At 70.7% G+C, this 56,555-nt stretch carries 53 protein-coding genes and 4 tRNA genes (2 of these 57 only partly in view); 34 read left to right on the top strand and 23 right to left on the bottom strand.

What is annotated here, in order from left to right:
• From F8566_RS33625 to F8566_RS33615, 3 genes are all read right to left on the bottom strand, one after another.
• Positions 1-106: the start of an ABC transporter permease gene (locus tag F8566_RS33625; RefSeq protein ID WP_151565897.1), read on the bottom strand. The gene continues 824 nt to the left of window position 1, outside the view; 106 of the gene's 930 nt are visible here — the first part of the coding sequence; the start codon lies at positions 104-106; the stop codon falls past the left edge of the window.
• A gap of 55 nt (positions 107-161) precedes the next feature.
• A complete protein-coding gene (locus F8566_RS33620) occupies positions 162-1,721 on the bottom strand; it encodes an ABC transporter substrate-binding protein (protein WP_151565896.1) in 1,560 nt (519 codons plus the stop codon).
• Between the two features lie 179 nt (positions 1,722-1,900).
• Positions 1,901-2,782: a LysR family transcriptional regulator gene (locus F8566_RS33615; RefSeq protein ID WP_151565895.1), complete on the bottom strand. Its 882-nt coding sequence runs from the start codon at positions 2,780-2,782 to the stop codon at positions 1,901-1,903.
• A 133-nt stretch (positions 2,783-2,915) separates the two neighbouring features.
• On the opposite strand from F8566_RS33615, the gene kdgD reads away from it, so the two are divergent.
• The 4 genes from kdgD to F8566_RS33595 are packed head-to-tail and all read left to right on the top strand — an operon-like array spanning position 2,916 to position 7,689.
• Positions 2,916-3,833: a 5-dehydro-4-deoxyglucarate dehydratase gene (gene kdgD / locus F8566_RS33610; RefSeq protein ID WP_151565894.1), complete on the top strand. Its 918-nt coding sequence runs from the start codon at positions 2,916-2,918 to the stop codon at positions 3,831-3,833.
• Positions 3,830-5,380 carry an aldehyde dehydrogenase (NADP(+)) gene (locus tag F8566_RS33605; RefSeq protein WP_151565893.1) on the top strand — a complete coding sequence of 517 codons (1,551 nt, stop codon included), beginning with the start codon at positions 3,830-3,832 and terminating at the stop codon, positions 5,378-5,380. Before kdgD ends, F8566_RS33605 begins: the two co-directional genes overlap by 4 nt.
• Before the next feature lies 1 nt (position 5,381).
• On the top strand, positions 5,382-6,734 hold the full coding sequence (locus F8566_RS33600; RefSeq protein ID WP_151565892.1) for an enolase C-terminal domain-like protein: 1,353 nt from the start codon (positions 5,382-5,384) through the stop codon (positions 6,732-6,734).
• Between the two features lie 28 nt (positions 6,735-6,762).
• Positions 6,763-7,689 (top strand): 2-hydroxyacid dehydrogenase, encoded by a 927-nt coding sequence (locus F8566_RS33595; RefSeq protein WP_225993759.1) that lies wholly within the window; start codon positions 6,763-6,765, stop codon positions 7,687-7,689.
• 28 nt (positions 7,690-7,717) lie between these two features.
• Here F8566_RS33595 and F8566_RS33590 read toward each other — a convergent pair whose 3' ends face one another.
• Positions 7,718-8,197, bottom strand: coding sequence for a hypothetical protein (locus F8566_RS33590; RefSeq protein WP_151565890.1), 480 nt, complete (start codon positions 8,195-8,197; stop codon positions 7,718-7,720).
• Positions 8,198-8,355: 158 nt separating this feature from the next.
• Entirely contained in the window at positions 8,356-8,919 is a 564-nt protein-coding gene (locus F8566_RS33585) for a helix-turn-helix domain-containing protein (RefSeq protein ID WP_151565889.1), read from the bottom strand.
• Between the two features lie 63 nt (positions 8,920-8,982).
• On the opposite strand from F8566_RS33585, the gene F8566_RS33580 reads away from it, so the two are divergent.
• Genes F8566_RS33580 through F8566_RS33570 form a run of 4 tightly spaced genes read left to right on the top strand, consistent with a single transcriptional unit; the run spans position 8,983 to position 11,237 of the window.
• The gene (locus F8566_RS33580) at positions 8,983-9,684 is read left to right on the top strand and encodes an aspartate/glutamate racemase family protein (protein ID WP_151565888.1); all 702 of its coding nucleotides are present in this window, start codon (positions 8,983-8,985) and stop codon (positions 9,682-9,684) included.
• Complete coding sequence (locus F8566_RS52435) at positions 9,681-9,803, top strand: hypothetical protein (RefSeq protein WP_264159494.1); 123 nt, start codon at positions 9,681-9,683, stop codon at positions 9,801-9,803. Before F8566_RS33580 ends, F8566_RS52435 begins: the two co-directional genes overlap by 4 nt.
• A 2-nt stretch (positions 9,804-9,805) precedes the next feature.
• Positions 9,806-10,774 carry a GlxA family transcriptional regulator gene (locus F8566_RS33575; RefSeq protein WP_151566025.1) on the top strand — a complete coding sequence of 323 codons (969 nt, stop codon included), beginning with the start codon at positions 9,806-9,808 and terminating at the stop codon, positions 10,772-10,774.
• Between the two features lie 13 nt (positions 10,775-10,787).
• Entirely contained in the window at positions 10,788-11,237 is a 450-nt protein-coding gene (locus F8566_RS33570; protein ID WP_151565887.1) for a hypothetical protein, read from the top strand.
• A 69-nt stretch (positions 11,238-11,306) separates the two neighbouring features.
• Here F8566_RS33570 and F8566_RS33565 read toward each other — a convergent pair whose 3' ends face one another.
• The gene (locus F8566_RS33565) at positions 11,307-14,234 is read right to left on the bottom strand and encodes a M36 family metallopeptidase (RefSeq protein ID WP_225993735.1); all 2,928 of its coding nucleotides are present in this window, start codon (positions 14,232-14,234) and stop codon (positions 11,307-11,309) included.
• Positions 14,235-14,507: 273 nt separating this feature from the next.
• Here F8566_RS33565 and F8566_RS33560 point away from each other — a divergent pair, with 273 nt between their 5' ends.
• The 3 genes from F8566_RS33560 (at position 14,508) to F8566_RS33550 (ending at position 16,841) form a co-directional block, all read left to right on the top strand.
• On the top strand, positions 14,508-14,954 hold the full coding sequence (locus F8566_RS33560; RefSeq protein WP_151565886.1) for an Hsp20/alpha crystallin family protein: 447 nt from the start codon (positions 14,508-14,510) through the stop codon (positions 14,952-14,954).
• Positions 14,955-15,047: 93 nt separating this feature from the next.
• Positions 15,048-15,371 (top strand): MerR family transcriptional regulator, encoded by a 324-nt coding sequence (locus F8566_RS33555; RefSeq protein WP_151565885.1) that lies wholly within the window; start codon positions 15,048-15,050, stop codon positions 15,369-15,371.
• A gap of 192 nt (positions 15,372-15,563) precedes the next feature.
• The gene (locus F8566_RS33550; RefSeq protein WP_151565884.1) at positions 15,564-16,841 is read left to right on the top strand and encodes a hypothetical protein; all 1,278 of its coding nucleotides are present in this window, start codon (positions 15,564-15,566) and stop codon (positions 16,839-16,841) included.
• Here the strand turns inward: F8566_RS33550 and polA are convergent.
• Positions 16,838-19,528: a DNA polymerase I gene (gene polA / locus F8566_RS33545; protein ID WP_151565883.1), complete on the bottom strand. Its 2,691-nt coding sequence runs from the start codon at positions 19,526-19,528 to the stop codon at positions 16,838-16,840. The genes F8566_RS33550 and polA overlap by 4 nt on opposite strands.
• 209 nt (positions 19,529-19,737) lie before the next feature.
• Between polA and F8566_RS33540 the strand changes: the two genes are divergently transcribed.
• From F8566_RS33540 to F8566_RS33510, 7 genes are read left to right on the top strand one after another with little or no spacing between them, the layout of a single operon-like run.
• Entirely contained in the window at positions 19,738-21,768 is a 2,031-nt protein-coding gene (locus F8566_RS33540) for an AfsR/SARP family transcriptional regulator (protein WP_192809991.1), read from the top strand.
• A gap of 49 nt (positions 21,769-21,817) precedes the next feature.
• Entirely contained in the window at positions 21,818-22,090 is a 273-nt protein-coding gene (locus tag F8566_RS33535; protein WP_151565881.1) for a hypothetical protein, read from the top strand.
• 21 nt (positions 22,091-22,111) lie between these two features.
• The gene (locus F8566_RS33530) at positions 22,112-22,396 is read left to right on the top strand and encodes a hypothetical protein (protein ID WP_151565880.1); all 285 of its coding nucleotides are present in this window, start codon (positions 22,112-22,114) and stop codon (positions 22,394-22,396) included.
• Between the two features lie 3 nt (positions 22,397-22,399).
• Positions 22,400-23,425 carry an MvdC/MvdD family ATP grasp protein gene (locus F8566_RS33525; protein WP_151565879.1) on the top strand — a complete coding sequence of 342 codons (1,026 nt, stop codon included), beginning with the start codon at positions 22,400-22,402 and terminating at the stop codon, positions 23,423-23,425.
• Between the two features lie 4 nt (positions 23,426-23,429).
• On the top strand, positions 23,430-23,987 hold the full coding sequence (locus F8566_RS33520) for a MauE/DoxX family redox-associated membrane protein (protein ID WP_151565878.1): 558 nt from the start codon (positions 23,430-23,432) through the stop codon (positions 23,985-23,987).
• A 31-nt stretch (positions 23,988-24,018) separates the two neighbouring features.
• On the top strand, positions 24,019-24,576 hold the full coding sequence (locus F8566_RS33515) for a TlpA family protein disulfide reductase (protein WP_151565877.1): 558 nt from the start codon (positions 24,019-24,021) through the stop codon (positions 24,574-24,576).
• Positions 24,573-26,435: an ABC transporter ATP-binding protein gene (locus tag F8566_RS33510; protein WP_151565876.1), complete on the top strand. Its 1,863-nt coding sequence runs from the start codon at positions 24,573-24,575 to the stop codon at positions 26,433-26,435. Before F8566_RS33515 ends, F8566_RS33510 begins: the two co-directional genes overlap by 4 nt.
• Here the strand turns inward: F8566_RS33510 and F8566_RS33505 are convergent.
• The 7 genes from F8566_RS33505 to F8566_RS33475 all read right to left on the bottom strand — a co-directional run bounded on the left by F8566_RS33505 (position 26,414) and on the right by F8566_RS33475 (position 32,331).
• A complete protein-coding gene (locus F8566_RS33505; RefSeq protein ID WP_151565875.1) occupies positions 26,414-26,683 on the bottom strand; it encodes an acyl carrier protein in 270 nt (89 codons plus the stop codon). The genes F8566_RS33510 and F8566_RS33505 overlap by 22 nt on opposite strands.
• Before the next feature lie 129 nt (positions 26,684-26,812).
• Positions 26,813-27,655 carry a metallophosphoesterase family protein gene (locus F8566_RS33500; RefSeq protein ID WP_151565874.1) on the bottom strand — a complete coding sequence of 281 codons (843 nt, stop codon included), beginning with the start codon at positions 27,653-27,655 and terminating at the stop codon, positions 26,813-26,815.
• A gap of 40 nt (positions 27,656-27,695) precedes the next feature.
• A complete protein-coding gene (locus F8566_RS33495) occupies positions 27,696-28,559 on the bottom strand; it encodes an amidohydrolase family protein (RefSeq protein ID WP_151565873.1) in 864 nt (287 codons plus the stop codon).
• Positions 28,556-30,118 (bottom strand): benzoate-CoA ligase family protein, encoded by a 1,563-nt coding sequence (locus F8566_RS33490; RefSeq protein ID WP_151565872.1) that lies wholly within the window; start codon positions 30,116-30,118, stop codon positions 28,556-28,558. The genes F8566_RS33495 and F8566_RS33490 overlap by 4 nt, the downstream gene beginning before the upstream one ends.
• A 90-nt stretch (positions 30,119-30,208) precedes the next feature.
• Entirely contained in the window at positions 30,209-30,781 is a 573-nt protein-coding gene (locus tag F8566_RS33485; RefSeq protein WP_192809990.1) for a WHG domain-containing protein, read from the bottom strand.
• Between the two features lie 22 nt (positions 30,782-30,803).
• Positions 30,804-31,247 (bottom strand): hypothetical protein, encoded by a 444-nt coding sequence (locus F8566_RS33480; RefSeq protein WP_151565870.1) that lies wholly within the window; start codon positions 31,245-31,247, stop codon positions 30,804-30,806.
• A 10-nt stretch (positions 31,248-31,257) separates the two neighbouring features.
• A complete protein-coding gene (locus F8566_RS33475; RefSeq protein ID WP_151565869.1) occupies positions 31,258-32,331 on the bottom strand; it encodes a DUF6745 domain-containing protein in 1,074 nt (357 codons plus the stop codon).
• A gap of 175 nt (positions 32,332-32,506) precedes the next feature.
• Between F8566_RS33475 and F8566_RS33470 the strand changes: the two genes are divergently transcribed.
• A tRNA-Gly gene (locus F8566_RS33470) sits at positions 32,507-32,581 on the top strand.
• Positions 32,582-32,631: 50 nt separating this feature from the next.
• Here the strand turns inward: F8566_RS33470 and F8566_RS33465 are convergent.
• Genes F8566_RS33465 through F8566_RS33455 form a run of 3 tightly spaced genes read right to left on the bottom strand, consistent with a single transcriptional unit; the run spans position 32,632 to position 35,710 of the window.
• Positions 32,632-33,546 carry a MerR family transcriptional regulator gene (locus F8566_RS33465; RefSeq protein WP_151565868.1) on the bottom strand — a complete coding sequence of 305 codons (915 nt, stop codon included), beginning with the start codon at positions 33,544-33,546 and terminating at the stop codon, positions 32,632-32,634.
• A complete protein-coding gene (locus F8566_RS33460) occupies positions 33,543-34,415 on the bottom strand; it encodes a Gfo/Idh/MocA family protein (RefSeq protein ID WP_225993734.1) in 873 nt (290 codons plus the stop codon). Before F8566_RS33460 ends, F8566_RS33465 begins: the two co-directional genes overlap by 4 nt.
• Positions 34,412-35,710, bottom strand: coding sequence for an MFS transporter (locus F8566_RS33455; RefSeq protein WP_151565867.1), 1,299 nt, complete (start codon positions 35,708-35,710; stop codon positions 34,412-34,414). Before F8566_RS33455 ends, F8566_RS33460 begins: the two co-directional genes overlap by 4 nt.
• Positions 35,711-35,781: 71 nt before the next feature.
• Here F8566_RS33455 and F8566_RS33450 point away from each other — a divergent pair, with 71 nt between their 5' ends.
• Complete coding sequence (locus tag F8566_RS33450; protein WP_151565866.1) at positions 35,782-36,738, top strand: GlxA family transcriptional regulator; 957 nt, start codon at positions 35,782-35,784, stop codon at positions 36,736-36,738.
• Here F8566_RS33450 and F8566_RS33445 read toward each other — a convergent pair.
• On the bottom strand, positions 36,735-37,697 hold the full coding sequence (locus F8566_RS33445) for a DNA polymerase domain-containing protein (protein WP_151565865.1): 963 nt from the start codon (positions 37,695-37,697) through the stop codon (positions 36,735-36,737). The two genes, F8566_RS33450 and F8566_RS33445, sit on opposite strands and share 4 nt — an antisense overlap.
• Before the next feature lie 138 nt (positions 37,698-37,835).
• Here F8566_RS33445 and F8566_RS33440 point away from each other — a divergent pair, with 138 nt between their 5' ends.
• From F8566_RS33440 to F8566_RS33405, 8 genes are all read left to right on the top strand, one after another.
• Positions 37,836-38,603: a maleylpyruvate isomerase family mycothiol-dependent enzyme gene (locus F8566_RS33440; protein WP_151565864.1), complete on the top strand. Its 768-nt coding sequence runs from the start codon at positions 37,836-37,838 to the stop codon at positions 38,601-38,603.
• Positions 38,604-38,639: 36 nt separating this feature from the next.
• Positions 38,640-39,164 (top strand): DinB family protein, encoded by a 525-nt coding sequence (locus F8566_RS33435; protein WP_151565863.1) that lies wholly within the window; start codon positions 38,640-38,642, stop codon positions 39,162-39,164.
• 36 nt (positions 39,165-39,200) lie between these two features.
• Complete coding sequence (locus F8566_RS33430; RefSeq protein ID WP_151565862.1) at positions 39,201-40,406, top strand: M20 metallopeptidase family protein; 1,206 nt, start codon at positions 39,201-39,203, stop codon at positions 40,404-40,406.
• A 62-nt stretch (positions 40,407-40,468) separates the two neighbouring features.
• Positions 40,469-41,284 carry a universal stress protein gene (locus tag F8566_RS33425; RefSeq protein ID WP_225993733.1) on the top strand — a complete coding sequence of 272 codons (816 nt, stop codon included), beginning with the start codon at positions 40,469-40,471 and terminating at the stop codon, positions 41,282-41,284.
• A gap of 150 nt (positions 41,285-41,434) precedes the next feature.
• Positions 41,435-42,406, top strand: coding sequence for a CHAP domain-containing protein (locus tag F8566_RS33420; RefSeq protein ID WP_151565861.1), 972 nt, complete (start codon positions 41,435-41,437; stop codon positions 42,404-42,406).
• A 43-nt stretch (positions 42,407-42,449) separates the two neighbouring features.
• A tRNA-Gly gene (locus tag F8566_RS33415) sits at positions 42,450-42,522 on the top strand.
• 31 nt (positions 42,523-42,553) lie between these two features.
• Positions 42,554-42,624, top strand: a tRNA-Cys gene (locus F8566_RS33410).
• Between the two features lie 20 nt (positions 42,625-42,644).
• Positions 42,645-42,719, top strand: a tRNA-Val gene (locus F8566_RS33405).
• A 197-nt stretch (positions 42,720-42,916) separates the two neighbouring features.
• On the opposite strand, the gene F8566_RS33400 is transcribed toward F8566_RS33405, so the two are convergent.
• Positions 42,917-44,590, bottom strand: coding sequence for an alpha-amylase family protein (locus F8566_RS33400; protein ID WP_151565860.1), 1,674 nt, complete (start codon positions 44,588-44,590; stop codon positions 42,917-42,919).
• Complete coding sequence (locus tag F8566_RS33395) at positions 44,587-45,555, bottom strand: TIGR03885 family FMN-dependent LLM class oxidoreductase (protein ID WP_151565859.1); 969 nt, start codon at positions 45,553-45,555, stop codon at positions 44,587-44,589. The genes F8566_RS33400 and F8566_RS33395 overlap by 4 nt, the downstream gene beginning before the upstream one ends.
• 257 nt (positions 45,556-45,812) lie before the next feature.
• Here F8566_RS33395 and F8566_RS33390 point away from each other — a divergent pair, with 257 nt between their 5' ends.
• On the top strand, positions 45,813-46,331 hold the full coding sequence (locus F8566_RS33390) for a hypothetical protein (protein ID WP_151565858.1): 519 nt from the start codon (positions 45,813-45,815) through the stop codon (positions 46,329-46,331).
• Positions 46,332-46,471: 140 nt separating this feature from the next.
• Here the strand turns inward: F8566_RS33390 and F8566_RS33385 are convergent, their stop codons facing one another.
• Positions 46,472-49,321: a helix-turn-helix transcriptional regulator gene (locus F8566_RS33385; protein WP_264159492.1), complete on the bottom strand. Its 2,850-nt coding sequence runs from the start codon at positions 49,319-49,321 to the stop codon at positions 46,472-46,474.
• A 106-nt stretch (positions 49,322-49,427) separates the two neighbouring features.
• Here F8566_RS33385 and F8566_RS33380 point away from each other — a divergent pair, with 106 nt between their 5' ends.
• Positions 49,428-50,369, top strand: a complete 942-nt coding sequence (locus tag F8566_RS33380) for an SDR family NAD(P)-dependent oxidoreductase (RefSeq protein ID WP_192809989.1) — start codon at positions 49,428-49,430, stop codon at positions 50,367-50,369.
• Positions 50,370-50,958: 589 nt separating this feature from the next.
• Complete coding sequence (locus tag F8566_RS33370) at positions 50,959-51,426, top strand: hypothetical protein (protein ID WP_151565855.1); 468 nt, start codon at positions 50,959-50,961, stop codon at positions 51,424-51,426.
• 537 nt (positions 51,427-51,963) lie between these two features.
• Here the strand turns inward: F8566_RS33370 and F8566_RS33365 are convergent.
• Positions 51,964-52,611, bottom strand: coding sequence for a TetR/AcrR family transcriptional regulator (locus F8566_RS33365; RefSeq protein WP_151565854.1), 648 nt, complete (start codon positions 52,609-52,611; stop codon positions 51,964-51,966).
• A gap of 37 nt (positions 52,612-52,648) precedes the next feature.
• On the opposite strand from F8566_RS33365, the gene F8566_RS33360 reads away from it, so the two are divergent.
• The 3 genes from F8566_RS33360 to F8566_RS33350 all read left to right on the top strand — a co-directional run bounded on the left by F8566_RS33360 (position 52,649) and on the right by F8566_RS33350 (position 55,427).
• The gene (locus F8566_RS33360) at positions 52,649-54,133 is read left to right on the top strand and encodes an amidohydrolase family protein (RefSeq protein ID WP_192809988.1); all 1,485 of its coding nucleotides are present in this window, start codon (positions 52,649-52,651) and stop codon (positions 54,131-54,133) included.
• 91 nt (positions 54,134-54,224) lie between these two features.
• Positions 54,225-54,695, top strand: a complete 471-nt coding sequence (locus F8566_RS33355) for a DUF1772 domain-containing protein (RefSeq protein ID WP_151565852.1) — start codon at positions 54,225-54,227, stop codon at positions 54,693-54,695.
• Between the two features lie 258 nt (positions 54,696-54,953).
• The gene (locus F8566_RS33350) at positions 54,954-55,427 is read left to right on the top strand and encodes an NUDIX hydrolase (RefSeq protein ID WP_151565851.1); all 474 of its coding nucleotides are present in this window, start codon (positions 54,954-54,956) and stop codon (positions 55,425-55,427) included.
• A 494-nt stretch (positions 55,428-55,921) separates the two neighbouring features.
• On the opposite strand, the gene F8566_RS33345 is transcribed toward F8566_RS33350, so the two are convergent.
• Positions 55,922-56,555, bottom strand: the final stretch of a protein-coding gene (locus tag F8566_RS33345) for a tannase/feruloyl esterase family alpha/beta hydrolase (RefSeq protein WP_151565850.1). It continues 1,232 nt past the right edge of the window; the window shows 634 of its 1,866 coding nt (coding positions 1,233-1,866); its start codon lies beyond the right edge, outside the window — the gene reads right to left on this strand; it ends in the stop codon at positions 55,922-55,924.

Here is a 56,555-nt window from a genome sequence, read left to right as displayed (position 1 = left end):
GCTTGGCGGGGTCGCCGGTGAGCCGGGCGAGGCAGAACACGCCCAGGATCACGACGACCAGTGGCACGGCGCTGGAGACGATGCGCCTGCGGACGAAGGTCAGCATCGCCGCTCCTTCGGCGTCCCTGATCCCTCATGGGGCTGCTTCATCAGGCGCTCCCTCATTCGGCCGGGTGGATTTCAGCGAGCCGCAGCTCGTCGGTGGACGCGGAGTTCGGCTTGTATCGCACGTTGCTCGCGATGCCGATCAGGCCTCGCATGTGCGCGATGTGCGCGTACTGCACGACGTTCTCGTTCTGATAGGCCAGCACCTTCCCGAAGGCCTGAGACCGTTCGGGCCCGGTCTTCTCGCCGGCCTGGGCGATCATCTCGTCCAGCGCGGCCGTGCCGTACTGGCTCTGCGGGCCGTCGCTCTTGAGGTACTGGCTGGTGGTGAAGGCGGCGTCGCCGGCCTGGTTGCCGTGCATGATCAGCAGCAGCGTGGGGCCCGCGTCGCGGACGAACGGGCGCAGCTGGTACTCCAGGTGCGCGGCGGTGTCCAGCATCTTGATCTTGACATTCAGCCCCGCCTGGCTGAGCGCCTCCTGCATCACCTCGGCGGTCTCGGCCACCTTGGGGAACTGCGCGGTCCGGGCGATCAGGGTGATCGGGGTACGCACCGGCACCCCGGCGGCCGCGGCCTCGGCGACCAGCGCCTTGGCCTTGGCCGGGTCGTACGGCCAGGCCTTGATCGCCGGATCGTGGCCGACGACGCCGGCCGCGACCAGCTGCCCGGCGGGCTCGCCGAGCTTGAGGAACAACGACTCGACAATGCCGTTCTTGTCGATCGCGTAGTTGACCGCGCGGCGGACCCTGATGTCGTTGAGCGGAGTGACGTTGACGTCCATGCGCAGCGCGGTGGTCTCGTTGTTGGGGAAGGCGACGCCGAGGTCCCCGGCCCCGTCCTCGGGGCCGAGCCCGACGGCGATCCCGGCCTCGCCGCTGGCGACCATGGCGGCGCGGATGCTGTTCTCGGTGCGCCAGACGTACCGGACGGCCGGGTAGTCGGGCTTGGTGCCCCAGTAGCCGTCGAACCGGTCGAGCCGGAGGCTGATCCCGCTGTCCCAGTCGGCGACCTTGTACGGGCCGGTGCCGACGGGCTCGCGGACCTTGGACGTGGTGTTGGTCCCGGTGGGGACGATCTCCAGGAAGGAGAGCCGCAGCGGCAGGATCGGGTCTGGATCCTTGGTCTTGACGGTGAGCGTCCTGGCGTCGGGCGCCGACACCTCCAGCTTGCTGTCGGCGAAGACATAGCCGTCGACGTTGCAGCCGAGCTTGGAGCCGACCGCGCGCGTGATGGAGAACGCGGCGTCCTCGGCGTCGAACGGCGTGCCGTCATGGAAGCGCACGCCGTCGCGGATCGTGAACGTCCAGGTGTGGTCGTCGGTGGCTTTCCACCCGGTCGCGAGCAGCGGCTTCAGCGCACCCGAGGTCGGATCGCGCTCGACCAGCGGCTCGGTGATGTTGGAGCGCACCACGATGCCGGTCGAGGTCAGCGAGGATTCGCACGGTTCGAGGGTGGGCGGCTCCTGCTGCAGCGCGATCTGCAGCGCGCCGTCGGCGCCGCCGGTGAGCGAGTCGCTGTTGGCGACGGTACAGCCGCTGCCGGCGACCAGGCCGGCAAGGAGGACCAGGGCCAGGGCCGCCTTGCGCGGCGTGGAACGGGGTGGGAATGCGGGCATTGCCTCTCCAGACAGGGCGTGTCGAGAGCGCGAGACGTGCGGGGCGGCCGCGAACGAGCGGGCAGTCCACGGACGGTCGTCTACGAGTAGGAAAGTCATCTCTATGGGTAGACGGACCTTAGAGTGGCCGATCTTTCGTCGTCAAGGGTCGCTTACGGAGACGGATGCCCGGGACGCGATCAGCGGCCGACCAGGCCAAGGAGGGCGTGCAGGGCGGGCGCGTCGTTGCCCGTGCGCCAGACGCTGTGCACCTCGACCAGGTCGGGCGCGAGACCGTCCACGTCGAGGAACTCCAGGTTCGGCAGGCGCAACACCGACGCCGAGCGAGGCACCAGCGCCGCCCCGACACCCGCGTCCACCAGTGCCAGAAGGCTGTGCACCTGCCCCATCTGCTGGACGTAACGCGGCATCACGCCCGCGTCGCGGAAGACCGTGATGACCAGCTCGTACAGGTACCGGGCCTCGATCGGCGCGTATGTGACCAGCTCGTGCGCGGCGATGTCGGCCAGCCGCGGCCTGCGGCCGAGCTCGGCGAGAGGATGCCCGCGCGGCACCGCCAGCACCAGCGGCTCGGCGTACACCAGGCGCGCGCTCAGCACGTCCGAACGGGGCACCCCACGCGCCAGCCCCACATCGATCTCACCCGCGAGCAGCGCATCCACCTGGGCGCGGGTGACCATCTCGGTGAGCATCAGATCGACGTCCGGCAGGTGCTCGCGGGCGGCAGCGATCCACTGCCCCAGCACGGCCAGCGCCGACACGGCCGTGAACGCGATCCGCACCGTGCCGCTCGTGCCCTGGGCGCTGCGCCGCGCCACCAGCACCGCCGCGTCCGCCTGGCTGAGCAGCCGCCGCGCCTCGGCGAGGAAGGCACGGCCCGCCGGCGTCGGCGCCGCCCCGTGCGCGCTGCGCTCCAGCAACGTGACACCCACGGCCCGTTCGAGCTTCTGGATCTGGCGGCTGAGCGGCGGCTGGGTCATCCGCAGCCGCTCCGCGGCGCGCCCGAAGTGCCCCTCCTCGGCGACCGCGACGAAGCCGCGCAGCTGGTCCAGCGTGTACATGCACGAAAGGTATCAGCGCATGCCAAAGACAACTTGGACAGGCATGATGCCCGCTCCTTAGCCTGACGGCGTACGCGTTCGGCACGGCACCCGCGTACCACCGAGCCTTCCCCCGACCCTGGAGTCAGAGCAGATGACGCGATTCACCCACGACGAGCTGAGATCGGTGCTCGGCGCCGGGCTGCTGTCGTTCCCGGTGACCCACATGACGGCCGGCCTCGACTTCGACGAGGGGGCCTACCGCGACCACATCGGCTGGCTCGCGGACCGCCCCGCCGCCGGGCTGTTCGCCGCGGGCGGCACCGGGGAGTTCTTCTCCCTCACGCCCGCCGAGGTGGGACAGGTCGTCCGCGCGGCCGTCACCGCCGCGCCCACCGGGATGCCGATCATCGCGCCCGCCGGGTACGGCACGGCCCTGGCCTGCGAGCTGGCCAGGGACGCCGAGGCCGCCGGGGCGGACGCGCTGCTCCTGCTGCCGCCCTACCTCACCGAGGCGAGCCAGGACGGGCTGGCCGCGCACGTCCGCGCGGTCTGCGCGGCGACCTCGCTGGGCGTGATCGTCTACCACCGCGCCAACGCCGCGTACACCGTGGACACCGTGGCCCGGCTCGCCGAGGACTGCCCGAACCTGATCGGCTTCAAGGACGGCGTCGGCGACATCGAGCTGATGTCCCGCCTGTACGCCACCCTCGGCGACTCGCTGCTGTACGTCGGCGGGCTGCCCACCGCCGAGACCTATGCGCTGCCCTACCTGGAGCTCGGCGTCACGACTTACTCCTCGGCGATGTTCAACTTCATCCCGGACTTCGCGCTCGACTTCTTCCAGGCGGTCCAGGAGCGGGACCGTGCCGGGGTGTACGGCCGGCTCTCCGAGTTCGTGCTCCCCTACCTCGACATCCGGAACCGGTGCGCCGGGTACGCGGTGTCGATCGTCAAGGCCGGCATGACCGCGATCGGGCGCCCCGCAGGCCCGGTCCGGCCGCCTCTCACCGACCTCACCGAGGGCGAGCTGGCCGACCTCACCGAGCTGATCAAGAAGGTGAGCCGGTGACCGCGGGCGAGCTGCACGCCGTCGATCCGCGGACCGGAGAACGGCTCGAACCGGGCTACCCCGTCGCGGGCCCGGACGAGATCGCCCGCGCCTGCGCGCTGGCCTGGGAGGCGTTCGCCGAGTACCGCGCCACCGGGCCGAAGGCGCGCGCCGCGTTCCTCGACACCGTCGCGGACCGGATCGAGGCGCTCGGCGACGCCCTCGTCGCCCGCGTCATGGCCGAGACCGGGCTCCCCCGGGCCCGCGTCGAGGGCGAGCGTGCCCGGACGACCGGGCAACTGCGGCTGTTCGCCTCCGTCGTCCGGGACGGCGGCTGGCTCGGCGCCCGGATCGACCCCGCGCTGCCCGATCGCACCCCGCTGCCGCGCCCGGACCTGCGCCAGCGGCGCATCCCGCTCGGCCCCGTCGCCGTGTTCGCCGCGAGCAACTTCCCGCTGGCCTTCTCGGTCGCGGGCGGCGACACCGCCTCCGCGCTCGCCGCCGGAGCCCCGGTCGTGGTGAAGGCCCATCCGGCCCACCCGGGAACGAGCGAGATGGTCGGCCGCGCCGTCCGCGAGGCCGTCCAGGAGCACGGGCTGCCCGAGGGGACGTTCAGCGTCCTGCTCGGCCACGGCCACGACCTCGGGACACGGCTGGTCACCGACCCGCGCATCAAGGCCGTCGGGTTCACCGGGTCGCGTGGCGGTGGGCTGTCGCTCGTCGCGGCCGCCGCAGCACGGCCCGTGCCGATCCCGGTGTACGCGGAGATGTCGAGCGTGAACCCGGTGTTCCTGCTGCCCGGTGCCCTCCGCGGCTCGGGGGCCGAGCTGGGACGGGCCTTCGCCGCCTCCCTCACCACCGGCGCCGGTCAGCTCTGCACCAGCCCCGGCCTCGTCTTCGCGCTCGACGGCGACGGCCTCGACGCCTTCGTGGACGCGGCGTCCGCCGCCGTCGCCGCCACGCCGGCCGCTCCGATGCTGACCGCCGGCATCCGGGCGGCCTACGACGCCGGGACCGTACGGATGGCGAGCGCACAAGGCGTCACCACGCTCGCCCAAGGAACCGATGACCCCTCGATCGCCGTCGCCTGCCAGCCTCGGCTCTTCCTCACCGACGACGCGACGTTCCTCGCCGAGCCGTTCCTCCAGGAGGAGGTCTTCGGCGCCGCGTCGCTGATCGTGCGGGTCCGCGACCGGGAGCGGCTCGGCACGATCGTCCAGTCGCTCGAAGGCCAGCTGACCGCGACCCTCCACCTCGCACCGGACGACCCGGGCGACCACGCGCTGGCCGCGGGCCTGCTTCCCGAGCTCGAACTGCTCGCCGGTCGGGTGCTGGTCAACGGCTGGCCCACCGGCGTCGAGGTCGGCCACGCGGTCGTGCACGGCGGGCCGCACCCCGCCACCTCCGCACCCGCCACCACCTCGGTCGGCACGCGGGCGATCGAACGTTTCCTGCGCCCGGTCGCCTACCAGGACATCCCCGGCGACCTCCTGCCGGAGGAGTTGCGCGACGGCGACCCGCTCGGCGTCCGGCTGCGGATCGACGGCGTCCCCGGCGGAGGGAGCTGACATGGCCGGATCCCCTTGTGTCGCCGACCTGCGCGTCGTGCCCGTCGCCGGCCGCGACAGCATGCTCCTCAATCTGAGCGGCGCGCACGCCCCGTTCTTCACGCGCAACATCGTCCTGCTCACCGACTCCGACGGCCGGGTCGGCGTCGGCGAGGTGCCGGGCGGCGAGGCCATCACCCGCACCCTGGAGGAGTCGCGGGACCTGGTCGTCGGCCGCCCGGTCGCCGCGTACAACGGGACGCTGGAGTCGGTGCGGCGGCGCTTCGCCCACCGCGACGCCGCCGGGCGCGGTGCGCAGACCTTCGACCTGCGTACCACCGTGCACGCCGTGACCGCCTTCGAGTCGGCGCTGCTCGACCTGCTCGGGCAGTACGTGGAGGTGCCTGTCGCGGATCTGCTCGGCGGGGGACGGCGGCGCGACCGCGTCCCGGTGCTCGGCTACCTGTTCTTCATCGGCGACCGGAACCGCACCGACCTGGACTACCGGGGCGGTAAGGCCGATGAAGCCCCTGAGGACGGCGACGACTGGTTCCGGCTGCGGAACGAAGAGGCACTGACGCCCGACGCGATCGTCGCGCTCGCCGAGGCGGCCCAGGCCCGGTACGGCTTCGCCGACTTCAAGCTGAAGGGCGGCGTCCTGCGCGGACCGGACGAGGCCGCCGCCGTCACCGCGCTCGCCGAACGTTTCCCTGGCGCCCGCGTCACCCTCGATCCGAACGGGGCGTGGTCGCTGGCCGAGGCGATCGGGCTGGCCCGCGACGGCGGCCTGCGCGACGTGCTCGCCTATGCCGAGGACCCGTGTGGCGCCGAGGACGGGTTTTCGGCGCGGGAGGTGATGGCCGAGTTCAGGCGCGCGACCGGTCTGCGCACCGCCACCAACATGATCGCGACGGACTGGCGCGAGCTGGGCCACGCGATCACCGCGGGCGCGGTGGACATCCCGCTCGCCGACCCGCACTTCTGGACCATGGACGGCTCGGTGCGGGTCGCGCAGCTCTGCGACGCGTGGGGCCTGACCTGGGGCTCGCACTCCAACAACCACTTCGACGTCTCACTGGCGATGTTCACCCACGTCGCCGCAGCGGCGCCCGGGGACATCACTGCGGTCGACACGCACTGGATCTGGCAGGACGGGCAGCGGCTGACCACCGCCCCGTTCGAGATCGCCGACGGCCACCTCACCGTGCCTGACCGGCCGGGGCTCGGGGTAGAAGTGGACCACGAGCGGCTCGACGAGGCACACCGCCTGTACCTGGCCGAAGGCCTGGGTGGGCGGGACGACGCGGCGGCCATGAGATACCTCGTGCCGGGCTGGACGTTCGATCCCCGCAGACCGGCCCTCGACCGCGACTGAACAGAGGAAAGAGAAGACCTTGGATCGTGTGCTGCAGGTCGGACCGCTGCTGCCGTCCCTCCACCGGAATCTGCGCGAGCACTACGACGCCGTACTGCTCGACGACCAGCCGGACGGCTTCCTCGACGAGCACGGCGCCGAGTTCACGGCCGTGGTCACCACCGCCCGGATCGGGGTGGACCGGGCGCTGATGGACCGGCTGCCCCGGCTCCGGGTGATCGCGAACTTCGGTGTCGGGTACGACACCACGGACGTGGCCGCCGCAGCCGAACGCGGGATCGCGGTGAGCAACACCCCGGACGTGCTCACCGACTGCGTCGCCGACACCGCGGTCGGCGGGCTGATCGACGTGATGCGCCGGTTCTCCGCGGCCGACCGGTTCGTGCGGCGCGGCGACTGGACCCGCGGCACGTACCCCCTGGCGACCAAGGTCACGGGCAAGCGGATCGGGATCCTCGGCCTCGGGCGCATCGGCCAGGCCATCGCGCGCCGCCTGGCCGGTTTCGACGCGGAGATCTCCTACCACTCGCGCCGCCCGGTCGAGGGCGTCCCGTACGCCTACGCCGAGTCCCCGGAGAAGCTCGCGGCCTGGAGCGACGCGCTGATCGTCGCGACCTCGGGCGGGGCGGAGACGCGCGGGCTGGTGTCGGCCGCCGTGCTGGAGGCGCTCGGCCCGGCCGGGTACCTGGTGAACGTCGCGCGCGGCAGCGTCGTGAACGAACCCGCGCTGGTCGCCGCGCTCACCTGCGGGCGGCTCGCGGGCGCGGCGCTCGACGTGTTCGCCGACGAGCCGAACGTGCCGCCCGCCCTGCTCGACCTGGACTCGGTGCTGCTCCTGCCGCACATCGCGAGCGCGACGCACGAAACGCGCGAGGCGATGGGCGATCTGGCCTTCCGCAATCTGCGCAGCTTCCTGGTCGAGGGCAGCCTGATCACCCCGATCCCCCAGGGTTAGGCCGGACACGTCCTAGGGCGCGTCCGGCCTAGTCACCGTTCGGCTTGATGCAGTCGGAGACCACCGAGATGATGACCTCCTTCGGGACATAAATGGACACACGGAGCAGCAGGTTGAGGTCCTTGTACTCCATCGTGATCCTGGGATTGCCGGTCTCGAAGCCCTCGGAACTCTTGGTGTAGGCCTTGAGATCCTCGTCCCAGAACTTCTCGACGCGACGGGCCAGGTCGGTGATCTGCTGCGTGTTCAGTCCCCGCACGACGTACCGGTGCTCGACCTTGATCTTCGAGCCGTCCCTCGTCAGGGCGTTGTAGCAGGCTTCGCCCTCCTGGGTCTGCGGCTGCGGCCCCTTCGGCAACGCGCGGTAGTCGGGGTGCAGGAGCTCGACGGTCTGGTTCATGACCCGTTGCGTCTCGGCGGCCGCCTCCGTCTTGTCCATGCTGGAGCCGCAGGCCGCCAGGACGCAGGCCAGCAGGGACAGCTGAATGGCGGCCGGCCATCTGCGCATGGTGATTCCTTTCAGGGCCGTGACCAGGGCAGGAGGTAAAGATCCTTACAGCTGTGAACAGCTAGAAACCGCAGTAAAGCTGCCAAACTTCCCCGGATCACTGCCAACCTCCCAGGTCGGGGACCTGATCGGCCGCAGACTGGACCGGGAGGGGGCCGTCATTGAGCGGGAGAGCGTTTGGGGAGCGTCATGATGAGCAGCGCGCGGGCGGCGCCGTGGCTGCGGTAGTCGTGCGGGGCGTCGGCCGGAAAGCTCGCGAAGTCACCGGGACCGAGCCGCACGGGTTCGTCATGAAGGCCGGTCTCGACCTCCCCTTCGATCACGTACATGCACTCCCGCGTACCGGCCCGATGCGCCTTCGCGCGGTGGTCGGCACCGGGATGCAGGAGAAGCTCGTAGACCTCGACCGTCGTCTCCGGATGCCGCGACCTCCGCAGCAGGCGGGCCTCCAGGGGCGTGCCGGGGATCATTGGCCGGTCCGCCGCCCGGACCACCGCCGTCTCCGGCATCTCCGGCTCCTCCACGAGGTCGGCAAGGGTCACGTCGAGGGCGTAGGCCAGTGCGAAGAGGGTCTCGATGGTGGGGTTCCCGTGGCCGCGTTCCAGCGCGCTGACCGTTCCCTTCGCGACGCCGGAGCGCTCGGCGAGCGCGCCCAGGGTGAGCGCCCGCTCCTCTCGCAGCCGGCGCAGATTGCCCGCCACCACCGCAACGCAGTCCGGCATGCCACACTCCCCTTATGTTCAGTATATTGACCCTCGTAACAGTTTACTGAACAGTGGAGCGCCATGAAGACGATCGGACTCCTCCACGGCATGAGCGACGTCGCCACCGCCGACTACTACCGGCGCATCAACGACCGGGTCAACGAGCTGCGCGGCGGGCACGAGCGCGCCGAACTGCTGCTCTCCAGCGTCAATTTCGGTGACATCGAACGCTTCGTCCGGGCTGACGCGTGGGACGAGGCCGGTGCGTACCTCGCGGACAAGGCCCGCGGCCTGGAACGGGCCGGAGCCGACTTCCTCGTCTGCGGCAGCAACACCATGCATCGGGTGGCCCCGGCCATCGAGGCGGCCACGCCCCTGCCGTTCCTCCACATCGCGGACGTGCTCGCCGGTGCCGCGCGCCGCCAGGGCCTCCGCACCCTGGGGCTGCTGGGGACCCTGCCGGTCATGGAGGCGTCGTTCTACCGGGAGCGGCTGGCCGGACACGGCCTCTCCGTGATCGTCCCGGACGAGGCGGACCGCGTCCTGGTCGATCAGGTGATCTTCGATGAGCTCACCCGGCACCTCTTCACCGGCAGATCACGTGACGCGTTCGTGCGGATCATGCACGAGCTGGCCGGCCGTGGCGCGGACGCCATCGTGCTGGGCTGCACCGAGATCACCCAGCTCGTCGGCCCCGAGGACTTCCCCGCTCTCCCGCTCCTGGACACCACCGCCCTCCACGTCGAAGCGATCGTCGACGCCAGCCTGAGGATCTCCCGTTGAAACACCGCACGACCGGAACGATCCCCGCCACCCGCCGCGGGCTCATCGACCTGGACCTGGACCTGGATCTGACGCCCGGGCGACGCGACCGGCTGGACGCCGCGGGCAGGCCTTCGTGACCATGGGCTTCCGTTCGATCGTGGCGTACGCGCCGGAGAGCCTGAGCACGCTGGGCCTCGGCCTGGCAGTCAAGATCTTCTCCGATCGTTATCAGCTCGGCGTCTCGTGCTTCGACTTCGCCGTGGCGACCGACACACCGGGGCCGGTGGTGACGGACCTCGGCCTGATCCAGCATGTGGAGCACGGACTCGACCGGCTGGCACAGGCCGATCTGATCCTGCTCATCCCCGGCGAGGACTACCCGGTCCCGACGCCCGCCGCGACGGCGGCGCTGCGGGCCGCACATGAGCGCGGCGCGATCATCGCCGCCTACTGCAGCGGGTCCTACCTGCTGGCCGGCACCGGCCTTCTCGACGGCCTGCGCGCCACCACGCACTGGCGCATGGCCTCCGCCCTCGCCGCCCGCTTTCCCAGGGTCAGGACCGTCCCCGACGCCCTCTACGTGGACGAGGGGCAGATCGTGACGTGCGCGGGCGCGGCCGCCGCCCTGGACATGTTCCTGCACCTGGTCCGGCGCGAGCACGGGTCCTCGGTGGCCAACATGATCGCCCGCGACACGGTGGCCTCACCTCAGCGCTTCGGTGGTCAGGCCCAGTACGTCAGCTCTCCCGTCCCCGAGGACGAGCGCATCCCCGCGGTGCTCGCCTGGGCGTGGGAGAACCTGCGGCAGCCCCTGTCCGTGAACGAGCTCGCGGCACGGGCGCACATGAGCCCCCGCACCTTCGCCCGGCGCTTCAAGACCGCCACGGGCACCACGCCCCACGCCTGGCTCCTCAACCAGCGCCTCAACCGGGTCGAGGAGCTCCTCGAGACGACGGACCTGAGCATCCAGGAGATCGCCAACGAGACGGGTTACCGCAACACCACCGTCCTGCGCGAACAGTTCATCAAGCGCCGGGGCATGCCGCCTCGGGTCTATCGCAGCTCCTTCCACCGCACCTGCACGGCCGGCACCGAGGCGATCCGATGAGCGAGGCCGTCCGATGAACGAAGCCGAGCGCCGCGCGAACATCCAGGCAAGAGTGCGCAAGGGCAGCATGTTGCGCACCGCCGCCCTTCTGTTGTGCCCGGGCTGGGACCTGCTCCGAGACAGGTTCCAGGCCGTGGAGATGCTCCGTGCGGCCGGGATCCCCGATCCCACATATGTCGTCCAGGACGCCAACCCCGCGAGCTCGGCCTACGCCGCCGAGGAACTGCCGCAGCTGGTTCACCGCGACGGCCGTTGGACGTTGGGGGTGTCGCAACGGGGCACCTTCGCCGGCCGCGCGCACCCCAGCGAAGCCCAGGCCGCGCAACTGTTCGTCCAATGGGTGCTCTTCTCCTCCGTGGTCTCGATGGGCGGCGAGGGAATCGAGCCGCACATCGTCTCCCGCTACCGGGACGCCGTCCGGCGCGCCCTGGCGGAGACCAGCGGGCTGGCCGGCATTCCTTAGCGATGGCACATCCGCCCCACATCTTGACCAGGTCAAGATGTGGGGCGGGTGTCCGGTCGACAACGTCGGTTATCGGGTGAACGCCTGGAACTCGGCTGCTCTCACGAGGGCCGCACGCGCGCTGCCCGCCGTGCAGTCGGTGGTCGAGCGCGGGTCGTTGTCCTGCTCACCCGCGAAGGCCGGGTTACCGGTGCACTGGCTCGACAACACGCGCAGCCGCAGGTGCGTCGCGGTGGTGTCGCGCATGTCGAACGAGCGGATGATGAGTTCCGGTGCGCGCGGACGCGGGCGCCGGGCCGGGAACGCGTTGGCCGGGCTGGTGTAGACGCGGGAGAACGAGGCGTCCTGCGAGCAGTCCGCCTTCGCCGCGTCACAGGCCAGGACCTCGAACTGCTGGAGGGCGGAGAAGCGGTTCTGCGACCCGCCCGGCGTGTGCTCGGGGTCGCCCGGCTGGGTCGGCCGCAACATCGCGCTCACCTGCACCCGCCCGATCCGGACGGCCTTGTCCCCGGCCAGGTCGACGGTCACCTGCCGGCCCGCCACGGGCGCGGTCAGCGACTGCCAGTTGGTGGCCTCGGTCTCGTCGACGAGCCCGGCGTGGCCGACCCCGTCGCCGGCGGCGGTCGCGCCGTTGGCCGCCGCGGCCTGGTTGCGTGTCATCGACGCCCAGAGGTTCTCGGTCGAAGGCTTGATCGTGGCACTGAGACGCTTGTGCCCGAACCCGGCGCCCACCGCGACGAAGCTGTAGCTACCCGGGATGATCTTGAACGTGTCGCCCAGCGGCGTCGCGGGGTCGGTGTCGGCCACCGGCATCGCGCGGCCTTCGTAGTCGCCCACGTACAGCCGGACCGCCGCGCCCTTGGCGTCTCCGGACGGGCGCAGCTTCACGGTCGCGTTCTTGGCCCGCGGCGAGGCGAAGCTCGCCACCGGGTCGGCGTCGGCCGGTCCGTTGCTGGACGCGCCCTCACCGAGTCCGTGCTGCGCGAACGCGTTCCAGATCAGGGTCTGGTTGGCGCCGCCGAAGCGGATGGTGTCCGCGGCCAGCAGCGCGTCGCGGTGGTCGACGTAGCTGACCGCGCCGCTCGCCATGAGCAGGAGCGCGTCGAACGACAGCTGCGCCCAGCGCCGCGAGCCCGGGCACTTGCCGACCGGGACACGCCCGTCGGCGCAGGCACGGTTGCGGGCCTTGCTGCCCTTGCCGTAGCGGTCGACGAACGCCTGGCGCACGTCGAACTGCGTGGCGGACCAGATCTCGCCGTCGGCGTGCACCTGCTGCCCGACCAGGTCGTAGGCGATGTCGCTGTAGTTGAGGGGGCTGCGGCTCATGTCGTAGTTGCGGATCCCCGCCTTCGGGTCTCCGGTCACGTACGCGCCGGTGACGTAGCGGGTGTCGCCCGGCGGCCGGAACCCGTACTCGTTCAGGTACTCCATCGCGAACAGGTCGGAGGTGCTCTCGTTCATCGCACCGGCCTGCGGCCCGCTCCAGCCGGCGTCCGGCCCGGCGATCATCCGCCCGGAGATGGCGTGCGTGTACTCGTGGCCGATGACGCTCATGTCGTAGTCGCCGTCGACGCAGGGCGAGTAGAACGCCCCGGCCACCGGCTGCCACATGTACATGTTGGTGATCGCGGGCATGCCGTCCGGCGGGGTGATCTGGTTGGCGTTGTCGCGGACGCTGGCGATCCGGGCCCCGGCCTGGGCGTTGCCCTGTTCGGGGTCGCCAGCCCTGCCGCCCCGGTCGCCGTTGTCGGACTGCATGTTCCACGCGGTCTCGGTGAATCCGAGGCGGTACGACCAGTCGTGCATCCGGTTGTGCATCGCGAAGAGGTTCGACATCGCCGCTTCGAGGTCGGCTTCCTGCGGGCTGTCGAGCGTGGCCGGGTTGCACTTCTCACGCAGCCACTGGTTGGTCCAGGGATACCTGTAGCGCCGGTCGGCCTTGGGCGCGTTGGTGCGGGTTCCGACGGTGAACGGGTCGCCGCTGGCACGGTTCTCGTACGTGCGGGCCGCGTTGCCCAAGCTCGTGTTCGTCGGCGCGCCGGTCGCGTGGTCGACGTCCCATGCCTTGCCGGTGGCCGGGTCGCCACCGACCACGAAGTCACAGCCCTTGGCAGGGATGAAACACCACGTGTCGCGCGTGTCCTGGGAGGAGTAGCCTGGCGCCGCCGGGAACACGTCCCAGCGTGGATCCTCGGCGTGGTCGACGAGGTTCTCCCGGATCAGGACCTCCCCGGTCCGGGCGTCCACGTAGGAGTTGACCGCGACGGGCTCGCCGTGCGCGTCACCTTGGTGGCCGTGCGAGCCGCCGGAGTCGATGAGCGTGACCTGGTACGCGCTGCGCACGCCTGCGGGAGTCGGCACCGCCACCAGCCGGGTGCGCTTCGTCTCCGCTTCGGAGACCGCCATGTCGGCGTCGCGGGCCGCGGACTCGACGGCCTTGTCCTGGCTGAGCGTCGCCGGCGCGGGCGCCGCCGAGTCGCGGGCGAGGGTCGAGGAGACCGACACGACCTTGCCGCCGACGACGCCGACCGCGACCTGCCCGTCGTATCCGGCCTGGAGGTTGCCGAAACGCTGGCGCAGCAGCACCGCCGCGCCCTTGCCGATCGGGTTGACCGCCACCCGTTCCAGCGCCGCCACGCTCTGCTCGGACAGGCCGAACAGGTCGCGGTGCTCGGTGAGATAGGCGCGGGCGGCACGTTCGGCATCGTTCGGCAGCCCGGCGTCCAGGGGCGCGCCCGCCCGGGTGACCGTGGCCGGGGTGCCGAGCTTGTTCCAGCGCACGACAGCGCCTTCGGTCGCTCCCTGCTGTGCCGCGGTCGGGGCGATCCGCCCGGCGCGGATGTCCTTGTCGGGCTTCAGGGTGTGTTCGGCCTGGATGTCAGGGGGCTTGGGTTGGGCGGCGCGGGTCTCCCCCTGCGCCGTGCCGACTGCGGCGGCCGATAGGAGTAGTCCCGTGGTCGCCAGCGCGACCCCGCGAATCCACCTCGTCGTGGGCACTAGGAACCTCCAGCGGGAACGGGCCGGTGGGCCCGGTCTCGGACTCGGTCGCGTGATCTCGCGACGACGTTGAGGCAAGCAGCTGGGGAGGTGTGTGGCTATAGCGACAGATGACCAGTAACGGCCGGAAACAGAATGATTGAGGTAGATCCGGGCCCCCGTCTTGGGGACTTGACACCCGGGGACGCAAACCTACAATTCTGCTTAGAGGTTCCTTTCAGTCCGAGAAGGAACCGGTCGGAGTCCTCAGAGTTTCTTCGGAGGTGTTGCACGATGTTGCTGACGTCGATCGATCCCTTCGTCCAGGAGTTCGAGCGGCAGTTCGACCGGATGGCCCGGCAGGCGTTCAGCCAGGCCTCGGGACAGGGCAACGGCGCCGTCATGCCGATGGACGGCCTGCGCCGCGACGACGACGTGGTGCTGCGCTTCGACCTGCCCGGCATCGACCCCGGCTCGATCGAGGTCACCGTGGACCGCGGCGTCCTGAGCGTGTCGGCCCAGCGCGAGGAGGAGTACGGGGACAACGAGCGCCTCTTCGTCCGCGAACGCGTCATGGGCACGTTCACCCGCCGGATCTACCTGTCGGAGCACCTCGACGCCGAGGCGATCGAGGCCGCCTACGACAACGGGGTCCTGGCGGTGCGGATCCCCGTTCTGGAGAAGGCCCGCGCCCGCAAGGTCGAGATCAAGCACAGCGAGAAGAAGGCGATCAAGGCCTGACGGCCGCCCCGGCACCGCCACCCTTCCCGGCGACCAGGCCGGTGGGCGGGCGACCGGACCCGCCCACCGGCCCGTTCGCAGAAAGGAGGTGGAATGAGAGAACCCGCACCGCTCGACGACGAGCACGCGCCGATGTTCACCGTCGGGCAGGTCGCCGACATGCTCGAGGTACGGCAGGCGTTCCTCCGCAGGATCGACGACCACCGGGTCGTGTCACCCCGGCGCTCGGCCGGTGGACAGCGCCGCTACAGCCGGCACGAGATCCGGCAGGTCCAGCAGGTCGTGACGATGATGGGCGAGGGCATGACCCTGACCGCGATCCGCCGGATCATCGAGCTGGAGCACGAGCTGGCCCGCCTCACCCGCGAACGCGACGAGCTACAGCGCCGTCTGGACGACCACGCCGAAGGCGCCTGACCACACTGAAGGCGCCTCGAAAGGCTGCAACGCCGCAGCCCTGCCGTGGGCCGGAGCTAGAGACGGCGGTTGACGAGCGGGGTGAGCTGCCGGATGTCGTGCCGGGCCCTATGACCTGCCACTGTCGGGGGCGCGAACGAGTAGGTTGCGGTTGTGGCAAAAGAACGATCACACGGTGGCGATGATCTGGCGATGTCGGCCGCGATGGCCGGGGCCATCGGCGGCCTCGCGGGCGCGGCTCTGACAGGGCATCGCGGACGGCGGGCGGCGTTGACCGGCGCGGCCGCCGGGGCGATCGGGCTGGGCGTGGCGGAGGCCGTCGCCCGGTCCCGGCAGCGGCCCGGCGAGATCCCCGCCCTCTGGCAGCGGATCGCGATGAGCGGTGCCATGAGCGCGCCGCTCGGCTGGACGGCCGGGCGGCTCGGAGCCGGGCCGCTCCCGGTCGGCACGGCGGCGGGCATGATCGCGGGTGCGCTGGGCGTCCGGCCGCAGAAGGTCGCTCTCGGCCCGGTGGTCGGCGCGGCGGTCGGCGGGGCGTACGCGGGGAGGCGCCGCAACACCGGAACGCGTCGCACCGGGGCGGCGGCCGCATCCGGCGCGGCCGCGGCTGTCACCGCGGTGGTCGCGTTCCGTGTGCTGTCGGCGCTGTTGTTCCGCGACGCGCAGGTCAGCCTGGTGGCCGAGCGGGTGAAGGACCTGCCGTTCGTGGTGCCCCTGGAGGCACAGTCACGGTACGTGGGCACGTCCTATGTACGTGAGCTGGCCAAGGTGATGGGCGGCGCGTACACGCCGGACACCCCGGACGTCGGCATCGTGGCCTCGCTCGACGAGCTGGCCGGGCCCGACTTCGACCCGGCCGGCGTCGATCCGCGGGTGCGGGAGTTCTACGAGCACACCTCGCGGTTCACCCTGGACATCGTGCCGGAGTGGCGGCTGTGGGTGCGGCCGGGATACCTGCTCTACCGCACGTTCCTCGCCCGCCCGCTCGGCCAGGCCAACGTGCCCATGAACCAGCGGGACGTCCAGCGCGGGATGCGCAGCCGCATCGACACGATCATCCCCGACCAGAGCGACGTGGTGACCGTCCGCGGCTGGATCCGTTCCTTCGCCGACACCGACGAGCCCATCTACGTCGGCATCTACACCACCTACCGGCACGGCGACCGCGGATATGTCAGCGTCGGCTTCCCGCTGCCGCAGGCCAGCTTCACCGCCACGCTCGTTCCTCAGGCCCGCCCGGGCGGCGGCCTGGTGCTCACCAGCCAGAGCGATCTCGATCAGCCCGGTCACTACCTGACCTACATCGACGCCGACACCCGGGAGCTGACGACGCTGGCGGTGCACGGTTTCGCCGAACGGCTCGACGTCTACGTGCAGGACGGCGAACTCCGGGCCGAGCACGCGTTCTCGGTCTTCAGCATCCCGTTCCTGGTGCTGCGGTACCGGATGATCCGCAAGCCCGGCCACTAGTGGGCTGCGGCGTCCCAGTCCCGGCCGGTGCCCAGGGCGACCTCCAGGCCCACCGTGAGCGGGTAGGCCGTGGTCATCTGGGCATGGACGAGCTCCTCCACCTGCACGCGCTCCCCCGGGGCCACTTCGAGGACGACCTCGTCATGGACCTGGAGGAGGAGCCGGCTGCGCAGCCCGGCGGCGGTGAGGGCGTCGTCCACCCGGAGCATCGCGATCTTGACGATGTCGGCGGCGGACCCCTGGATGGGGGCGTTGAGCGCCATCCGCTCCGCGGTCTCGCGGCGCTGCCGGTTGTCACTGCCCAGATGGGGGAGATAGCGGCGGCGGCCGAGGATCGTCTGGGTGTAGCCGGTGTGGCGGGCCTCCTCCACCACATGGTCGAGGTAGTCGCGCACGCCGCCGAGCCGCTCGAAGTAGGCGTCCATCAGCGGCTTCGCCTCCGACACCGCGATGCCCAGCTGCCGGGCCAGGCCGAACGCCGACAGGCCGTAGGCCAGACCGTACGACATGGCCTTGATCTTGCGGCGCATGTCGGCGGTGACCGCCTCCGGCGCGACCCGGAAGACCTGGGCGGCCATGGTGGTGTGCAGGTCCTCGCCGGACTCGAACGCCGAGAGCAGCGTCGGGTCCTGCGAGAGATGCGCCATGATCCGCAACTCCAGCTGGCCGTAGTCGGCGGTCAGCAGCGCCTCGTAGCCCTCGCCGGGCAGGAACGCCTGCCGGATGCGGCGGCCCTCCTCGGTGCGGATCGGGATGACCTGGAGGTTGGGCTCGGTGGAGGTGAGCCGGCCGGTGGCGGCGACGGTCTGCTGGAACGTGGTGTGGATGCGGCCGTCGGCGCCGATCTCGCGGATCAGCCCCGCCACCGTCATGCGCAGCCGTGACTGGTCGCGGTGGTGCAGCAGGATCTCCGGAAGCCCGTTGTCGGTCTGGGTGGCCAGCCAGGTCAGGGCGTCGACGTCGGTCGAGTGACCCGACTTGATCTTTTTGGTCTTGGGCAGCCCGAGCTCGCCGAAGAGCACCTCCTGGAGCTGCTTGGTCGAGCCGGGGTTGAACGGGTGCCCCGCGATGTCGGCGGCCTCGTCCGCCGCGCGCTCCATCGCGTCGGCGAACTGCTTTTCCAGCTCGCGGAGCAGCGCGGCGTCGACGAACACCCCCGCCCGTTCGATCCGGGCGAGCAGGGCCGACAGCGGGAGCTCGACGTCGTTCAAGATCTCGGTCATGCCCGTCGAGCGGAGCTCGGCGGTGAACCTGCCGGCCAGGTCGAGGACGGCGCGCGCCTCGACCATCAGCCCGGCGGCGCCGTCGGCGGGCGGCCGGTAGCCCAGGTGGCGGGCGGCGAGGTCGGCGATGCCGTACGCGGCGAGGCCGGGCAGCAGGAGGTAGGCCGCCATGGCGGTGTCGGTGGCGATGCCCTCCACCCGCCAGCCGCGCTCGGCGAAACAACGCAGCAGGGACTTCACGTCGTGCAGCGCCTTGGGCCGGCCAGGGTCGGCCAGCCAGCTCGTGAAGGCCCGTTCGTCGGACTCGGTCAGCCGCGCCGGCTCGAATGCGGCCGCGAAGCCGTCACCGGTGGCGAGCGCGATCCGCAGGACGTCGCCCGCGCCGCGTACCCACGTGGTCTCGGCGGCCAGGCCGACCGGCACCGCCAGCTCATCCGATGCTCCGGCCGCCGCCCGTGTCTGGAGCCAGTCCGCCAGCTCCCCCGGGCCGAGCTCGCGTCCCTTGAGCGGAGCCGTGTCCCCAGCCGGACCGCCGGAGTCACCCGTCCCGCCCGTGCCTTCGTGCGCCTTGCCGTCGCCCGGGTCTGCCGCGAAGAGACGCTGGCGCAGGCTGGCGTTGCGGAACTCCAACTCGTCCAGCAGCCTCGTGAACGCCGGGAGGTCGTACGGCCGGCGGAGCAGATCGTCGAGCCCCACCGGAAGGTCGACGTCGCGGACGAGCTCGGTGAGCCGCCTGTTGAGCCGGACGGTCTCCAGCGCGTCGCGGAGCCTGTCACCGGCCTTGCCCTTGACCTCGGCGGCGCGCTCCACCAGCGCCGCCAGCGAGCCGAACTCGCGGATCCACTTGGCTGCGGTCTTCTCCCCGATGCCGGGGATGCTCGGCAGGTTGTCCGACGGGTCGCCGCGCAGCGCCGCGAAGTCGGGGTACTGGCGCGGGGTCAGGCCGTACTTCTCCTCGACCGCCGCCGGGGTGTAGCGGATCATCTCGGCTGCGGTCCGGTAGAAGTAGAGCGCCGTGACATCCTCGCTGACCAGCTGGAGCACGTCCCGGTCGCCCGTGACGATCAGCACCTGGAAGCCCGCCGCCTCCGCCTGCGCGGCCAGCGTCGCGATGACGTCGTCGGCCTCGTAGCCGGGCACGCGGAGCGTGGTCACGCTCATCGCCGCGAGCAGCTCGCCGAGGACCTTCATCTGGCTGTGGAACTCGTCCGGCGACCGCGACCGGTTGGCCTTGTAGTCGGGGAAGGCCTCGGTGCGGAAGGTCTGCCGGGAGACGTCGAACGCGACCCCGACATGCGTGGGCTGCTCGTCCCGCAGCACGTTGGCCAGCATGTTGGCGAACCCGTAGACCACGTTGGTCGGCTGGCCCGCCGTGGTGGTGAAGTTTTCCACGGGCAGCGCGTAGAAGGCCCGGTAGGCCAGCGAATGGCCGTCGAGCAGCAGCAGGCGTGGCCGGTCGGTCATGCTGCCATCCTCGCAGGTGGCCCTGACAATCGGGCTCGACGACCAGGCCGGGCCGTCCGGGGCTTGTTCCGATCCCGAAACGACCTTACTTTCTGATCAGGTCCTGACCGGGGAGGCAGCCGATGGGCGACGGCGACGGCACCGGCAACGCAGCCGCTTCATGCGGACCCGACCACCACTTAGCCGACCACCCCTTAGCCGACCACCACATGGCCGACCACGTCTTGGACCGCCTCGCCGAGGATCTCGGTGCGGCCCGGGCCGCCGTCCACCCGGCGTTACGGGCGCGGTATCTCGCCCAGATCCAGTGGCATTCCGGCTGGGCGTTACGGCAGGCCGTCACCGAGTGCCGGGAACGCCTCGGGATGACCTGGCGCGACACCGCCTCGTCGCTGCGGGTGCCGTACCCGACCCTCTATCGCCAGTACACGGCGGGCGGACGGCTCGTGGTGGGGGAAGCCCCAGCCGAAGCCCCAGCCGGAACCCCGGCCGAGGAGCCGGACAGGAAGCCTGCGGGTCCCGAGTTGCTCATCCTGGGCGAGATGATCGTCCGCGCTGACGGCAGGAACGTGGCGCTGCCCGGTCCGAGCGTTCGCGGCCTGCTCGGCGCGCTGCTCCTCTTCCCCGGCGACATCGTGGGGGAAGACCGGCTGCTCGAACTGGCATGGGGAGAGCGGGGCACCCGCAGGGCCCTGCAATGCGCCGTCCACCGCCTGCGGAGCTGGTTACGGAGACTCGCCGGCCAGCCGTGCCGCCTGGAGCACTCGGGGTCGGGGTACCGGCTCATGGTGCCCGCCGAGTCCGTGGATCTCGCCCGGTTCCGTGCGAGGGTGCGGGCCGGTGCCTCTGGTGATCCCGACCGCCGTCTCGCGCTGCTGTCGGCCGCCCTCGGCGAATGGCGGGGCCCGGTGCTGGGCGGACGGCCCGAGTGGCTGGCCGACGACCCGGTCGTCCGCGCGGTGGAGCAGTCCCGCGTGGACACCGCGGCGACGCTCGCCGACCTGGCGCTCCGGCTGGGGCGGTCGGCGGACGTGGTGTCCCTGGTGGCGGAGGTGGCCGCCGCCGCGCCCTACGACGAACCATTACAGGCCCGGCTCGTCCGGCTCCTGTCGGCGTCCGGTCGCCACGCCGAGGCGTTACGCCAGGTCGAGCGGGTCCGTGAGCGGCTCGCCGACGACCTCGGGATCGGCCCGTCCGAGGAGATGCGGAGCGCCCACGCGGCGGCACTGCAGGAGGACAGCCGGTTCGTTCCCATCCCCATGCAACTGCCCCCGGACGTGCCCGACTTCACCGGACGTCACCGGGAGATCGAGACCATCTGCGATCCGATGCTCGCCGGGCGCGGGCCTCTCGTCTTCGCGGTCAGCGGAGGCCCGGGGCTCGGCAAGACCGCGCTCACCGTCCACGTCGCGCACCGGATGGCCGCCCTGTACTCCAACGGGCAACTCCACGCGGACCTGCGCGGATCCGATCCGTACGTCGTGCTCGGGCGGTTCCTGCACGCCCTGGGAGTGGACGAGCAGGTCCTGCCCTGGTCGCTCGACGAACGCGTGGCGCTGTACCGCTCCCGGACGGCCGGCCGGAGGGTGCTGGTCCTGCTCGACGACGCGGCCGACGAGGCGCAGGTCCGCCCGCTCGTGCCCGGCGCGGCAGGGTGCGCCGTGCTCGTCACCGGCCGCACCTGGCTCGCCGGCCTGGCCGGGGCGCGCCTGCTGAAGCTGGGCGTACCGGCCCAGGACGAGGCCGTGCGGCTGCTGTGCCGGGTCTCGGGCCGGCCGGGGCTGGCGGCGGATCCCGCGGCGGCCGAGATCGTGCGGCTGTGCGACCGTGTCCCGCTGGCCGTGCGCATCGCGGGGGCGCGGCTCGCGATGCGGCCCCGCCTGAGCGCGGCCGGGCTCGCGGGGCGGCTGCGCGACCCGGATCGGCGGCTGGACGAGCTCGCCGTGCACGGCCTGTCCATGCGGGCGAGCCTGGATTCGGCCTACCGGGATCTCGCCGTCGCTCACCGGGAGACGTTCCGGCAGCTCGGGGCCCTCCCCGCGACGGGTTTCCCGGCCCGGTCCGCCGGTGCCCTGCTGGGCGTCTCGGCCGAGTCGGCGACGGCCCATCTGGAGGCGCTCGCGGACGCCGGGCTCGCCGACGTCGTGGGGGACGAGGCCCGCGGAGAGGTGCACTACGCGCTCACCGATCTCATGCGGATCTACGCGTTGGAACGTGCCCGGCACGGCGTATCCGGCTGAGAGCGAACCGAGAGCGTTCTGAAAGCGGTGCTCGGCCAGGATTCAGCTCGTGATCGCATCGCCGCCGTTCATCCGCTTCGATCCACCCGAACTGCAGGACGGCTCGCTCGTCGTACGGGCGATCCCCGCGGAGCTCCGGGAGAGCAGGCGGACCGGCGCCGGCGTTCCCCTCGCCTATCTCTACGAGCACATCCCGGACGGCATGCCGGAGAGCGACGTCAGCTTCACCGCCGGCCATTTCGACGAGCTCAACCTTGTGTGGTCCTTCTCCGGCGAGCTCACCGGAATCTCTGGGATCACCGAACCGCTTTCGCCGGAGTGACCGGCGAAGAAGGAGGGCACCATGTCCGACACTCTCACCCGCGATCCGCTGCTGATGGCGCGGTCGTTCACCGACGGCCACGTCCTCGACCCCGACTTCCGTCCGCCGGCCGACCAGAGCAACCAGCCGCTGGCCTACCTCTACTCGAACTGGGACGGCGTCCCGGCGGCCGCCGACTTCGGCTACTTCGACGACGACACCCAGACCTGGGTCTCCCCGCCCGGCATGCCCACCGCCGGCACCGTCACCTACACCCGGACGTACTGCTACAACACCGACTCCTGCTACGACGACAGCTGCGCGTAAACGATGACCGCGAACCCGGGCCCCAGCGTCCTGATCCTGACCCAGGAATTCGATCTGACCGTCGATCCCGTGATCACTGCGCTGAAGGAGCGTGGGGCCCGGGTCGTGCGCGTCGACCTCAGTTACTTCCCGCGCCGGATGCAGCTGACGACCTCGGACTTCGGCGGCACGCCGCGGCGGCTGCTGCGCGACGTCGAGGCCGGCCGCGAGGTCGATCTCGACGAGCTGTCGGCCGTCTGGTACCGCCGCCCGACCGCGTTCGACTTCGGCCCCGACATGGGCAAGGCGGAGGGCGAGTTCGCGCGCCGCGAGGCCATGCAGGGCGTGGGCGGCATCCTGCGGGCGACCAACTGCCTGTGGGTCAACCGGCCCGACGTCGACGCCGTCGGGGAGCTCAAGCCGTTCCAGTTGGAGCTGGCCAAGCGCCTGGGACTGCGCGTGCCGCGCACCCTGGTGACCAACGATCCGCAGGAGGTCGTCGACCTCCTCGACTCCTCCGACGGCCCCATCGTCTACAAGGCGTTCACCGGGGGCGTCATCCACTATCCCGGCGCCTTCCCGGCCGGGCTGCTGACCACCGTGGTCGGGGACGAGATCCGGGAGAACCTCGACCGGGTCGGCCACACGATGTGCATGTTCCAGGAGTACATCGAGAAGGCCTACGAGGTGCGGCTGACGGTCATGGGCAACACCTACCTCCCCGTCACCATCAGTTCTCAGGAACGCGACAACACGCGGGTGGACTGGCGGGGCGAGACCACCGACATGCCCTACGGCCCGTACCACCCGCTGCCCGAAGAGATCGTCAAGAAGACCCAGGCGCTGCTGACCGAGCTCGGCGCGGTCTACGCCGCCGTGGACTTCATCGTCACCCCGTCCGGCGAGTACATCTTCCTCGAGGTCAACCCGATGGGGCAGTTCATGTGGATGCAGCACGACATCGGCATACCCATGGGCGACCATTTCGCGGACCTGCTCATGCGGGGCGGCCCGTTCACGCGGGGAGAGGTGACCCAAATCGGCTACTGACCAGGTGGCGTTCGCCTGCCAGACGGTCGTCGCGGTCACCTTCGCCTACTCCGCGGCGACCAAGGCCGCCGGACGGGCGGCGTTCGCGGACTTCCGCGGCTGGCTCTCGTCGGCCGCGGGGGTCGCGGCCGGCGCCGTGGCGCCGGTGGCCGCCGTGATGGTGGCGCTGGAGGCGGCGACGGCCGTGGCCGTGCTCGTTCCCGTGCTGGCTCCGGCGGGATTCGTGCTGGCGGCCCTGCTTCTCGCCGTCTTCTCGGCGGGCGTGCGCTCGATGATGCGGCGCCGGGTCGGGGTGCCGTGCCGGTGCTTCGGCAAGGGCCGGCGCCCGCCCGGCGTCCTGCACCTGCTCCGCAACGGTGCGCTGTTCGCCGTCGCGGTCGCGGGCGGCGCGCTCGCCTCCCCGCTCTTCGCCGACACGGCCGGTGCCGGCCCGCCGCCGACTGTGCTTGCGAACGGCGGGGAGGCCGCCGCGCTGCTCGCCGCCGTCGTGGGCGGCACGGCCGCGCTGCTGCTGATCAATCTGGAGGAGATCGTCGCTCTCTACCGCCATGAACGGCCATGAACCATTCGTGAACCGCCCGTGAGGAGTCCCCATGTCCTACTCGGCGGCCGCCGTGACCCTGATCGGCGTGCTCAGCCTGATCAACATCGCGCTGACCCTCGGCATCGTGCGGCGGCTCGGTGACCTGCAACGTCCGGCGGCCGGAGTCGGAGGGCCCGGCGGCCCGGGTGGCGACGCTCGGCCGATGACGCTGTCGCCCGGCGCCAAGGTGGGTCCGTTCGAGGTCACCGCCGTGGACGGCTCGACGGTGTCGCACACCGACCTGACCGGGCCGACGCTGGTGGCGTTCCTCGCGCCGGGGTGCCAGGCGTGCGACTTCGCCGTTCCCTCCTTCCTGGAACGCGCCGAGCAGGCGCCCGGTGGCCGCGACCACGTGCTGGTCGTCATCATGGGCACCCCGAAGCTCGGCATGGAGCTTCGTGAGAAGCTCGCGCCCGTGGCGCGCGTGCTGACCGAGGAGGTGGAGGCCGGCCCGCTCGTGCAGGCCTTCGGGGTCATCGGGCTTCCCGCGTTCGCGCTGCTGTCGGACGGCAGGATGGTCTCCAGCCACACCGAGCCCGAGCACATCCCGGACGCCGCACCGGCATGATCCGGCCGATCGCGTCGTCGCTGGCGGCGGCGACCGAGCTCGCCTGGTCGTCCGGGCGCGGCAGATTGCTCCTCCGCGTCGCGCTCGCCCTGATGGTCAGCGCCATGCCGGTGGTGGTCGCCTGGCTGACGAAGGCGGTGCTGGACCGGCTCGCCACGCCGGGGGCGTCGCTGACCTTCCCCGTCCTGCTGCTCGCGCTCGCGGGAGTCGGCGTCGCGTTCCTCCCCGAGGTGACGCAGTACCTGGAGGGCGAGCTGGAGCGGGCGATCGGCCTCATCGCCCGCGGGCGGCTCTACGCGGCGATCGCCGGGATGCCGGGGCTGCGCCGCTTCGAGGATCCGCGCTTCCATGACCGGATCGCGCTCGCGACGCAGGCCGGGCCGAGCGGCCCGTCGGACGTCGTCGGCGGCGCGCTCGGCGGCGCGCAGGGCCTGCTCACGCTGACCGGGTTCGTCGCCACGCTCGCCGTGCTCAGTCCCTGGATGCTGGTCCCCGTCCTGGCCGCCGGGGCGATCGCGCTGAACGGCCAGCTGCGGCTGAGCAGGTATCGGGCCGAGACGATCGCGAGGCTGGGCCAGGCGTCGCGCCGTGAATTCTTCTTCGCGCAGTTGCTGACGAGCGTCGGCGCCGCCAAGGAGGTGCGCCTGTACGGTCTGGGCGGCCTCTTCGGCACCCGCATGCTGGCCGAGCTGCGGCGGATCAACGCCGGTCATCGCAGTCTGGGCCGCCGCGAGGTGCTGATCCAGGGTACGCACGGGATCCTCGGCGCGGGTGTGGCGGGCGCCGGGCTGTTCTGGGCCGTGACCACCGCCCGGGCCGGGGGCCTGACGATCGGCGACGTGTCGATGTTCATCCTGGCGACGGCGGGCGTGCAGAACGGGCTCACGATCGTGATTCACGGCGTGGGGCGCATGCACGAGGCGATGTTGCTGTTCGGCCACTACCGGTTCGTGGTCGGAGCCGAGCCGGATCTCCCCGAGCCGGTGGCCGTGAACGGCTCGCGGCCGTCCGTCCGGCCGCTCACGAAGGGCATCGAGCTGCGGGACGTGTGGTTCCGCTACGGCGACGATCTGCCGTGGGCGCTCCGGGGCGTGAACCTGACGATCCCCGCGGGGAGGGCGACGGCGCTGGTCGGCCCGAACGGCGGGGGCAAGAGCACGCTGGTCAAGCTGCTGTGCCGGTTCTACGACCCGACGCGCGGGGCCGTGCTGTGGGACGGCGTCGACCTGCGGGAGCTCCCGGTGGCCGAGCTCCGGCGCCGCATCGGCACCGTCTTCCAGGACTTCATGGCGTACGAGCTCAGCGCGGCCGAGAACATCGGCGTCGGTGACCCTGCTGTGCTTCCCGCTGACGCCCTGGCCGATTGGGAACGCGGCGACCGGGCACGAGTGGTCGACGCGGCGCTCCGTGCGGGCTGCCATGAGACCCTGACCGGCCTCCCCAACGGCTACGAGACGATGTTGTCGCGGACGTTCGACCCGATCAACCACGACGATCCCGCGACCGGGGTGCTGCTCTCGGGCGGCCAGTGGCAACGGGTCGCGCTCGCCAGGGCCCTGCTCCGCGACGACGCCGATCTGCTCGTTCTGGACGAGCCGAGCTCCGGGCTCGACGCGGAGGCCGAGTACGAGGTCCACCGGCGGCTGCGCGACCACCGCGACGGCCGCACCAGCCTGCTGATCTCACACCGGCTCAGCACGGTCCGGGACGCGGACTCGATCATCGTGCTGTCCGGCGGAACCGTGGCCGAGGAGGGCTCGCACGCCGCGCTCCTCGGCCACGGCGGCCTCTACGCCCGGTTGTTCGGGCTGCAGGCCTCCGGCTACCTGGACGCCCCTCAAGACCAGGTGTGGACGTAGGAGCCGCTGCCTTGCTCCTGCAGGTAGTCGACGCAGCCGCCCACGGTCGTGAGGACGGGGTAGTCGTACTCCTGGATCAGGTGGCCGACCTGCTTGCCGATCATGTCGACGAAGACCAGGAAGTCGATGGAGTCGAGCGCGAGCTCGTCCCGCAGGTCGGCCTGGTCGTCCAGCGTGCCCAGGTCGACATCGGGGGTGAGCCTCTCGATCGCCTGCGCCACCAGCTTGTGCGCTTGCCCGCCGTCCATGGTTCCTCCCGCCGCCGGCTTGCCCGTCCATCTCCTTTTGTACGCGTCCTCCTTTTGTACGCGTCCGAGCCGCTACGCACAGCAGCCATAAGCCCTTTGTTCTCGGCCGGAAGTCCCGCCCGGCAGGGACTAAGGTCCCTCCGCCCGGGTGGCCGGCAGGATGCGGCGCGGTCCCTTCGGGGTCTTGCCGCGCTTGCGCCATTCCCTGGGGTAGCCGACCGACACCTCCTCGAAGGGAACGCCGTCGCTCCAGATCGTTCGCGGGATGTGGAGGTGGCCGTACACGACCGCCACGGCGCCGTACCGCACGTGCCAGTCGGCCGTGCGCACGGTGCCGCACCACTGGGCGAACTCGGGATACCAGAGGACCTCGGTGGGCTCGCGGGTCATGGGGAAATGGTTGACCAGGACGGTGCGGGTGCCCTCCGGGAGGGCCGCCAGCCGGCGTTCGGTCTCGGCGATGCGAGCGTCGCACCAGGCGTCGCGGGTGGGGTACGGGTCCGGGTGGAGGAACTTCTCGTCCGTGCACACGACGCCGGCCGCATACGCGATCTCCAGCGCCTCCTGCTTGTTGGACGCGCCTTCCGGCCGGAACGTGTAGTCGTACAGCAAGAAGAGCGGAGCGACCGTCACCGGCCCGTCCAGCCCCTCCCACACGGGGTAAGGGTCCTCGGGAGTCACCACGTCCATGCTCCGGCAGATCTCGACCAGGTGCCGGTAGCGGGCGTCGCCGCGCAGTTGGACGGGATCGTCCTTCGTCGTCCACAGCTCGTGGTTGCCCGGCGCCCAGATCACCTTGGCGAAGCGTTCCCGAAGCGTGCGCAGCGCCCAGTCGATGTCGCCGACCTGCTCGGCGACGTCGCCCGCCACGATGAGCCAGTCGTCCTCAGCCACGGGCCGCAGACCGGCCACGAACGCCCGGTTGTCCTCGAACCCCACGTGCAGGTCACTGATCGCGTAGAGATCGCCCATGGGCGGATCCTAGGCGACCCACCCTGGTCGGCTGGCGGCGTCAACCGTCGGCGAGTCCCGGGTAGACCTTGAGGGCGTTCCCGCCGTGAACGAGGGCGGCGGTCTCGTCGTCGAGGTCCAGGGCGGCGGCGACCGCGTGGGCGTTGCGGGCGATGCCCGGGACTCCGGGCCAGTCGGTGCCGAAGATGAACTTGCGGGCGAGCCTGGCCAGATCGTGGCGCGCGTAGTAGTCGGGCAGGCGGCGCGGCGGCAGGCCCGACAGTTCGATCCAGACGTTGTCACGGGAGAGCGCGAGGAAGGCGGCCGCGTCGTACCACCAGCCCCGGCCGCCGTGCGCGAGCACGATGGTCAGGTCCGGGAAGTCACGCAGGACGTCGTCCAGCGGGGTCGGGTCGGCGTACTTGTTGGACGATCCCGGGAACGAGCTCGTGCCGCAGTGGACGACGACGGGTATCCCGGCCGACCGGCACACCTGGTAGGCCGGATAGAGGGCGGGGTCCGCCGCTGAGAACCCGCCGTGGACAGGGTGGAGCTTGAGCGCCACCGCGCCGGACTCCAGCTGCCGCTCAAGCTCGGTGTCCACGGGGTAGTGCAGGTGCGGGTTGATGTTGGCGATCGGCTTGAACCGGCGCGGGTTGTGCTTGACGAGCGGCAGCAGGTCCTCGATGGGCTGCAGGCCGGTCGCCTTGGGGCTGTACTCGGCCAGCAGCAGCGCCACGTCCACGCCCTCGGCCTCGAAGGCCGCGTCGATGCGTTCGGGCACGATCGTCCCGTCCGCATCGTACAGGTCCTGCCAGGGGTGACCGGAGCCGAACCGCTCGGCCCAGTCGCGCCAGGCCGGACGGAGGGTGGGCAGGCGCGCGGCGTGGACGTGCGCGTCCACGAGCGGGTGGCCGTCGATCATCGCGCCGCCAGCAGCGACGCGGCGAACTCCCGGACGGCGAAGCGCTGGAGCTTGCCGGTGGCCGTGGTGGGCAGCTTGTCGACGATCAGCACCTCGCGGGGACGTTTGAACGAGGCGAGTCCCGCCCGGCAGAAGGCGATGAGCTCGTCCGGCGTGGCGGCCGTGCCCTCCTTCAAGACGACGCACGCGACCGGCTTGTCCAGGCCATCGGCGTCCGGGAGGCCGACGACCGCGGCGAGCGTGACGGCCGGGTGTTCGAGCAGGCGGGCTTCGACCTCTGTAGGCGACACCCAGATGCCGCCTGCCTTGAGCATGTCGTTCGTTCGGCCGAGGCAGGTGTAGTAGCCGTCGCCGTCTGCGACATAGGTGTCTCCGGTGCGCAGCCATTGGCCCTCGAAGACCCGCCTTGTGGTGTCCGTACGGCACCAGTAGCCCGTGGCCAGGGATTCGCCCCGGACGAGCAACGATCCGGGTGTACCGGGTTCCACGTCGTTCCCGTCCGAGTCAACGATTCGCAAGTCATAACCAGAGACCGGCCTGCCCGTGGTGCCGGGACGGACCTCGCCCGCCCGGTTGGACAGGAAGATGTGGAGGGCCTCGGTGGTTCCGATCCCGTCGACCAGCTCGACGCCGAACCGTTCGGTGAAACGCCGGTACAGCTCGGGTGGCAGCGGCTCCCCCGCCGAGACCGCCAGCCGTACCGAGGAGAACGTGTCGGAGGGCAGCCCGGCGGCGAGCAGCGCCGCGTAGAAGGTCGGCACCGCGAAGAAGAGCGTCGGACGGCCTTCGCTCAACCGCTGGGCGGCCGAAGCCGGGGTCGGCCTGGCGGGGTCGAGGATCGTGGTCGCGCCCACGGACAGCGGGAAGAACAACGAGTTGCCGATGCCGTAGGCGAAGAACAGCTTGGGAATCGAGAAGCAGCGGTCGGTGGCGGTGATGCCGAGCACCTCACGCGCGTACGACTCGGTCACATGGCGGATGTTGGCGTGCCGGTGAACGGCGCCCTTGGGGGTGCCGGTGGTGCCAGAGGTGTAGAGCCAGAGGGCGGAGGAGTCCTCCCACGTGTCGTACGGGTCGCCGTCGTTCCCCTCCTGGGCGAGGGCGTCGAGGCGGTGGAGCGCGGCTTGGGCCGGGGCGGTGAAGCCGTCGTCGCCGTCAATGACGACGTGGCGCAGCTCGGGGGCCTCTGCCGCGGCCTGTTCAGCGGCGAGAAGGAAGGGGGCGCCGGTGGCGAGCACGCGGGCGCGCGCGTCGCGCAGGACCGAGCCGAGTTCCTTGCCCGTCTGCATGGTCGACACGGGCACCGCCACGGCGCCCATGCGCATGACGGCCAGGATCATCGCTGCCAGCGCGGGGCCGTCCGGCATGAAGAGCACGACGCGTTCCTCGGGCCGCACGTCGTGGGCGCGCAAACCGGCGGCCAGGCCGCGCACGCGGTCGGCCAGCTCGCGGTAGGTGAGGGTGCCGAGCGGCCCGGTCAGGGCGACGTGCTGCTCCTTGCCCTCGCCGAGCCGGGCGTCGAGGAGGTGGGTGCTGGCATTGAAGGGCCTGTCGACCATGCCGCAATGCTCTACATACTTAAGACGACCGTCAATATGTTTGTGGAATATTGAACGGCCTGATGCTGCCCTGGCCGTCAGGCGAAGCCGTCAGGCGAATCCACGCAGCGTCGCCGAGACCGTCATCCGGAACCGCCGGTCGGCCGTCCCGGGATCGCCGAGCAGACCGGACGACTCAAGGCTCACCAGCCCCTGCACCGCGGCGAAGAGCCCGACGGCGGCGTCCTGAGCGTGTCCAGGCCCGAGGACCGCCGCCACGCGGCCGACCACGATCCGGTAGATCGCCTCGGCCGCCGCGGTGTCGTCGTCATCGGGCCTGAACTCGGCGAACGGACGCGAGAACATCACCTCGTGCAAATGCGGATGGCGGCGGGCGAACGCTCGTACGGCGAGCGCCAGTTCCACCACGTCGGCCTCTGGATCGTCGGTGACGTCCAGCGCCGACAACTCGGCCGCCAGCCGTGCGAACCCCTCGGCGAAGATCGCCCGGACCAGCCCGGCCTTGCCGCCGAACAGCTCGTTCACCGCGGCCAGCGACGACCCCGCCCCGGACGCGACGGCACGGGTGGTCACCGCCGTGGTGCCGCCGTCCGCCAGCAGGCCCGTCGCCACCGACACCAGCTCGCCGCGCAGCTCCTCGGTACGCACCTTGCGCCGCCCCATCCGCCCCACCATAGCCAGGGGATCAGTCGGCGACGAGCCGAGCCCGGCGCCCCTCATGCTCACGCTGCCGACGCACTACGTACGTGCCCGGTGCGCAGCCGGACGCACCATGCTCGGGGTGAAGCAAGTAGGCGATGGCTGAGGCGTGGAAGAGGCCGATGGCCAGAAAATCGGAGTCGTACACCTGAGTCGTCCAGCGGACGGTCCCCGGGTCCGCCACCAGCGTGTGCGGGTTGCCACCGGCCGCGCCGCGCAGCAGTTCGATCCCTTCCGGCGGCACCTTCTTCCAGACCGGATGTGACCAGAACGTCACGGCGGAATCGATGAGGGAATACGGGATGACGATCAGGTCGCCCTGGGCCTGGAGGCCGTCGACGACGGGGATGCTCATCGACTGCTCGAGATGGTCGAGCACGGCGATGCCGGTCTGCTGGGAGAGGGAGGCCAGGGTCACTTGTGCAGTCATCGGAGTCACCTCAGGTTCGGCGGGACAGAAGCGAGTACTGCTCGGCGGACAGTCCGTAGGTCCAGCCGGCGGCGGCGATCGGGTCGTTCAGGAAGCCCGGCACGGTGAGCCCGTACCGGCGGCGCCGCCCGTCCCGTTCGACGGAGCCGTTGACGGCGAGGAGCACCTTGGTCTCCTTGCGCATGTCATAGAGCCGCAGTTCCGAGCCGGGGTTGCCGGGGTCCGGGGCCGAGGCGACCAGCCTGAGCCCGGCCTGGTCGATGTACGAGGCCCACCCGATGTGCTCGATCGCGCACCGGCGCACCTCGACGTTGGTCTCCCGTTCGATACGCCTGACACATGGATCGGTCACGACCCACGCGGGCACCTGCGCGCCGTGCCAGGCGTAGAGGTCCCAGCCGTCCGCGTACCGCACCGCGGGCCCGTCCGCGCAGTGCAGCCGGAGCTCGCCGTTGTCCCCGGCGACCTCGGTACGCATCACGACGGGCCGTTCGGAGACGACGCACACGTCCTCGCGAGGCCACCACCAGCCACACGACTGCGCCACGGCCGCCCAGAGATCGAATTGGCGCGCCTGTTCCGGCGTGAAGGCCACCCTGGCCACCTGGCGCAGCGCGTCATAGTGGCCCAGCCACCCGACGCACTGCGTGCTGGACCAGGCATACGCGAGGTCGCTCCCCACGTCGTGCGCCGCACGGAGAACCATGAGCGGAGCGCGGAACGTGTCCCACAGCGGGTGCTGCACCTTGGTACGGATCACGTATTCCAGCGCCCGCTGGCAATGCTCCACCTGGTCATCGAGCTGCCCGCGCAGACTGTTCATCAGCGTGGCGAACCGGTGGGGCAGCGGCCAATCGTCGAGGAGTTCGATGCTCTCCCACCGGCGGGCGCCCCGCGGCACCGTCGCGAGCGCGGTGACCGGGGAGGAGGCCCAGTGGAAACGAGGTGGATCGAGCCCGATCAGGCTGTAGAGCCCGGAGATGGCCGCTTCGGCGGCCGGACGGTCGGCGGGCTGCGTCGACAACGCGTGGCCCAGCCATTCTGTGCGAATTCTGGCAGCTTCCCGCTGCACCGGATCGCTCACCGGAGGAGGGCTTCCACGCCCCTTTCATTGATCATGCCCGCCATGGTGACAGACCCGTCAGACCTCGTCCACCGATTTTTAGCGGGGTCTCGCAGGTGTCGTGTCCGATCCACTGCGAGGACGCGATAAAGTTTCCCTGTCGCCGCGGAGGGCCGGGAGGCCCGTCGTAGCGCAAGCGGAAGTGGCTCAGGGGTAGAGCATCACCTTGCCAAGGTGAGGGTCGCGGGTTCAAATCCCGTCTTCCGCTCCACTGTGACCCAGGCTGCGGCCTGGGTCTTTCGCTTATGACACGGGCGCTTGTCACGCGGGCTCCAAGGCCTTGCCGAGGGCGTCCAGCAGCCAGCGGTGGCTTCGGCCGAACGTGGCGAACGTGCCGGTCACATCGGTGAAGAGGTCCCAGTAGCGGTCGATGCGCGGGTCTTGATCGAGGAGTAGCTCCCGGTGCAGGTAGTGCCGGAACTCAGGAGTGTCCTTCCGGTCGCCCCTTACATGTGCGTGGGCCTCGACGAAGCGGTCCAGCGCGGGGCCGGGCTGAGGCTGCTCCCCGGCCAGCAGTGCGGGGATGGCGAGTGTGTAGGCTTCCGCGACGCCGCGCATCAGTGTGCCTTCGTCGGAGATCTCCGCCTGGTCGATGCGTTCACGGACGCGGCGTGCGTTTCCGAACGGGTGGCTGTGGGCCATGACGACCATTTCGGCGAACGCGACGACCTGCGCCGGGGTCGGATCGGCCGGGGGGTCGGGGACGGCCAGTTGCACGAGGCCCTCCATGATCTCCGGACTCACGTACGCGCGGACCATGCGCATCCAGAAGTCGACGATGACGTCCCTGGCCGCCGGGCCCTGGGCGTGGGCGAGAAGCTCCAGGCGCGCCGCGCGTTCGGCCGGGCTCGCCTCCTCCACCGCGCGCAGGGAGGCGCGGCGCCAGGCGAGGGAGGCCAGCTCGACGTCGAGCGCGGCACGTTCCGCGGAGATCGCCTCGTCGAGCGAACGCTCCCCCGTCAGCACGTTCGCGATGGCGGGGAGACCGAGACCCAGCCCGCGCAGCCGCCGGACGAGGCGCAGCCGCTCGACGGCGTCCGGATCGAACCGGCGATGCCCGCCCGAGCTGCGGCGGACGGCCAGGACGCCCTCGTCGCAGTAGAACCGGATCGTTCGCACGGGCACGCCGGTGAGCCGGGACAGCTCACCGATGCCGAGCGACCGATCAGTGATCATCCCAGCTGGGCCTCCGCCTCGGCGAGGACCTCCTGGATCCGCAGGCCGTGCTGGGCGTCGAGCGGATGGCCTCCGCCGTTCCGCACCGTCGCGGCGAACTCGGCGACCATGGTGGTGAACGTGTCCTGGCTGACGTGCGACCAGTCGAGCTGCGCGTTGCCCCGGCGCCCGTACACATCGACGCGCGCGGGCGGCGGCTCGACCACGCTTCCCATGGAGACCGAGGCCTCGCTGACCGCGCCGCCCTCGTGTTCGAGCAGCAGTCCGATCCAGCGCAGGGGGTCGCCGTGCGCGCGGACCCCGGTCACGCGGCCGAGCGACGCGTCGAGCAGGTCGACGATGTGCGGGCCGAGGTCCAGCAGCGCGCCGCGTTCGAGCCGCCATGGCGTGGCGAACGGCCCGCCGCTGAGGACCGTGGAGACGAACGAGCCGTGCCCGCCGAACGGCTCCAGCTCGCGCACCTCGCGCAGGTAGCTCCGGGCGGCCTCGGAGTATCTGATCGTGAAGACCATCTGGGAGGCGACACCGGCCTCGCCGATGGCGCCGGCCACCCGCCGGGCGCCCTCCAGGTCCATGGCCAGTGGCTTTTCGAGGAGGACGGCCTTGCCCGCCCGGGCGGCCTTGCCCGCGTAATCGGCCTGCACGTCGGGCGGGACGGAGAACGCGACCGCCTCGCAGGAGTCGAAGAGCTCCTCGATGCGGGTGAAGGCGGGCACGCCGTACTTGGCGGCCAGCTCCGACGAGGCCTCCGGGCGCCGCGCCCAGATCCCCGCGAGACGTGTGTCCGGGCCCGCGTCCAGCGCGGGCGCGTGCACCATGCCGGCCCAGGGCCCTGCCCCGACCAGCCCGACTGATACCGGTTCATTCACCCCATGAGCCTAAGGGACCGGTCCGTACGGGAGATCGAAAGGGACATGGCCGCCGCGACGAGGCAGATGACGCCGGCGCCCCACCAGGCCATCGTGTACGTGCCGAACGAGGTGCGCAGCGCGCCCGCGGCGGCCGCGGCCACGGCGGCGCCGAGCTGGTGCGATGCGAAGATCCATCCGAACACGATGGTGCCGCGCGCGGCGCCGAAGACCTCCCGGGTGAGCGCGATGGTCGGCGGCACGGTCGCGACCCAGTCCAGCCCGTAGAAGACGATGAACACGACCATGCTGGGGTGGATCGACGAGCCGAACAGCACCGGCAGCGCCAGCAGCGACAGGCCGCGGAGCGCGTAGTACCAGCCGAGCAGGACCCGGCTGTCGACGCGGTCGGTGAGCCAGCCCGACGCGACGGTGCCCACGATGTCGAAGATCCCCACCAGGGCGAGCAGCCCGGCGGCGGTGGTCTCGGCCATGCCGTGATCGTGGGCCGCCGGGATGAAATGCGTGCCGACCAGGCCGTTGGTCGATGCCCCGCAGATGAAGAAGCCGCCTGCCAGCAGCCAGAACTCCTTGGTGCGCGAGGCGTCCCGCAGTGCGCGCAGGGCGACGCGTGCGGCGTCGCCCTTCACCTCGGGTTCGGGCTCGGCGGCCGTCGCCCCGTACGGGAACAACCCCACGTCGGCGGGACGTTCCCGCAGCACGAGGATCACCAGCGGCACGACGGCCAGCGCGGCGACCGCGACCGTGACGGACGCCGAACGCCAGCCGTGCCGCTCGACCAGCCAGGCCAGGACCGGCAGGAAGACCAGCTGGCCCGTGGCTCCCCCGGCCGTGAGCACGCCGATGACGAGCCCCCGGTGGCGGCTGAACCAGCGGTTGGCGACGGTCGCCGCGAAGACCATCGCCATCGACCCGGTGCCCATTCCCACGAGGACGCCCCAGCAGAGCACGAGCTGCCAGCTGGCGTTCATGAAGACGGTGAGCCCGCTGCCCGCGGCCACCAGCGTCAGCGCGGCCGAGGTCACGCGCCGGATGCCGAACCGCTCCATCAGCGCGGCAGCGAACGGGGCGGTCAGCCCGAACAGGACGAGGTTGACCGAGACCGCGAGCGACGTCGTCGCGCGCGACCAGCCGAACTCCTCTTGGAGGGGAACCATCAGGACGCCCGGGGTGGCCCGGAATCCGGCGGCGCCGATCAGGGCGACGAAGGCCACGGCGGCCACCGGCCAGGCCCGGTGGATCGGGAACCTGCGGCGGGGCGCGGCTGCCGGGCGCGTCTGCGACGTATTGAGCACTCGGACACTGTGCCTGACCTGCCCCGGTATGTGACACTGGCTGGAATGCCACTGTTCCGGAGGATCCAGCCATGAGCCGGCCGCATCGGGTCGCCGTCCTGGCCGTGCCGCCCGTCGTGCCCTTCGACGTCTCCATCCCCGACCTCGTGCTCGGCGGCTCGGTGCATGAGGGACGGCGGCTGTACGAGGTGCGGATCTGCACCCTCGTACCGGGAGTGATCAAGACGTCCGCCGACTACGGCCTGGAGATCTCCAACGGCCTGGAGATCCTGGAGACGGCCGAGACGATCATCGTGCCGGGAACGCACACCCGTGAGGGGATCGACCCAGCGGTCCTCGACGGCCTGCGCCGGGCCGCCGCCGACGGGCGCCGCATCGTCTCGATCTGCACGGGCACCTTCGTGCTGGCGGCTGCCGGGCTGCTCGACGGGCGCCGCGCGACGACGTACTGGCGCCGGGCGGAGAAGTTCGCGGCGCTCTTCCCGGCCGTGGAACTGGATCCGAGCGTGCTGTACGTGGACGACGGGCAGATCCTGACGTCGGCGGGCCTCGCCGCTGGCATCGACCTCTGCCTGTACATCATCCGCAACGACTACGGTGCGGCCGCCGCCAACGCCGCCGCCCGCCGCGTGGTCGTGGCTCCCGTGCGTTCCGGCGGCCAGGCCCAGTTCATCACCGCGCCGCGTCCCGAGCGCGCGAACGGGGACAGCCTCGCCTGCACCCAGGCATGGGCCCTGGAACGCCTCGACCGTCGCCTCACGATCGACGACCTTGCCAGGCAGGCGCGGATGAGCAGCCGCACGCTCGCGCGGCGGTTCCGTGCGGAGACGGGGCTCAGCCCGCTCCAGTGGCTGCTCCGCCAGCGGATCGACCGCGCGCGAGAGCTCCTGGAGACCACGGACCTGCCGATCGACGAGGTGGCCCACACCAGCGGGCTCGGCAGCGCCGACTCGCTCCGTGCCCATCTCGTCCGCCAGGTCGGCCTGACCCCGACGGCCTACCGCGCCACGTTCACCCAGCGGGGTTAGGACTCCGAAGCCTGAGCGCGGCGTGCGCGTGCCCGCCGCTTGCCTTCGTGCATCGCCTGCACGCGGGCGATCGGGATGCCGTGGCCCTCCTCGATCAGGTCGGCGCTCAGCCTCTGCGGCGCGGGCATCAGCCGGGCCCACGGATCGCCTTCCGTGATCAGCTGCGCCGCCGTGCGCAGGGTGAAGTCCCGCGGAGTAACGTCGTCGAGCTGGTCCCAGGCGACGGGGAACGACACGGGCGTGCCAGGCCGTGTACGCGGGCTGTAGGCGGCCACCACCGTCGCCCCGCCCGCCCGGGTGGAGTCGAGGAACACCTTGCCCTCGCGGTCCTCCCGGATGAACGCGGTCGTGGCGAAGGACGGATCGAGCCGTTCGGCGCGCGCAGCGATCGCCCGGGTCGCCGCGGCCGCGTCCTCAGCCCCGACTCCCTCGATCGGCACGAACACGTGCACACCCTTCGCGCCGCTGGTCTTGACCGCCCCCTCCAGGCCGGAGCCGGCCAGGGCCTGCCGCACCAGGTGCGCGGCGCGGACGGCCATCTCGAACGTGTCCCCGGAGGGCGGGTCCAGATCAAGCACCAGATGGGTGGGATGGGCCAGATCTTCAGCACGCATCAGGGTCGGGTGGTATTCGATCGCACGCTGGTTGGCGAACCAGACGAGCGTCCGCCGGTCATCGCACAGCGCGTAGGACACCTGACGCTTGGAGGACTCCGCCCACAGCGTCACCGTGCGCACCCACGGCGGCGTGTACTTCGGGACGTTCTTCTGCATGAACGGCTCCCCGCCCCGGTGCACGCGGATCACCGACAGCGGCCGGCCGGCCAGCCCCGGAATGATCTGGTCCGCGACGGCGTCCAGGTAGTCCACCAGGTCCCGCTTGGTCGCGTCGGACCCGTCGAACAGCGACTGATCGAGATTGCTCAGCGGAACGCCCGCCCGCTCTTCACCACCGGCCATCACGCCACCTGCCTCGAGCCGGATGCCACCGGACCGTCTGGGATCGGATCATCTACCGAGTATGTCGTGCGTCACAGACAGTTGAACCTCCACCCGGGTGGAGCTCCTACGGTACGAGCACGACTCGAGGAGGAGTGCATGAGGGCACCTGACGTGCGGCGGCTCGCCGAGGGCCTGCGACTGCAGACGGCCGGTCTCGCCGGCACCGTGACGGGCACCCACCCGGGCACGTGGATCCCCACCTGCCCTGAATGGTCACTACGCGATCTGGTCGAGCACGTCGGCCAGGCGCAACGCTGGGCGGCGGCGCTCGTGGAGCAACGCGCCACCGAACCTCTGCCGCTCGAGCCCGTCGTCTCCCTGGACGCCGGCGACTGGCCGGAGTGGCTCCTCGCAGGAGCCGAATGGCTGATCGCAGCCACCGAGGAGTGCGACGTTGAGGTATGGACGTTCTTGGGGCCGCGGCCCGCGACGTTCTGGCTACGCCGGATGCTGCACGACACGTCGGTTCATCACGCGGATGCCGCCCTGGCCCTTGACCGCCCCTACGAACTGGCACCGGACCTCGCCGCCGATGCGATCTGCGAAGGCCTCGACATGATCTCCGGTCCCCTGGCCGAGACGCTCAACCCCGGATTCACGGCGCTGCGGGGCGACGGCGAGGCCCTTGCCCTCCAGCCCGCCGAGCCGGACGTGGACGGCTGGCTGATCACCCGCACCCCGGGCGGAGTGACGTGGAAACGGGGGAACGGCGCGGCGAACGTCGTCGTGTCGGCCGGCGTGACGGACCTGCTGCTTGTGATCACCCGGCGTCTCCCGCCCGACGATCTGCGTACCGAGGTCATCGGCGAACGCCCGCTCCTCGACCACTGGCTGGAGCACACGGCGTTCGAGGGCGCCTCATGAGGGTGGTGGTGTGAACGCCGGTGTTAGCGTCGCGGCATGGTGACGCCCGTAGAGTCCCCGCCCGAGCCACCGGAGTCGCTGACCGATCCGCGTGAGCTTCTCCTGGGATACCTCGATTTCTATCGGGACGCCGTGCTGCGCAAGCTCGACGGTCTTCCGGAGGAGCAGCTGGGCTCCAGCGTCCTTCCGTCGGCCTGGACGCCGCTGGAACTGCTCCACCACCTGACCTACGTGGAGACACGGTGGGTCAGGTGGGGGTTCGCGGCCGAGCCCGTCGACGAACCATGGGGCGATCGCGGGCCGGACGGACGGTGGCGCGTACCGGACGGCATGCCGGCCGAGGACGTGAAGGCGGCCTTCCGCGAGGCGTGCGACCGGTCACGGCAGATCGTGGCGGCGGCGCGGCTCGACGACATCGCCTCGACGGGCGGGCGCTTCGACGGGTCGCAGCCCGTCCCGTCGCTGGCGTGGATCCTGTTCCACCTGCTCCAGGAGTACGCACGTCACGTCGGCCACCTCGACGTGACCCGCGAGATCATGGACGGCGTGATCGGCGAGTGAGAGGCTCCTCCAGGACCCGCGACCCGAGGAGTCTCCGTGAGCCCGACCCTGCGTAGCGACGCCGCCGGCCTTCAGGAAGAGCTCGTACGGCTGCGGCGGGCCCTGCACCATGAGCCGGAGCTCGGGCTGGATCTGCCGCGCACGCAGGAGAAGGTCCTCGCGGCGCTGGCAGGTCTCCCGCTGGAGGTCACCACGGGCAAAGGCCTCACGTCGGTGACCGCGGTGCTGCGCGGCGCCCGGCCGGGCCCGACCGTCCTGCTGCGCGGTGACATGGACGCGCTGCCGGTGACCGAACGCGGCGACGCCGAGCTGATCTCCCGTACGCCCGGGGCCATGCACGCCTGCGGCCACGACCTGCACACCACGATGCTCGCGGGCGCGGCGCGGCTTCTGGCCGGGCGCCGCGGCGAGCTCGCCGGCAACGTCGTCTTCATGTTCCAGCCGGGCGAGGAGGGCGCGGGCGGCGCCCGGATCATGATCGAGGAGGGCGTGCTGGAGGCGGCCGGTGAACGGCCGGTCGCCGCGTACGCGCTGCACGTGCTCTCGGCGGGCCTCCCGGCCGGGCTGTTCGTCTCCCGGAGCGGCCCGATCATGGCGGCGGCCGATCGGCTGCGGGTGACCGTGCGCGGCGCGGGCGGGCACGGCTCCCTGCCGCACCGGGCCAAGGACCCCCTCCCGGCGGCCTGCGAGATGGTCACCGCGCTGCAGACGATGCTGACGCGCGACTTCGACGCGTTCGACCCGGTGGTCCTCACCGTCGGCAACTTCCACGCCGGAACGACCGACAACGTCATCCCCGACGAGGCGTACTTCTCCGGCACGGCCCGTTCGTTCTCAGCCGAGGCGCACAGCCGGCTCAAGGACCGCTCGGCCGAGTTGATCCGGGGCATCGCCGCCGCGCACGGCCTGGAGGCCGACGTGGACTATGTCCAGGACTACCCGGTCACGGTGAACGATCACGCCGAGGCGGCCTTCGTGGGCGACACCGTCCGGGAGGCGTTCGGCGAAGACCGCTACATCACGGCGCCCAATCCGCTGCCCGCCTCGGAGGACTTCTCGTTCGTCTGCAACGAGATCCCGTCGGCGTTCGTAGCCCTGGGCGCGTGCCCTCCGGACCGCGATCCGGGCAAGGCGGCGTTCAACCACTCCCCCGAGGCCGCGTTCGACGACGCGGTGCTGGCGGACGGCGCCGCGCTCTACGCCGAGCTCGCCACCCGCCGTCTGGCCTCCCCCGCCGGCTGACCCTGCCGACTGCCCCTGCCAACTGACACGGTTCATGAAGTGACATCCCCTCTCTTCGGGGAATGACCATCGGCATGATCGGGGAACATGTCCTCGTCGGATACGCACGGGACACGGGCGGGCGGGAGGCCCTGGAGCTGGCCCGGGCCATCGTCGGCCTGACGGACGGCAAGCTGACCGTGGCCTCCGTGTACCCGCCGGACCGCCCTGCGGCCGCGGGCGAGGCCCATGCGCTCCTCGACCAGGCGCTGGACCTCCTCGACGGCGCCACCGCCGAAGCCGCCGTGCACGAGAGCCGGAGCGTCGGCCGGGGCCTGTCCGTCCTGGCCAGCAGGATCGGCGCCGACATCATCGTGGTCGGCTCCACGGGCGGCGGCGCCCGGGGCCGGATCACCGTGGGCAGCACCGCCGACCATCTTCTCCACGCGTCCACCGAAGCGGTCATGCTGCCGCCCGCGGGCTACACGCCCCCGGAGGAGCTCAGCCGGATCACCGTGGCCTACGTACGCCGCCCGCAGTGTGACGAAGCCGTCATCCGCGCCGCCCTGGCCGCCCTCGCCCTCGACGTGCCGCTGCGCCTGCTCACCCTCAACGTCGACGACGCGCGCCCCGATCCACTCCGGGACGACCTGGCCCTGGCGATCAGGCTCGCCCGTGACTCGTCCGGCCTGCCGGCCGAAGCCGTGACCGCCGAGCTGGCCGAGGGAGACGACGTGGCGGACGCCCTGGACGACGTCGACTGGCCCGAGGGAGAGCTGCTCGTCTGCGCGAGCAGCGAGGACGCCGGCGCGCACCGCGTCTTCCTCGGCGAGATGGCCCTCAAGGTGCTCCGTGCGGCGCCCTGCCCGGTCACCGTTCTTCCGAGGGGCTATTCCTGACATAGTCACGCCCGACTACGACCCCTGTAGTCCAGATCGACCGTTTCATCCGGAACGACTTGCTCCCTGCTCTTTACCTCGGCTACATTCCACCGAGATCGGAGCGTGACCTGGTTGGGCCGCTCCGACCCAGGGGTGGCAAGGAGCGAAATGGACCCGGTCGGCAAAAAGCTGCTCGACATCGCCAAGGACCAGCTCGGTTACACCGAGAAAGGCGATGGTTACACGAAGTTCGGTGACTGGTACGCCAAGAACGTCGATGGCGACCACAACCCGTACTTCAAGACGGCGCCGTGGTGCGACATGTTCCTCGCCTGGGCCGCCGACAAGGCCGGCGTGACCGAGTCCGCAGGCCAGTTCGCCGCCACCGTCGACCACGCCAAATGGTTCAAGAAGCAGGACGCCTGGGGCGAGAAGCCCGAGCCCGGCGCCATCGTCTTCTTCGACTGGTCCGGATCCGGCGACATCGACCAGATCGACCACGTGGGCATCGTCGAACGCGTCGAGGGCGACGCCGTCCACACGATCGAGGCCAACGCCGACGGCTACAAGCTCATGCGCAAGGAGCGCTCCGTCGACCACATCGTCGGCTACGGCTTCCCCGGCAAGGTCAAGACCGCCACCACCAAGTACACCCCCAAGCACGCGGCCCCGGCCCCCTCCGTCGAGACCCTGGCCCCCGACACCTCCGCGACGGCCAATCTCCACAAGAAGGAGCCGGCCCCCGAGTCCCCGCTCCCCTCCCAGGAAGTGATCCTCGGCGGCTTCCTCGCGGTCATCCTCTGCGGCACCGTCGCCCTCGCCGCCGGCAAGGCCGCCGCCGCGATGGCCCCGACCTCTCCCCCGGTCCGCGTCCGCAAGCGCGGCAAGCACCACCGCCCCGCCCACCCGGTGCAGCTGCCCGCCGAGGTCACCCCCGCCGACCTGGAGGCCGCCGAGACCGCCACGACGATCATGCCCGCCCTCTCCCTCGCCGCCGCCCACGAGGCCGAGGACCGCGAGTTCTGGGGCCGCATCGCCCATCTCAAGGAGGACGAGGAGCTCGCCTTCTGGGATTCCATGCACGCCGAGAGCACGCTCTCCAGCCGCGCCGAGTACGCAAGCACTCCGGGATTCCGCTAAAGTTAACCCCAGAGCGAGCCAGGGAGTGATCCCCGGACGCCATGCGGAAGTGGCTCAGTTGGTAGAGCATCACCTTGCCAAGGTGAGGGTCGCGGGTTCGAATCCCGTCTTCCGCTCTGAGAGGCATTGCAGCGCAAGGCCTCGCTCGGTGGAGTGGCCGAGAGGCGAGGCAACGGCCTGCAAAGCCGTGTACACGGGTTCAAATCCCGTCTCCACCTCGACGCGCATGTCGCGGCAAGGGCGATTAGCTCAGTGGGAGAGCGCTACCTTGACACGGTAGAGGTCACTGGTTCAATCCCAGTATCGCCCACCACCCTTTCCCGAGGTCAAAGCCTCGTCCCAACAAGATCGGGACGAGGCTTTCGCCGTCTCCTGGCGGAAAACTGGAGATCATCCGCCGGTGAGCACCACAATGTCGGGCTCACTCACCCACGGCTCGGTAACGCTCTGTGATTTCTGCAGCGAGCGAGGGCGGGACGACGCGGAGGAGATGGCGCCGTTCGGCAGCTGTCAGCTTGACATGGGTACGTCCTCGGGGTGCCGGGCTCGGAGCCAGCGGCAGCCGTAGGCGTCCAGGCTCACCCGGGCGCGTTCCTCGGCGGATGGCTCGGTCGTCCAGTCCTCCAGCAGATCGGCCAACTTCCAGGAATCGCTCAGTCCGGAGACGGCGATGTCGACCTCGACCGGCGTCGCCGCGAAGTTGTGCAGTGTCACCAGCAGGGCGTCCTCAGTGCGGAACTCGACGGCCAGCACGGCAGGCTGGCCGGTGTCCAGGACGGTGAAGTCGCCCCAGGCGAACTCCGGGTTCTGCCGGTAGAGCTCGGCCAGTGCGCTGATCCACGACAGCAGCGAATCGGGCTTGCCGCGTTGTTCGGCCACGTTGACCTGGTCCGGGCCGTACTCGCCCTGAACGACCGGGCTGGGGAAACTGGAGGGGTCGGCGGTGGAGAATCCCGCGCCGGGGCCCGGTCGCCATTGCATCGGGGTACGGACGGCGAGCCGGCCTTCCGCGTCCAGGTCCTCCCCCATACCGATCTCCTCCCCGTAGAAGAGCACCGGCGTCCCCGGCAGGGAGAACAACAGGCTGTAGACCATCCTGAGGCGCCGCATGTCACCGCCGAACATGGTGGGCAGCCGCCGCCGCAGACCTCGCCCGTACAGCTGCATCCGGTCCTCGGGGCCGAACGCCTTGAAGACCTCTTGTCGTTCGTCCTCGGTGAGCTTGTCCAGCGTCAACTCGTCATGGTTGCGGACGAACGTCGCCCAGTGCGCGTCCCGTGGCGCGTGGGGCCGTTCGCGCAGCGCCCCCGCCAGCGGGCCGACGTCACCACGGGCCAGGGACAGATACAGCTTTTGCATGCCGACGAAGTCGAAGCACATCGTCAGCTCGTCACGTTCCTCCCCGTAGTAGGGCATCGTCTCGGGGTAGGTGAGGTTCACCTCGCCCAGCAGCACGGCTTCGCCGCTGCGGCGGGCCATGAACGCACGGAGGTCGGCGAGGTATTCGTGCGGGTCGGGCAACCGCTCCGCGTCGGGCTGGCCCGTGGTCTCCAGCATGAACGGCACCGCGTCCACCCTGAATCCCGACAGCCCGAGCTCCATCCAGAACCCCACGATCCGCGCGATCTCGTCCCGTACGGCCGGATTGGTCAGGTTGAGGTCGGGTTGGTGTTTGTAGAAGCGGTGGAAGTAGTACTGACCCGTCCGCTCCTCGTACTGCCACAGACTCTGCTCGCGGTCGGGGAAGGTGATCCCCTGAGGCCCGTCCTCCGGTGGTTCGTCGGCCCAGACGTACCAGTCGCGGAACGGCGAGTCGCGGCTCTCGCGGGCGCTGACGAACCAGGGATGCCGTTCGGAGGTGTGGTTGACGACCAGATCGGCGATCACCCGGATGCCGCGGTCGCGGGCGGTCCGGACGAACTCCACGAAGTCGCCGAGGGTGCCGAGCCGATGATCCACCCCGTAGAAGTCGGTGACGTCATAGCCGTCGTCCCGGTCCGGCGACGGATAGAACGGCATCAGCCAGATGCACGAGATCCCGAGGCGGTCGAGGTAGTCGATCTGCTGGGTGAGCCCGCGGAAGTCACCGCACCCGTCGCCGTTGCCGTCCTTGTAGGTCTCGATGTCCATGCAGTAGACGAGCGCGTTCTTCCACCAGACGTCGGATGTCAGTGTCAGCTTCATTGCGATCCTTCCACCAGATGCGGCAGCACCTTGGCGCCGAACGCATCGATGAACTGGTCGAGTTCCCGTCCGACGTGGTGGAGGTAGATCCCGTCGAAGCCGAGCTCGGCGTACTCGTGCAGCCAGGCGGCGTGCCGGCCGAGGTCCGCCGAGACGTTGACCGCCTCGGTGACCTGCTGCGGCGTCACGTGCTTGGACACCTCATCGAAGTGCTCGACCGTCTCCAGGTCCCAAGGCACCGGCGGCGCGAACACGTTGCTGCGCCATTGGTCGTGCGCGATCCGGGCGGCCTCATCCTCGTCCGGGGCCCAGCTCAGGTGCACCTGCAGGTGGAGCGAGCCACGGCCGCCGTTGTCACGGTAGGCGTCCACGATCCGGGTGAGTGTCTCCTGCGGGGCGTTCACCGTGATGAGCCCGTCCGCCCAGCCGGCGCACCAGCGGGCGGTGTCCACGCTCACCGCCGCGCCCACGAGCTTCGGCACGGTCTCCGGCAGCGTCCACAACCTGGCCCGGTCGACGGTCACCAGGCCGTCATGGCTGACCTCCTCCCCGGCCAGCAGGGCCCGGATGATCTGAACGCATTCGAGCAGCCGCGCGTTGCGGACCTCCTTGCGGGGCCAGCCGCCGCCGGTGATGTGCTCGTTGCTGGCCTCACCGCTGCCGAGTGCCGCCCAGAACCGCCCCGGATACATCGCCCCGAGCGTGCCGATCGCCTGCGCGATGATCGCCGGGTGGTAGCGCTGGCCCGGCGCGTTCACCACGCCGTACGGCAGCCCGGTGGCCTGCAGCGCGGCCCCGAGCCACGACCAGGCGAACGCCGACTGCCCCTGCCGGGCACTCCACGGCGAGAAGTGGTCCGACGACATCGCCGCCGAGAAACCCGCCTGCTCGGCCCGGCTCATCGCCTTGAGCAATGCGCTCGGATGGATCTGCTCGTGCGAGGCGTGGATTCCGTAGACCGCCATGAGCCGGTCTGTACCCGACGAATCCGCGACTATCACCCGGCGGTTATTTTTACGGAAACCGCAGCCGAGCAGGCCACCGCGCCACCGGGTGTCGCCGCCGAAGCCCTGGAGCACCGGCGGATACGAAGCCAGACGTCCACTCCGTACGACGGCTGCAACTGATGTGGGTCGCCATCTCGTGGCCGTGGCGAGTGTGGGAACGTGGCCGGCCTGAGGCGCGTCAGAGCGTGCGATCACCCCATCTAGCCAGGGACATCATGAAATCACCACACGGTCAGCCATCTGCGGAACAGTCGCCTGCCGGGCCGGTCCCGGACCGCCCCTGGGCCGTCCACGTCGCCGTCACGCTGGCCGCCCTGCTTTGGATCACGTTCATTGTGAACAGCGCGGCGGAGAACCCGGACTCGGTCTTCAGCTCACCCAACATCTGGTACGCGCTGATCTGGTCGGTGATCTACGTGGCGTGGCTGTACCGGGTCCGGCGCGGTGGGCCGAACGCGATCAACACCATGTCGATGCTCGCCGGCGTGATCGGCGGGCTCGGAGGTGCGCTGGTGATCTGGCTCGGGTCCCAGGGGACGGACTCGAGCGACTGGACGTCCAGCGCCCCGGCGGCCGCGTTGGCCGTCGCCATGATCACGGTCTGCGCGCTCCTGCGCCTCCCCGGCGTCCAGCGATGGGCCGCCGCCAGCCACGCGGCGGCGGTCGAGCGGCGCGCTACGCAGTCCGTCGATCCGGGGCAGGAGCCGGCAGGTCCGGCCGATCAGCTCCGTTAGCCGGAGCCCGCGCTGCGGGCAGCGTCGAGACGTCCACCTCCCGGTCGGCGCCGGGCACACCTTGCAGGCGCGGCGCCGTGCACATCGTGCTGGTGCGGGCGCGGCGCCGGACTTCACCCGGACGCCATGTGAACACTCCATTACGCGCCGGAGGTGCCAGCCTTGGTCATGCCGGTTTCCGGCCCGGCCTCACCATCAAGCTCAAAGAGGCCGAGATGACGTAGCTGTGCGCGGCTGGCGATGCCGAGCTTGGGGAAGAGCTTGTAGAGGTGGTAACCCACTGTGCGTGGGCTGAGAAACAGCCTGGTGCCGATCTCACGGTTGCTCAGTCCTTGCGCGGCAAGACGCGCGACCTGCAGCTCTTGCGGGGTGAGCCGCCCGGCCAGGTCGGCCGGCCGGTGGTCGGCCGCGCCGCCGAGTGCGCGCAGTTGGGTCCGGGCGTGCTCGGACCAGTGCGAGGCACCGAGACGATCGAACAATGCGACGGCGGTGCGCAGGTGTTTGCGGGCCTCGGTGGGGCGGCGGCCACGGCGGGCCCACTCGCCGTGAAGGACCGCGATGCGGGCCTGTTCGAACGGCATCTGTGCCCGGACGGCGGCTGCCGCGGACGTCGCGCAGTCCTTGTCCGCGGAGGGATCGCCGTCGTAGGCGGTCAGCAACGCCCGGCAGCGCAGAACCTGGACGTCGACCCACGGCGAGGTCCGGCCGTGGGCCCATGAGGAGAGGTCGGCCGCGGCCTGCTTGGCCGTTTCGACCTCTCCGCAGCGCAAACTCGCCTCGACAAGGTCGGCGGTGGCCTTTCTACCGATGTCCGGGTGGCCGCTGGGAAGGGGCCCCGACGTCGAGCCGATGAGCTCGAACGCCTCGCGGTGGTCGCCTGTGGCCAGAGCAAGCAGCCCGTCCGCCCAGGTGGCCCGTGCCGCGGCCAGTCGATGCCGGGTGCGCCAGGCAAGGGTGAGCGCCGTGCGGCTGTGGACTCGGCCGCCTTCGGCGTCTCCCCGGACCGCCGCCAACCGTGCGAGGTGCGCGGCGAGGTCCGCCTGACGCGCCAGGTGCTCGGCATCCTCGGCGTGACGTAGGCCCTCTTCGGCATGGGCGATGCCCGCCTCCCACTGGCCCATCTGGTACTCGATCTCGACGAGCCAGCTCAGTGCCACGGTGAGCAGGCTGAACATCCCGCTGGTTCGGAATCGATCGGCCACCTGCAGACCGAGGGCGCGGGCCAGGGCCGGGTCGGGCCCGCGGGCGGCGACGGCCAGAAGCCACAGCCACCGCCGCGGGTCGCCGGTGCCGAGGTCCGCCGGGACCACCCCGGCCAGCCGTGAGATCGCGCCGTCTTCCGGTGTGAGGCGGTCGTCCATCGCGGCCTCCAGAACCTGGGCGGCTCGGCGATAGGCCGAACCGCCGGGCTCTGTGCCCAGCCGCCTCGTCAAGGACTGTGCGGTCGCGATTTCGCCGGCCTGCCAGGAGGCATCGCAGGCGGCGAAGAGAGCGGCGGCGATATCGTGGGGAGCGGTCATGCGCGCGTCGTCGACCGAGCCGGCCAGCCGGGCCGCCGCGATCACCTGGTCGCCCGTGTACCACTGCATGTAGCCCTGCAGGCGTTCCAGATCCACATCGGTTTGGTGGGCACTTCCCCCGCCAACGGATGACGGGGTCACGGCGATCGCCGCCGCCTGCGCGGCCAGTGACTGCGCACGCGCCGAATCGGCGGCCTTCCAGGCGTCGTAGGCGGCCGTGAGGAGATGATGGCGGCGGCGCTCCGGAAACCGGGTGAGCTGCGCGGCCCGCTGGTACGCCGCCGAACTCGCCGCGAGCCCGCCACCGCTTCGCAACTGTGCCGCATGGTGGGCGAGCGTCCGCGCACGCTGTTCATCGGTGCCGGTCGCGGCCAGGGCTCGGTGCCACGCCGCACGAGCGGGATCGTGGTCGGTGAGTTCGGCGGCGAGCGCTTCATGCGCCTCGGCCCGATGGGCGAACGGCGCGTTGTGGTAGACCGCCGACCGCATCAGCGGATGCCGGAACCGCAGCGTCTCCGGATGCGCCGCCACGGTGCTGACGACGAGGAGACGCGCGGCCTCGGCGGCGGTAAGCGCGTCGGCGCCAAGCCCGGAGCGGGCCAACGCGCCGAGAACCACGTCGTATTGGCCGGTCTCGTCGGCCGCCGCGACGACCAGCGCGCGCCGGCTGTGTTCGGGGAGCGCTCGGAGCCGATCGGTGAAGGCGTCGCGGAGCCGGTCGGTGAGCGGGACGGTCTTCGACATCGATCCCGTCGCGGACAGGTGCCCGGTGTCGCCGAAGACGGCCAGCTCCAGCAGAGCGAGGGGGTTGCCGCCGGAGCGCTCGGTGAGCACCTCGACGATGCGTCGCGGTGGAGACCAGCCCTGGCCGGCCAGAAGCTCTCCGACGGCGTCCGGGGCCAGGCCGCCGACCGGCAGCGTGGGGAAGCCGGCACGGGAGAAGTGGTCGGCCTCGTCGAGATCGCGCCGGGCGACCAGCACCGCGATCGGATCGGTGGTGATACGGCGGGCGGCGAACAGCACCGCTCGCGCCGATCCGGTATCGAGCCAGTGCGCGTCATCGACCACGACCAGCAGTGGACGCCGCGAAGCCAGGAGCTGCCAGGCGGCCAGGACGGCCGCACCGACCGCCCCCGGAGTTGTCTCCGACGCGGCGGTGGTCGTGGCGGATCGGGTCGTGGGCCACAGCCTGTCGACGACGTCGCGGTGCGCGTCGGCCAGCCCATCGAGCTGCGCGCAGACCGGCGCCAGGAGCTGGTGGAGCCCGCCATAGGGCAGGTCGATCTCCGACTCCACGCCGGTGCAGCGCAGGACCGTCATGCCGGTCGCGTGCGCCGCCGCGTCGTCCAACAGTGCGCTCTTGCCGATCCCCGGCTCGCCCCGCACCACCACGACCTGACCGTGGCCACGCCCCGCATCCGCCAGGCGATCGGCGAGGATCCCTCGTTCCATTTCCCGGCCGATGAGCACCTGTCCACACTAACCGGCGGTGAAGACCAGTCGTTTTGACAGATGCCCGCCGGCGGGTCCGCCACGAGGGTTGAGTCCGGAAGATCCCAGTGACCAGGAGGAAATCGTGACCGACGAGACCACTGACGGTGCGCACACCACCGGCCCCAGCCGACGGCGCCTCCTCGGCGGCACCGCCGCGGGGCTGGCCGCCGCCGCCGTCCCGACGGTGGCGGGTCAGCGTGCGGCGCAGGCGGCACCCGGAAAGGCCAGGCGGTTCACCGGCAAAGTCGTGATCATCACCGGCGCCACTTCGGGGATCGGTGCGGCCACGGCCCGGGCGTTCGCCGCCGAGGGCGCGCGGGTGGCCTTCTGCGGGCGCCGCGAGAAGCTGGGAAGACACGTCGAGGCGACCATCCGAAAGGCGGGCGGGGAAGCCACCTACATCCGTGCCGACGTACGCGACGAGCGGCAGATCGTGGCCTTCGTCAACCGTGCGGTCACGCTCTACGGTGGCCTCGACATCGCCTTCAACAACGCCGGGATCAACTGGTTCAAGCCGCTGCACGAGATCACCGCCGCGGAGTACGACGACATGCAGAGCACCAACGCCCGCGGGGTCTTCCTGGCGATGAAACACCAGATCCCCCACCTGCTCAAACGAGGCGGCGGGGCGATCGTGGTGACCTCCTCGCTCGGGGTGGAGATGGCCCGCCCCGGCGGCTCGGCCTATTCCGGCAGCAAGGGCACCCTGGAGGGAATCGTGAAAGCGGCGGCGCTCGACTACGGCCGGCACAACATCCGGGTCATGGCGATCCAACCGGGCACGATCGACACCCCAATGGTCCGCGGCGCCCTTCCCGACCTCAGCGACGCGGAATGGGAACAGGCCAAAAAGGTCTTCGCCCAGCTCAACATCGACGGCCTGCCGAGGATGGGAGAGACCACCGACATCGCCACCGCGGTGATGGCGCTGTGCAGCGACGACTTCGCCTACATGACCGGCGCCTCGGTCATGGTCGACGGCGGCGCCACCGCCGGCCGTCGGATGATCTTGCCGAACCAGTGACCACCAAGCCCTGCAGCGGCCGGGGGTCACCACAGGTCCACGATGTCCGTCACCACCACGAACGACCCGGCCACCGTGAATCAGGAGAACGTGAGCGCCACCCTGACTTTCGCCGTGCCCGCCGCGACGGTGTTCGCGGTGCCGGCGGACCCGACGGCGGCGTGCCCGGTAAAAGAGGGCGGCTCTCTCATGCATCTGTCAAGCGGCTGTGGCCATGTGACCAAGGTCGTAGGGACATCGATTCGCAGGACGGCGTGCGGGACGCTGTTGTTCTGTCGATTCTTGAGGCGTACGACCTCACGGACAGTTCCCGTGCGGCGGTCGAGCTGGCGGGGTGCGACCACACACGGTGGCTCGCTATGTACCGGTGCGCGCGGTTAGTCTCCGCGAGGTCGCCCGCCTAACAGGGCACCCGGCCCTGCGGGCACCGGCGCGTCCTGGTGCCAGAGGGCCATTCCCGTTGATCGGAATTGGCTCTCGGGGCCCTGGCCTGGCATCGGGGCCGTCACCAGACTTCTCGACGGCGTGGTCGTCGTTCCGGCGACGGCCGCGTTCCCGCCGAAAATCCTTCGAGGAGTACCACATCATCATGCGTCGAACGCTTTCCCTTTCCGCGGCCGGCCTGGCCGGCGCGGCGTCCCTCGCTCTCGCGGCCCCGGCCGAGGCCGCCCCCGTCCAAGCGGCGGCACCAGCCTCGGCTCAGGCCGCCGACGGCTGGTCGAAGTGGAAGACCGGCAAGATCAAGAAGCCGATCAAGGGCGTCGCCGTCTCCTGGAAGTACCACACGCGCTGGGAGATGGGCGTGAAGGAGCTGCAGATCCAGTTCCACCTCACCGACACCGCGAGCGACAAGCGCCATCCGCGCATGTACATGGAGTACACGTCGTGGAGCGGCGTCAAGAAGACCATCGACTTCAAGGGGCCCCACAAGAAGCACACCTACCGCTGGTGGAACGGATCGCCGCGATCGATCAAGGTCCGCGAGTGCGTGGCCGGCCACCCCTTCCAGCGCATGAAGTGCAACAAGACGTGGACGAAGGTCTACAACTACAAGTAGACAGCTGATCTCACCCCTCATCCAATCTGGTGGTGAGGGGTGAGAACGGCCTGGACGATCGCGGTCAGTAGATTTTCGGGAAGCCAGACCGTCCAGTCCCTCGAAGCCTGGTTGACCTGCGGTCCGGCGTGGTCTGGGCTGGCACGGAGATGTCGGAGAGTTTCAGAGCCACCTGGCCCTCGGAGGTGGCCCGTGACCGTCTGCTTTTCGTCGTCGGCTGATCGGTGCGCTCACCAAGCCGCAGGACTGCGGCGCTCCTGGCAACCGTCGGCTGGTGTTGCGGTCAGGCGCGGTCGCGGAGCCGGTAGATCAGGTGGGTAGACACCGCGGCCCTCCATGACGCGCGGGTCGAGTCGTTGAGCCGGCCGGAGGTCTCGAGGATGGGCAGACTTTCTTCGGCACCACGATCAGCGACTTTTCTGGCTGGCGGGCTGAGCATCCGTAAGACAGGTGCGACTCCAGGTCCTGCTGCCGCCGTTGAGTGTGACTTCGCCGTTCTGGGGTCACGGGAGGCGGGGGACGGAGACCGGCGCGCACTCAGTCCTCTTGGACGGGGCTGCCGGCGGAGGGCTTCCGGTCCACGAGTTCGGTGATCCTGGACGGCTCGACGCCGCACAGTCGCAGGAGGCTCCAGGCCAGGGCGCGGGCGGCTTCGGCGATGGTCATCTGGCCGGTGGTCACGGCCTCCCCTGCGGCGTGGCCGAGGGAGACGGTGGCTGTGGCGAGCCAGGTGGCCGACAGGTCTCGGGTGAACTCTCCGGATCGTTGCCCTCGGGTGAGCACTTCCTGGAGATGGTCGACCACCGGACGGTGCTGAGCGCGCTCATCGTCGGTGGTCGTCGCCTCGACGTTCAGCAGCCGCATGTAGCGCTGGAAGGGACGCCAGCTCACGTCGAGCAGGCGCAGCAGGGCCTCGGCGGCGGAACCCTCGTCCAGCCGGGCGGTGTCCATCTCGGCGACGGTTTCGGCCGTGATGGCGTCGATCACGGCCCTCACCAGTGCGTCTCTGTTTCCGAAGTGGGCGTAGACCGTCTGACGGCTGACTCCGGCCGCGGTGGCGATGTCCTCGATGCTCGCATGGGGCTCGGAGGCCAGGACCCGCTGGGCGGCCTGCAGGACGGCGGCCGCACTCCGATCGGCGTCGGCACGGCGTCGCCTGCGCCGGGAAGCCGATATCTCAGACATGTTGTCAACTTTAGCAAACCTCGATAACTTGGACATCGTGTCAGAGATAAGAGCTGAAACGTCCCGGCGCACCGTGCTGCGCTCGGGCCTGCTGATGACGGCGGCTGCGGCGCCTTCGGTTCCCGGACGCGCCGCTGCGGCGGATGAGACCATCGCGCTCACCGGAGTCACGGTCGTCGACGCCACGGGGCGCCCGCCCCGCCGCGACATGACCGTGCTCGTGCGAGGGCAGCGCATCGCGGGACTTGGACGCCGGGGAACGGTCACCATTCCCGCCGGTGCCCGGGTCCTCGACCTGCCCGGCAGGTTCGTGATCCCCGGCTTGTGCGACGCGCACGTGCACAGCGTCCCCGACGAGCGGATCTCCCCGCCGCTCCACCTGGTCAACGGCATCACCACCGTCCGGGAGATGTCCGGCTCCCCGCTGCTGCACCAGTGGCGCGAGCGGACCCGCCACGGGGAGTTGCTCGGTCCGCGATCGGTGATCGCCAGCCGTATCGTGGACGGCGCGCCCACGATCGGGGACCCGGCGGTCTTCACCGAGGTCGCCACCGCCGACCAGGCTCGCGCGGCCGTGCGCCAGGCCAGGCGCGAAGGCGCGGACTTCGTGAAGGTGTACTCACGGCTGCCCCGCGACTTGCACCGGGTGATCGCCGATGAGGCACGCCGCTGCGGCATCCCGTTCGCCGGACACTGCTCCGACGCTGTCGCGCTCACCGCCGCCAGCGCGGCGGGACAGCGCAGCATCGAGCACCTGTACGGCATCTGGTACGACACCTCGACCCGCGAGCCGGAACTGCGCGCCCGGATCGCCGCCATGCGCATCGAACGCGGCGACTACCTCCACTGGATGCGCGAGACCCACCATCTGGAGTGGGACGCGGCCACCAGCTACAACCCCCGCAAGGCGGCGCGGGTGTTCGCCACGTTGGCCCGCAACCGGACGCGGATGGTGCCCACCCTGACCGTCTACCAGGTGCTGGATCGGCCGGAAGAGGTCGACCCGAACGACGAGCGGCTGCGCTACGTTCCGGCCGCGGTCGCCGAGGGCTGGCGGTGGGCCCTGGACCACGTCATCAGGGCCGGCCGCACCCCGCAGGAGATCGCCCAGCACCGCGCGCTGCTCGACCGCCGCCAGATGCTCGTCGGCGCGATGGCCGACGCCGGAGTGCCGATCGTCGCGGGAACGGACGCGGGCGACGTGCCGTTCCAGGTCCCCGGATTCGCCCTGCACGACGAGCTCGCCGCGCTCGTGCGGGCCGGGCTGTCGCCGGTGCGCGCGCTGCGGGCCGCCACCATCGAAGCCGCCCGCCTGCTCGGCCTGGACCACCTCCTCGGCACCGTGGAGGTCGGCAAGCTGGCCGACCTGGCCGTGCTCGACGCCGACCCCCTGGCCGACATCCGCAACACCACCCGCATCCACGCGGTCCTGACCCGCGGACGCCTCATCACCGCCGAACACCGCGCGCGGATGCTGGCCGACATCGCTCGCGCGGCCGCCGAACCCCCGGCCGCGCCCTGAATCAGCGGCCCGCCGCGATCCTCGCCGCACGACCACCCCGGCCGGACGACCGCCCGGGCCGTCCCGTGCGCTTTCCCCAAGGAGTTCCCTCATGAAAACCCGGCTCATCGCCGGACTGGCGCTGCTGTCCACCGGCCTGCTCGCCGGAGCGTTCGGCTACGGCGCGACCAACGTCGCCCCCACCTTCGACGCGGTCCCGCTGGAGGTGCGCCTGACCTTCCACTCGGCACTGATGCGGATGAACGGCCCCGTCATGCAGACGGCCATGGCCCTGGCCGTGCTGAGCTCGCTCGCCCTGGCGGTGTCGACGCGCGGAAAACCGCGCCTGCTGGCCGGTGCGGCCAGCGCGCTGGCGGTGGTGTCGTTCCTGGTCACCCGGTTCGGCAACGTCCCCATCAACCAGAAGATCAAGGTTTGGGCGGTCACCGCGCCCCCGCCCGACCACGCCGAGATCCTCCAGCGGTGGGAGGCCTTCAACATCGTGCGCACCGTCACCGCGCTGGCGGCGTTCCTGCTCATCATCACGCTCGTCCTGCGTTCCACCCGAGAAGTTGATCATTGACGCGTCCTTGGACGGACCACGACGTTCTGGACAGCCTGGCCCTCACCATGACCGCTACGCCGAGCGCGCATGCTGCGCCGGCGCCCGCCGTCCCCTGCGTTGGCGGGCGCGGTACCCCGGCCAGCGATCAACCAAGGTAAGTAGACGTTTCGGACGCGAAGGAGATGGGATGGGGCGTGCGTGGGCCTACGCGCGGGTCTGCTCCCGGACAGTGAGCCAGGTTTCTCCGGGGTTGCAGAAGAATGGAGAGACACGGGGATGAGCTTCCGGCTGGCGGCGTATGCCGTGTGCATCGAGGACGGGCGCGTGCTGCTCGCCCGTCACGTGCCACCGAAGGGCGAGACCAACTGGACTCTTCCGGGTGGCAGGGTCGAGCACGCGGAGGATCCGTTCGACGCGGTGATTCGGGAGGTCGCTGAGGAGACCGGCTGCGACGCGGTGGTCGAACGCCTGCTGGGCGTGGACTCAAGGGTGATCCCCGCGGCTGAGCGCACCATCCCCGGCGGACCCGAGCACCAGAATGTCGGCATCTTCTACCAGGTCCGTATCACCGGCGGCCACCTCCGACCTGAGCCGAACGGCGAAACCGCCGAGCCGACCTGGACTCCGATCCCCGACGTCGCTCGCCTGCGCCGGTCATCGCTGGTCGACATCGGCCTCACCCTGTCACAGACCCTCCCGGCAACCGGCCATGTCGCTCACGTCCCGGTCGGCGGCCTGATCCAGCACTGAGGTCACCACAACATCTACCTGGCTCGCTTGACCGTCATCTGGCTCACACGATCGGCAGGACAGTCTTCACGACCAGTGGAGATCGCGTAGTCGAGGTCGCGGCCCCCTCCAGGAGCCCCACGTGCAGGCGACTTCGGACATCCGCGCAGATGGCTTCGGAAATCGACACCCAGGCAGTTCACCGACGGTGCGCGAACTGGCGCCGCTGCTCACGCTGCAGCGGGGATCCCCTGGCTGGTTGTTTCTCAGGTCGCGCGGTCGTTCGTCGTGGAGTGGTAGGTGGCGATGATGACGTGTTGCGGTGGGCACGTGGGTGCGCGGTCACGTCCCACCGCTCGTCCTCGTCCCGGGTACTAGCGCTTCTCCAGCGTCGCGTCCAGGAGGCAGCCGACTTCCTCTTGGACGCGGTCCGCAAACGGCCCGCCCACCAGCCTCCTGACAAACATGGCCGCGCTCACCGGCCCGCCCCTGACTCAACCCCGCACAGGACGGATTCAGCGTCGGCAGCTGTAGCTGTTCGCGGAGGCGGCGTTGCCGCCGGTGTAACGCGGGTACAGCGGATAGGCGCAGATCGGCTTGGCGGCCAGCATCTGGAACGGTGGCGCGTAGTGGTTGGCGGTTGCCGTCACGGAGACTCCTGGCGCCCGGCCTTTCAAAGCCCAGTTCTCCAGCACGCTGAACCAGTCGACGTTGCGTGGCACCGCGTTGACGGTTCCGGCGCTGGTGCCGACGCCGTAGGGGGTCGTGCCGTCGGCGTCGAGGGTGGCGGGGTCGATGGTTCCGCCGCAGCCGTGGTCGGTGCCGGGTGAGACGTACAGGCGCATGAATGTGCCAGTCGTCGCCCTGCCCATGGTCGAGACCACCGAGTCGTAGTACTCCATCCCCATCGCCGCGCTCCGGGCATAGTCGGCGGTGCATTCAAGGACGATGAGCTTGCCGCCGCGCCTGTTGAAGGCCGACAGGTCGGGGTTGAGCGTGTCCATCATCGCCGAGACCTGCGCCATGCGGTGCCGGTGTTCGGCCCGGTCGAAGTGGTTCACCACGTCCAGGCCGGGATTCCGGCTGAACACGAACTTGGCGGCGCCGACACCGTATTCGGCGTATCTGGGGTACCCGGTGTCACCGTAA

Source organism: Actinomadura rudentiformis (assembly GCF_008923185.1).
GTDB lineage: Bacteria > Actinomycetota > Actinomycetes > Streptosporangiales > Streptosporangiaceae > Spirillospora > Spirillospora rudentiformis.
Note: the sequence above shows the minus strand (reverse complement) of the source record. Positions and strands in the feature narration are given on the sequence as shown.

Coding starts and splice junctions, on each gene's coding strand:
- F8566_RS33620 (WP_151565896.1), bottom strand. CDS start 1,721: ATGCCCGCATTCCCACCCCGTTCCACGCCGCGCAAGGCGGCCCTGGCC.
- F8566_RS33615 (WP_151565895.1), bottom strand. CDS start 2,782: ATGTACACGCTGGACCAGCTGCGCGGCTTCGTCGCGGTCGCCGAGGAG.
- kdgD (WP_151565894.1), top strand. CDS start 2,916: ATGACGCGATTCACCCACGACGAGCTGAGATCGGTGCTCGGCGCCGGG.
- F8566_RS33600 (WP_151565892.1), top strand. CDS start 5,382: ATGGCCGGATCCCCTTGTGTCGCCGACCTGCGCGTCGTGCCCGTCGCC.
- F8566_RS33590 (WP_151565890.1), bottom strand. CDS start 8,197: ATGCGCAGATGGCCGGCCGCCATTCAGCTGTCCCTGCTGGCCTGCGTC.
- F8566_RS33585 (WP_151565889.1), bottom strand. CDS start 8,919: ATGCCGGACTGCGTTGCGGTGGTGGCGGGCAATCTGCGCCGGCTGCGA.
- F8566_RS33580 (WP_151565888.1), top strand. CDS start 8,983: ATGAAGACGATCGGACTCCTCCACGGCATGAGCGACGTCGCCACCGCC.
- F8566_RS33575 (WP_151566025.1), top strand. CDS start 9,806: ATGGGCTTCCGTTCGATCGTGGCGTACGCGCCGGAGAGCCTGAGCACG.
- F8566_RS33570 (WP_151565887.1), top strand. CDS start 10,788: ATGAACGAAGCCGAGCGCCGCGCGAACATCCAGGCAAGAGTGCGCAAG.
- F8566_RS33560 (WP_151565886.1), top strand. CDS start 14,508: ATGTTGCTGACGTCGATCGATCCCTTCGTCCAGGAGTTCGAGCGGCAG.
- F8566_RS33555 (WP_151565885.1), top strand. CDS start 15,048: ATGAGAGAACCCGCACCGCTCGACGACGAGCACGCGCCGATGTTCACC.
- F8566_RS33550 (WP_151565884.1), top strand. CDS start 15,564: ATGTCGGCCGCGATGGCCGGGGCCATCGGCGGCCTCGCGGGCGCGGCT.
- polA (WP_151565883.1), bottom strand. CDS start 19,528: ATGACCGACCGGCCACGCCTGCTGCTGCTCGACGGCCATTCGCTGGCC.
- F8566_RS33540 (WP_192809991.1), top strand. CDS start 19,738: ATGGCCGACCACGTCTTGGACCGCCTCGCCGAGGATCTCGGTGCGGCC.
- F8566_RS33530 (WP_151565880.1), top strand. CDS start 22,112: ATGTCCGACACTCTCACCCGCGATCCGCTGCTGATGGCGCGGTCGTTC.
- F8566_RS33525 (WP_151565879.1), top strand. CDS start 22,400: ATGACCGCGAACCCGGGCCCCAGCGTCCTGATCCTGACCCAGGAATTC.
- F8566_RS33515 (WP_151565877.1), top strand. CDS start 24,019: ATGTCCTACTCGGCGGCCGCCGTGACCCTGATCGGCGTGCTCAGCCTG.
- F8566_RS33510 (WP_151565876.1), top strand. CDS start 24,573: ATGATCCGGCCGATCGCGTCGTCGCTGGCGGCGGCGACCGAGCTCGCC.
- F8566_RS33505 (WP_151565875.1), bottom strand. CDS start 26,683: ATGGACGGCGGGCAAGCGCACAAGCTGGTGGCGCAGGCGATCGAGAGG.
- F8566_RS33500 (WP_151565874.1), bottom strand. CDS start 27,655: ATGGGCGATCTCTACGCGATCAGTGACCTGCACGTGGGGTTCGAGGAC.
- F8566_RS33495 (WP_151565873.1), bottom strand. CDS start 28,559: ATGATCGACGGCCACCCGCTCGTGGACGCGCACGTCCACGCCGCGCGC.
- F8566_RS33490 (WP_151565872.1), bottom strand. CDS start 30,118: ATGGTCGACAGGCCCTTCAATGCCAGCACCCACCTCCTCGACGCCCGG.
- F8566_RS33485 (WP_192809990.1), bottom strand. CDS start 30,781: ATGGGGCGGCGCAAGGTGCGTACCGAGGAGCTGCGCGGCGAGCTGGTG.
- F8566_RS33480 (WP_151565870.1), bottom strand. CDS start 31,247: ATGACTGCACAAGTGACCCTGGCCTCCCTCTCCCAGCAGACCGGCATC.
- F8566_RS33465 (WP_151565868.1), bottom strand. CDS start 33,546: ATGATCACTGATCGGTCGCTCGGCATCGGTGAGCTGTCCCGGCTCACC.
- F8566_RS33450 (WP_151565866.1), top strand. CDS start 35,782: ATGAGCCGGCCGCATCGGGTCGCCGTCCTGGCCGTGCCGCCCGTCGTG.
- F8566_RS33445 (WP_151565865.1), bottom strand. CDS start 37,697: ATGGCCGGTGGTGAAGAGCGGGCGGGCGTTCCGCTGAGCAATCTCGAT.
- F8566_RS33440 (WP_151565864.1), top strand. CDS start 37,836: ATGAGGGCACCTGACGTGCGGCGGCTCGCCGAGGGCCTGCGACTGCAG.
- F8566_RS33435 (WP_151565863.1), top strand. CDS start 38,640: ATGGTGACGCCCGTAGAGTCCCCGCCCGAGCCACCGGAGTCGCTGACC.
- F8566_RS33425 (WP_225993733.1), top strand. CDS start 40,469: ATGACCATCGGCATGATCGGGGAACATGTCCTCGTCGGATACGCACGG.
- F8566_RS33420 (WP_151565861.1), top strand. CDS start 41,435: ATGGACCCGGTCGGCAAAAAGCTGCTCGACATCGCCAAGGACCAGCTC.
- F8566_RS33400 (WP_151565860.1), bottom strand. CDS start 44,590: ATGAAGCTGACACTGACATCCGACGTCTGGTGGAAGAACGCGCTCGTC.
- F8566_RS33395 (WP_151565859.1), bottom strand. CDS start 45,555: ATGGCGGTCTACGGAATCCACGCCTCGCACGAGCAGATCCATCCGAGC.
- F8566_RS33390 (WP_151565858.1), top strand. CDS start 45,813: ATGAAATCACCACACGGTCAGCCATCTGCGGAACAGTCGCCTGCCGGG.
- F8566_RS33370 (WP_151565855.1), top strand. CDS start 50,959: ATGCGTCGAACGCTTTCCCTTTCCGCGGCCGGCCTGGCCGGCGCGGCG.
- F8566_RS33365 (WP_151565854.1), bottom strand. CDS start 52,611: ATGTCTGAGATATCGGCTTCCCGGCGCAGGCGACGCCGTGCCGACGCC.
- F8566_RS33355 (WP_151565852.1), top strand. CDS start 54,225: ATGAAAACCCGGCTCATCGCCGGACTGGCGCTGCTGTCCACCGGCCTG.
- F8566_RS33350 (WP_151565851.1), top strand. CDS start 54,954: ATGAGCTTCCGGCTGGCGGCGTATGCCGTGTGCATCGAGGACGGGCGC.